This window comes from Pedobacter sp. ASV28 (assembly GCF_016428855.1).
Lineage (GTDB): Bacteria > Bacteroidota > Bacteroidia > Sphingobacteriales > Sphingobacteriaceae > Pedobacter.
The window spans coordinates 1-57,671 of sequence record NZ_JAELTN010000001.1 but is presented as its reverse complement, the minus strand read 5'-3'; the positions used below and the strand labels follow the sequence as shown (position 1 = coordinate 57,671).

At 39.4% G+C, this 57,671-nt stretch carries 49 protein-coding genes (1 of these 49 running past the window's edge); 29 read left to right on the top strand and 20 right to left on the bottom strand.

Going from position 1 to position 57,671, the window contains the following annotated elements:
- Positions 1-3,041, top strand: the 3' portion of a protein-coding gene (dnaE, locus tag JHD79_RS00250) for a DNA polymerase III subunit alpha (RefSeq protein WP_199117071.1). 1,390 nt of this gene lie to the left of the window's left edge; 3,041 of the gene's 4,431 nt are visible here — the last part of the coding sequence; its start codon lies beyond the left edge, outside the window; its stop codon occupies positions 3,039-3,041.
- 75 nt (positions 3,042-3,116) lie between these two features.
- Positions 3,117-3,434 (top strand): thioredoxin, encoded by a 318-nt coding sequence (trxA, locus tag JHD79_RS00245; RefSeq protein ID WP_199117070.1) that lies wholly within the window; start codon positions 3,117-3,119, stop codon positions 3,432-3,434.
- A 148-nt stretch (positions 3,435-3,582) separates the two neighbouring features.
- On the opposite strand, the gene JHD79_RS00240 is transcribed toward trxA, so the two are convergent.
- A complete protein-coding gene (locus JHD79_RS00240; protein ID WP_199117069.1) occupies positions 3,583-4,518 on the bottom strand; it encodes a DUF3078 domain-containing protein in 936 nt (311 codons plus the stop codon).
- Positions 4,519-4,574: 56 nt separating this feature from the next.
- Between JHD79_RS00240 and JHD79_RS00235 the strand changes: the two genes are divergently transcribed.
- A complete protein-coding gene (locus JHD79_RS00235) occupies positions 4,575-5,495 on the top strand; it encodes a DUF58 domain-containing protein (RefSeq protein ID WP_199117068.1) in 921 nt (306 codons plus the stop codon).
- A gap of 237 nt (positions 5,496-5,732) precedes the next feature.
- Here JHD79_RS00235 and JHD79_RS00230 read toward each other — a convergent pair whose 3' ends face one another.
- From JHD79_RS00230 to JHD79_RS00190, 9 genes are all read right to left on the bottom strand, one after another.
- Positions 5,733-6,017, bottom strand: a complete 285-nt coding sequence (locus JHD79_RS00230) for a GNAT family N-acetyltransferase (RefSeq protein WP_233164499.1) — start codon at positions 6,015-6,017, stop codon at positions 5,733-5,735.
- 21 nt (positions 6,018-6,038) lie between these two features.
- Positions 6,039-7,364, bottom strand: a complete 1,326-nt coding sequence (locus JHD79_RS00225; protein WP_199117067.1) for a HAMP domain-containing sensor histidine kinase — start codon at positions 7,362-7,364, stop codon at positions 6,039-6,041.
- Between the two features lie 54 nt (positions 7,365-7,418).
- Complete coding sequence (locus JHD79_RS00220; RefSeq protein ID WP_199117066.1) at positions 7,419-8,096, bottom strand: response regulator transcription factor; 678 nt, start codon at positions 8,094-8,096, stop codon at positions 7,419-7,421.
- A 13-nt stretch (positions 8,097-8,109) separates the two neighbouring features.
- On the bottom strand, positions 8,110-9,303 hold the full coding sequence (locus JHD79_RS00215) for an aspartate aminotransferase family protein (protein WP_199117065.1): 1,194 nt from the start codon (positions 9,301-9,303) through the stop codon (positions 8,110-8,112).
- 220 nt (positions 9,304-9,523) lie between these two features.
- Positions 9,524-9,973 (bottom strand): hypothetical protein, encoded by a 450-nt coding sequence (locus tag JHD79_RS00210; protein ID WP_199117064.1) that lies wholly within the window; start codon positions 9,971-9,973, stop codon positions 9,524-9,526.
- A 65-nt stretch (positions 9,974-10,038) separates the two neighbouring features.
- Positions 10,039-10,668: a hypothetical protein gene (locus JHD79_RS00205; protein ID WP_199117063.1), complete on the bottom strand. Its 630-nt coding sequence runs from the start codon at positions 10,666-10,668 to the stop codon at positions 10,039-10,041.
- 38 nt (positions 10,669-10,706) lie between these two features.
- A complete protein-coding gene (locus JHD79_RS00200) occupies positions 10,707-11,258 on the bottom strand; it encodes an RNA polymerase sigma factor (RefSeq protein ID WP_199117062.1) in 552 nt (183 codons plus the stop codon).
- Between the two features lie 4 nt (positions 11,259-11,262).
- Positions 11,263-12,222 (bottom strand): transketolase family protein, encoded by a 960-nt coding sequence (locus tag JHD79_RS00195; protein WP_199117061.1) that lies wholly within the window; start codon positions 12,220-12,222, stop codon positions 11,263-11,265.
- Positions 12,223-12,372: 150 nt separating this feature from the next.
- Positions 12,373-13,218: a transketolase gene (locus JHD79_RS00190; RefSeq protein ID WP_199117060.1), complete on the bottom strand. Its 846-nt coding sequence runs from the start codon at positions 13,216-13,218 to the stop codon at positions 12,373-12,375.
- Positions 13,219-13,436: 218 nt separating this feature from the next.
- Here JHD79_RS00190 and JHD79_RS23070 point away from each other — a divergent pair, with 218 nt between their 5' ends.
- Genes JHD79_RS23070 through JHD79_RS00170 form a run of 4 tightly spaced genes read left to right on the top strand, consistent with a single transcriptional unit; the run spans position 13,437 to position 20,232 of the window.
- Positions 13,437-16,061 carry a collagen-like protein gene (locus JHD79_RS23070; protein WP_199117059.1) on the top strand — a complete coding sequence of 875 codons (2,625 nt, stop codon included), beginning with the start codon at positions 13,437-13,439 and terminating at the stop codon, positions 16,059-16,061.
- 26 nt (positions 16,062-16,087) lie between these two features.
- Entirely contained in the window at positions 16,088-17,260 is a 1,173-nt protein-coding gene (locus JHD79_RS00180) for a gliding motility-associated C-terminal domain-containing protein (RefSeq protein WP_199117058.1), read from the top strand.
- 4 nt (positions 17,261-17,264) lie between these two features.
- Entirely contained in the window at positions 17,265-18,242 is a 978-nt protein-coding gene (locus tag JHD79_RS00175) for a type IX secretion system membrane protein PorP/SprF (protein ID WP_199117057.1), read from the top strand.
- A 10-nt stretch (positions 18,243-18,252) separates the two neighbouring features.
- Positions 18,253-20,232, top strand: a complete 1,980-nt coding sequence (locus JHD79_RS00170) for an OmpA family protein (protein WP_199117056.1) — start codon at positions 18,253-18,255, stop codon at positions 20,230-20,232.
- Between the two features lie 60 nt (positions 20,233-20,292).
- Here the strand turns inward: JHD79_RS00170 and bcp are convergent, their stop codons facing one another.
- From bcp to JHD79_RS00150, 4 genes are all read right to left on the bottom strand, one after another.
- Positions 20,293-20,754, bottom strand: a complete 462-nt coding sequence (gene bcp / locus JHD79_RS00165) for a thioredoxin-dependent thiol peroxidase (RefSeq protein WP_199117055.1) — start codon at positions 20,752-20,754, stop codon at positions 20,293-20,295.
- A gap of 68 nt (positions 20,755-20,822) precedes the next feature.
- Positions 20,823-22,568 carry a M23 family metallopeptidase gene (locus tag JHD79_RS00160; RefSeq protein ID WP_199117054.1) on the bottom strand — a complete coding sequence of 582 codons (1,746 nt, stop codon included), beginning with the start codon at positions 22,566-22,568 and terminating at the stop codon, positions 20,823-20,825.
- Positions 22,569-22,574: 6 nt separating this feature from the next.
- On the bottom strand, positions 22,575-23,186 hold the full coding sequence (locus tag JHD79_RS00155) for a fumarylacetoacetate hydrolase family protein (protein ID WP_199117053.1): 612 nt from the start codon (positions 23,184-23,186) through the stop codon (positions 22,575-22,577).
- Positions 23,187-23,216: 30 nt separating this feature from the next.
- Positions 23,217-23,726 (bottom strand): T9SS type A sorting domain-containing protein, encoded by a 510-nt coding sequence (locus JHD79_RS00150; protein ID WP_233164498.1) that lies wholly within the window; start codon positions 23,724-23,726, stop codon positions 23,217-23,219.
- 199 nt (positions 23,727-23,925) lie between these two features.
- Between JHD79_RS00150 and JHD79_RS00145 the strand changes: the two genes are divergently transcribed.
- Positions 23,926-25,890: a KUP/HAK/KT family potassium transporter gene (locus JHD79_RS00145; RefSeq protein ID WP_199117052.1), complete on the top strand. Its 1,965-nt coding sequence runs from the start codon at positions 23,926-23,928 to the stop codon at positions 25,888-25,890.
- A gap of 75 nt (positions 25,891-25,965) precedes the next feature.
- On the opposite strand, the gene JHD79_RS00140 is transcribed toward JHD79_RS00145, so the two are convergent.
- Together JHD79_RS00140 and yihA are read right to left on the bottom strand one after the other, a co-directional pair.
- Positions 25,966-26,823: a UbiA-like polyprenyltransferase gene (locus JHD79_RS00140; protein ID WP_199117051.1), complete on the bottom strand. Its 858-nt coding sequence runs from the start codon at positions 26,821-26,823 to the stop codon at positions 25,966-25,968.
- A 55-nt stretch (positions 26,824-26,878) separates the two neighbouring features.
- Positions 26,879-27,514 (bottom strand): ribosome biogenesis GTP-binding protein YihA/YsxC, encoded by a 636-nt coding sequence (yihA, locus tag JHD79_RS00135; protein WP_199117050.1) that lies wholly within the window; start codon positions 27,512-27,514, stop codon positions 26,879-26,881.
- Between the two features lie 138 nt (positions 27,515-27,652).
- Between yihA and ubiE the strand changes: the two genes are divergently transcribed.
- The 14 genes from ubiE to JHD79_RS00065 all read left to right on the top strand — a co-directional run bounded on the left by ubiE (position 27,653) and on the right by JHD79_RS00065 (position 41,260).
- Positions 27,653-28,381 carry a bifunctional demethylmenaquinone methyltransferase/2-methoxy-6-polyprenyl-1,4-benzoquinol methylase UbiE gene (gene ubiE / locus JHD79_RS00130; protein ID WP_199117049.1) on the top strand — a complete coding sequence of 243 codons (729 nt, stop codon included), beginning with the start codon at positions 27,653-27,655 and terminating at the stop codon, positions 28,379-28,381.
- Positions 28,378-29,124, top strand: coding sequence for an outer membrane beta-barrel protein (locus tag JHD79_RS00125; RefSeq protein WP_199117048.1), 747 nt, complete (start codon positions 28,378-28,380; stop codon positions 29,122-29,124). Before ubiE ends, JHD79_RS00125 begins: the two co-directional genes overlap by 4 nt.
- Before the next feature lie 47 nt (positions 29,125-29,171).
- Positions 29,172-29,930 (top strand): SDR family NAD(P)-dependent oxidoreductase, encoded by a 759-nt coding sequence (locus tag JHD79_RS00120; RefSeq protein WP_199117047.1) that lies wholly within the window; start codon positions 29,172-29,174, stop codon positions 29,928-29,930.
- Between the two features lie 104 nt (positions 29,931-30,034).
- Positions 30,035-30,481: a GatB/YqeY domain-containing protein gene (locus tag JHD79_RS00115; protein ID WP_199117046.1), complete on the top strand. Its 447-nt coding sequence runs from the start codon at positions 30,035-30,037 to the stop codon at positions 30,479-30,481.
- Between the two features lie 120 nt (positions 30,482-30,601).
- On the top strand, positions 30,602-31,366 hold the full coding sequence (locus tag JHD79_RS00110; RefSeq protein WP_199117045.1) for an alpha/beta fold hydrolase: 765 nt from the start codon (positions 30,602-30,604) through the stop codon (positions 31,364-31,366).
- Entirely contained in the window at positions 31,366-32,028 is a 663-nt protein-coding gene (locus tag JHD79_RS00105) for a CBS domain-containing protein (protein ID WP_199117044.1), read from the top strand. The genes JHD79_RS00110 and JHD79_RS00105 overlap by 1 nt, the downstream gene beginning before the upstream one ends.
- A gap of 8 nt (positions 32,029-32,036) precedes the next feature.
- Positions 32,037-32,918 (top strand): NAD kinase, encoded by an 882-nt coding sequence (locus JHD79_RS00100; protein ID WP_199117043.1) that lies wholly within the window; start codon positions 32,037-32,039, stop codon positions 32,916-32,918.
- Position 32,919: 1 nt separating this feature from the next.
- Positions 32,920-33,726 carry a DUF6089 family protein gene (locus JHD79_RS00095; protein ID WP_199117042.1) on the top strand — a complete coding sequence of 269 codons (807 nt, stop codon included), beginning with the start codon at positions 32,920-32,922 and terminating at the stop codon, positions 33,724-33,726.
- A 25-nt stretch (positions 33,727-33,751) separates the two neighbouring features.
- Entirely contained in the window at positions 33,752-34,492 is a 741-nt protein-coding gene (locus tag JHD79_RS00090; protein WP_199117041.1) for an isoprenyl transferase, read from the top strand.
- Between the two features lie 63 nt (positions 34,493-34,555).
- On the top strand, positions 34,556-37,099 hold the full coding sequence (gene bamA / locus JHD79_RS00085) for an outer membrane protein assembly factor BamA (RefSeq protein ID WP_199117040.1): 2,544 nt from the start codon (positions 34,556-34,558) through the stop codon (positions 37,097-37,099).
- Between the two features lie 88 nt (positions 37,100-37,187).
- Complete coding sequence (locus tag JHD79_RS00080) at positions 37,188-37,718, top strand: OmpH family outer membrane protein (RefSeq protein ID WP_199117039.1); 531 nt, start codon at positions 37,188-37,190, stop codon at positions 37,716-37,718.
- Between the two features lie 41 nt (positions 37,719-37,759).
- Complete coding sequence (locus tag JHD79_RS00075) at positions 37,760-38,359, top strand: OmpH family outer membrane protein (RefSeq protein ID WP_199117038.1); 600 nt, start codon at positions 37,760-37,762, stop codon at positions 38,357-38,359.
- A 61-nt stretch (positions 38,360-38,420) separates the two neighbouring features.
- The gene (gene murI, locus JHD79_RS00070) at positions 38,421-39,245 is read left to right on the top strand and encodes a glutamate racemase (protein WP_199117037.1); all 825 of its coding nucleotides are present in this window, start codon (positions 38,421-38,423) and stop codon (positions 39,243-39,245) included.
- Positions 39,246-39,358: 113 nt separating this feature from the next.
- Positions 39,359-41,260 carry a class II glutamine amidotransferase gene (locus tag JHD79_RS00065; RefSeq protein ID WP_199117036.1) on the top strand — a complete coding sequence of 634 codons (1,902 nt, stop codon included), beginning with the start codon at positions 39,359-39,361 and terminating at the stop codon, positions 41,258-41,260.
- A gap of 124 nt (positions 41,261-41,384) precedes the next feature.
- On the opposite strand, the gene JHD79_RS00060 is transcribed toward JHD79_RS00065, so the two are convergent.
- Positions 41,385-42,008: a LysE family translocator gene (locus JHD79_RS00060; RefSeq protein ID WP_199117035.1), complete on the bottom strand. Its 624-nt coding sequence runs from the start codon at positions 42,006-42,008 to the stop codon at positions 41,385-41,387.
- A gap of 474 nt (positions 42,009-42,482) precedes the next feature.
- On the opposite strand from JHD79_RS00060, the gene JHD79_RS00055 reads away from it, so the two are divergent.
- From JHD79_RS00055 to JHD79_RS00030, 6 genes are all read left to right on the top strand, one after another.
- Positions 42,483-43,784, top strand: coding sequence for a sugar MFS transporter (locus tag JHD79_RS00055; RefSeq protein WP_233164503.1), 1,302 nt, complete (start codon positions 42,483-42,485; stop codon positions 43,782-43,784).
- Between the two features lie 22 nt (positions 43,785-43,806).
- The gene (locus JHD79_RS00050; protein ID WP_370583291.1) at positions 43,807-44,235 is read left to right on the top strand and encodes a cytidine/deoxycytidylate deaminase family protein; all 429 of its coding nucleotides are present in this window, start codon (positions 43,807-43,809) and stop codon (positions 44,233-44,235) included.
- 26 nt (positions 44,236-44,261) lie between these two features.
- A complete protein-coding gene (locus JHD79_RS00045; RefSeq protein WP_199117033.1) occupies positions 44,262-46,319 on the top strand; it encodes an ATP-binding protein in 2,058 nt (685 codons plus the stop codon).
- 264 nt (positions 46,320-46,583) lie between these two features.
- The gene (guaA, locus tag JHD79_RS00040; protein ID WP_199117032.1) at positions 46,584-48,110 is read left to right on the top strand and encodes a glutamine-hydrolyzing GMP synthase; all 1,527 of its coding nucleotides are present in this window, start codon (positions 46,584-46,586) and stop codon (positions 48,108-48,110) included.
- Entirely contained in the window at positions 48,067-49,296 is a 1,230-nt protein-coding gene (locus tag JHD79_RS00035; protein ID WP_199117031.1) for an ABC transporter substrate-binding protein, read from the top strand. Before guaA ends, JHD79_RS00035 begins: the two co-directional genes overlap by 44 nt.
- Before the next feature lie 6 nt (positions 49,297-49,302).
- Entirely contained in the window at positions 49,303-50,466 is a 1,164-nt protein-coding gene (locus JHD79_RS00030; protein WP_199117030.1) for an RsmB/NOP family class I SAM-dependent RNA methyltransferase, read from the top strand.
- A 127-nt stretch (positions 50,467-50,593) separates the two neighbouring features.
- Here JHD79_RS00030 and JHD79_RS00025 read toward each other — a convergent pair whose 3' ends face one another.
- From JHD79_RS00025 to JHD79_RS00015, 3 genes are all read right to left on the bottom strand, one after another.
- Positions 50,594-51,169 carry a MarC family protein gene (locus JHD79_RS00025; protein ID WP_199117029.1) on the bottom strand — a complete coding sequence of 192 codons (576 nt, stop codon included), beginning with the start codon at positions 51,167-51,169 and terminating at the stop codon, positions 50,594-50,596.
- Positions 51,170-51,282: 113 nt separating this feature from the next.
- A complete protein-coding gene (locus tag JHD79_RS00020; protein ID WP_199117028.1) occupies positions 51,283-52,995 on the bottom strand; it encodes an amino acid permease in 1,713 nt (570 codons plus the stop codon).
- A gap of 122 nt (positions 52,996-53,117) precedes the next feature.
- Positions 53,118-55,367 (bottom strand): sodium-translocating pyrophosphatase, encoded by a 2,250-nt coding sequence (locus JHD79_RS00015; protein ID WP_199117027.1) that lies wholly within the window; start codon positions 55,365-55,367, stop codon positions 53,118-53,120.
- Between the two features lie 340 nt (positions 55,368-55,707).
- Between JHD79_RS00015 and JHD79_RS00010 the strand changes: the two genes are divergently transcribed.
- On the top strand, positions 55,708-57,147 hold the full coding sequence (locus JHD79_RS00010; protein ID WP_199117026.1) for an APC family permease: 1,440 nt from the start codon (positions 55,708-55,710) through the stop codon (positions 57,145-57,147).
- Positions 57,148-57,671: the final 524 nt, after the last annotated feature.

The window sequence follows — 57,671 nt, the reverse complement described above, 5'->3', positions numbered from 1 at the left end:
TAGAGATGGCCGCTAAGCATGAGGTGAAGCTGGTGGCCACCAATAACACTTATTACATCAACAAAAAGGATGCCCATGCACACGATATTCTGTTGTGTGTGAAAGATGGTGAAAAGCTGGCAACCCCTATTGGACGTGGGCGTGGTTTTAGGTATGGCATGCCTAACCAAGAGTATTATTTCAAATCATCTGATGAAATGAAATCCTTATTTGCCGATATTCCCGAAGCAATTATCAACGTACAGGAAATTATAGATAAGATTGAGATCTATAAGCTTGCCAGGGAAGTCCTTTTGCCAAAATTCGATATCCCTGCAGAATTTGTAGTGGCAGAAGATCAGGAAGACGGAGGAAAACGTGGAGAAAATAAATTTTTAAGGCACCTTACCTACGAAGGGGCAAAGATTAGGTATGGAGAGCTGACCGCCGAAGTAATTGAACGTCTGGATTTCGAGCTGGCGACCATCGAAAGAACGGGTTATCCGGGTTACTTTCTAATTGTACAGGATTTTATTGCCGAGGCTAGAAGACGGGATGTTTCTGTTGGCCCTGGAAGGGGTTCGGCTGCGGGGTCTGTGGTGGCCTATTGCTTATGGATTACCAATATTGATCCAATGAAGTATGATCTGCTTTTTGAGCGTTTCCTTAATCCAGATCGTGTATCCATGCCAGATATTGATATCGATTTTGACGATGAGGGCCGTGGTAGGGTAATGGACTATGTAATTGATAAATATGGTTCCAGCCAAGTAGCGCAGATCATTACCTATGGTACCATGGCAGCCAAATCGTCTATTAGAGATACGGCCCGTGTGTTGGACCTGCCGCTTTATGAAGCTGATAAGATAGCCAAACTGATTCCCAATATGAAGCTGGCCAAAATCTTTAATTTAGAAGAAAAGGCTTTAAAGTCGGCATTACGACCAGATGAATATGAAAGAGTCAATGAACTCAAATCTTTGGCAACCGCTAAAAATCTAGGTGCAGAAACCATTGAGCAGGCTATTGTACTGGAAGGATCGCTACGTAATACAGGTATCCATGCCTGTGGGGTAATTATTACGCCAGATGATATTACCAATTTTGTTCCCGTAGCTACGGCCAAAGATTCCAGCCTCTATGTCACCCAGTTCGATAACTCTGTGGTAGAGAGTGCCGGTCTGTTAAAGATGGACTTCTTGGGGTTAAAAACTTTAACCCTGATTAAAGATACCGTTAAGTTGGTAAAGAAAAGACATGGCATAGAGCTGGACCCCGATCATTTTCCGATAGATGATGTAAAAACCTATGAGCTCTTTCAACGTGGCGAAACCGTTGGTATTTTTCAGTACGAGAGTCCGGGTATGCAAAAATACATGAAGGAGCTGAAGCCTACTGTTTTTGGAGATTTAATTGCCATGAACGCCTTGTATCGTCCAGGTCCAATCGCTTATATTCCCAGTTTTGTTCGTCGTAAAAATGGAGATGAAGAGATTACCTACGATTTGGAAGCCTGTGAAGATTTGCTGAAAGAAACGTATGGCATTACGGTTTATCAGGAACAGGTAATGCTCTTATCGCAAAAATTGGCCGATTTTACCAAAGGTGAAGCCGATGTTTTGCGTAAGGCCATGGGTAAAAAGCAACGTGATGTATTGGATAAAATGAAGCCCAAGTTTATTAAACAAGCGGCAGAAAAAGGTCACGATGCTAAAATCCTGGAAAAAATATGGAAAGACTGGGAAGCATTTGCCGAATATGCCTTTAATAAATCGCACTCTACCTGCTACGCTTGGATAGCTTATCAAACGGCTTACCTGAAGGCTAATTATCCGGCCGAATACATGGCAGCGGTACTTTCCAACAATATGAGTGATATTAAACAGGTGGCCTTTTTTATGGAAGAGTGTAGACAGATGGGGGTAACCGTTCTTGGACCAGATGTAAACGAGTCTGACCTGAAGTTCTCGGTAAATGCCAGAGGGGAGGTTCGCTTTGGGCTTTCTGCGGTGAAAGGTGTTGGCGAAAAAGCGGTAGAGAGCATTATTGAAGAACGTATGGCCAATGGGCCCTATCCTACCGTTTTTGAGTTTGCCAAACGTTCCAATACCCGTATCGTAAATAAAAAAGCCTACGAAAGTTTTGTACATGGTGGAGCTTTTGATGCTTTTGGTTTCCATAGGGCCCAATATTTCTTTATTGGCGCCAATGATAAACTAAATGGCATAGAAAAACTGATTAAGTATGCGAATGATTTTCAGAACAATGAAAATTCTTCTCAGGCCTCTCTTTTTGGAGGTTCGAAAGCAGATCTGATCTTGGAGCCCAGTTTTGCCGTAGCACCTGAATGGGGTTTGATCGATAGGCTAAAATATGAAAAGGACGCCATTGGTATATTTTTGTCAGGACATCCGTTAGATGATTACCGTTTTGAACTGGAAAAATTCTGCCTACATTCTGTAAAACACCTAAGCATTGTAAACAAAGTACGTACTGGAGATACTAATGAAGAAGTATTGGCAGAATTTGAGGGGATTAAAAATAGAGATCTTGTAGTGGGAGGGCTGGTCGTAATGGCTACACAGCGCATCACTAAAACGGGTAAGCCATTTGGCATCTTTGTTTTTGAGGATTATGATGACAGTTGCGAGATCGCCTTGTTTGGAGATGACTTCTTAAAGTTTAAGCAGTTTCTAACCGAAGGCTACTTTCTGCAGATTAAGGGAAGGGTAGGTGAGCGTTTTAGAAAAGAGGGAGACTGGGAGTTTAAAATCACATCAATAGATCTATTATCAGAATTGAGGGATAAACTGGCCAAGAGCATTACCCTACAGTTTCCCATAGAAGTAATTGACGAAAAATTCATGCAACAGATACAGGCTATCTTACAGGAAAATACCGAAAATAGTGAGACTTTGAACTGCAAATTGAATTTTGAGGTGTATGATAGAGAGAAGGGACTAAAACTCGATCTGCCTTCTAAGAACTTGAGAATAAATCCTAATAATCAGTTTCTAAATGGAGTGAAGAAACTTAATTTTGTGGATTATAGGTTGAATTAATGTCAAATTGGCATCAGTCTATTGCTGGCACCACAATTGATAATATATTTGTATAAGTAAATTAAACTTTAAGATATGGCTTTAGAAATAACAGATGCTAACTTCGAGGAAGTAGTATTAAAATCAGATAAACCAGTTTTGGTAGATTTTTGGGCAGAATGGTGCGGACCATGCCGTATGGTAGGACCTGTTGTAGATGAAATTTCAAAAGAATATGAAGGTAAAGCCTTGATAGGTAAGGTGAATGTAGATAACAACCCTCAGATTTCTACCCAATTCGGTATCCGTAATATACCAGCACTATTGTTCTTTAAAAATGGTGAAGTGGTAGATAAACAAATTGGAGCTGTGCCAAAATCTGTATTAGCAGGTAAATTAGATAAACAATTATAAGAAAGATAAAATTTTGGGCATAAAAGCTTAAAGTTTTTAGATCAAAAAAACCGAACACCTACAAAGTGTTCGGTTTTTTTGTGCTATTTATTGGCCATATATTTTTAAACGATGGACCTGGGATGGTCAGGAAGAAGACCAGAAACTTTTAATATTTACCAAATTTATAGGTAAGGCCAACACCTAAAGTTTCCTTCAGCTGAAGTTTCCCAATTTGATTGTCATCATAGAACAGATCGGCCGTAATTTGGGTAGAGATAAACCTGTTCACCTTCAGGTCTAAAATGGCCGAGTAGGCTAAGACCATGTTCTGTGGTTTTTTAAGGTAGTTGGTGAAAATGCCAAAACGGTTATCCAGCAAGATGTTTTCCATTAGTTTGACTTTATAGCGTCCACCTACATAAGCACCCAACTGGTACACGAGGCTTTCTGTAGGTTTTGCTCCATAGGCCTCTGTCAGGATACCATCCTGATTGGGATCAAATACTGCTTTGTCGGCAATAATGGTAAATCTAGAGGTTAATGGATGTATGCTTAATTGAAAATTATCATTAGGTATATAATCTAGACCAAAGCCCAAAGTGACATAGCCAGGTGAGAGGAAGTTGGAAATATAGCTCTGGCTTGGATTACCGTAATCGTAGCCTTTTGCAAATTGGGTCTTCAGATTCAGCGCTGCGGCACTGTACCAGTTACTTTGCCCTAATTGGTAACCATATTTGGAAGTAAGGTCGATAACGTCTTCTACCTTGGTGCTAGGATTTCCTTCTTCCGAACGTAGCCCATATGCCATTAAAATACGGTTTTCCCATAGGTTTTTGCCTTTTTTTAGGTTAAATTCATAATCGGCTCTAGCGGTTAAGGCTACTGAATTAATACCACCTGCTATCCAGTTCGAAAATGCCGCTTGGTTAAGTAATAAGGTGTTTGTACCCCTTACAGTCCATCCTTCTTGCTTTTTGTTGGTGTCTAGCTTGTTGACCAATTTATTGCTCTCGGTATTTACTTTACCTCCCTGCACTTGCTGTCCCATACTATAGGAGCAGAGCAATGTGCTAGCAATCAGTAGTATACTTTTTTTCATACGAAGTTTTTTTTGAAGTCAAATCTAATAAAAAATCTTTTCATTAGATTTACGTTATGCATAGACCCTTAAAACCAGATGAAATAAGATTTGAAAGTAGTTTGGAATTACTTGCCCGGCAAGTGGTAGAAGGTTTTATTACGGGCTTGCATAAAAGTCCCTTTCATGGGTTTTCCGTAGAATTTGCCGAACACCGCCTATACAATAATGGAGATAGCGTTAAAAGCATAGATTGGAAACTTTTTGCCAAAACGGATAAGCTGTTCAGTAAGCGCTATGAAGAGGAAACGAATTTACGTTGTCAGTTTGTAATTGATGTTTCCTCGTCTATGTATTTTCCGAACAACGAGTACAATAAGCTAACTTTTTCCGTACAAAGTACGGCGGCACTAATTTATTTATTAAAGCGCCAACGAGATGCCTTTGGTTTGAGCTTATTCACAGATGTTCTTCATTTAAATACCCAGGCAAAATCCACAAATGTGCACCAAAAGTTTCTTTTTTCTCAGTTGGAGCAGATGTTGGCCTCGCCAAAGATGAACATAAAGACCAATTTGGCCTCGGCACTACATCAGATCGCTGACCTGATCCATAAACGTTCGTTGGTGGTCATTTTTAGCGATATGTTACAAACGGCACATCAGGAAGACAAATTGTCTGCTTTGTTTTCGGCATTACAGCACCTGAAATTTAATAAACATGAGGTGATCATCTTCAATGTAATCGATAAGAGCAAGGAGCTTGATTTTAACTTTGAGAATAGACCATATGAGTTTATAGATATGGAAACAGGTATGGTGCTAAAAGCACATGCTTCCAAAGTTAAGCAGGCGTATTTAGAACAAATGGATAGCTACCAAAAGCGTATTGCATTGAAATGTGCCCAATATAAGATCGATAGGGTTGATGCAGATATCCATTCAGGTTTTAATCAGGTCTTGGAAGCTTATTTGATAAAAAGACAAAAAATGAACTGATGCGTGCAGCTGCTCGATCAAGTGATCCCTGTTTTCTGCTTAAAATTCTTTCCCCATAAAAAACCTTCATGTATGAAATACATGAAGGTCAGATAAGGTAACCGGAAAACTAAAAACTATTTTTGATGAGTTTTTTAGATTAACAAAACGGAAATCGCTTCTGGTGTTTTGTTAAACCAAAAATGAAGCTTATTTATGAAGATTTAATGAAGAAGCTTAATAAAACATGCCCTCTGTCTAAAAAAGGACATCTTTTAAGTCTTCATTTTTGTCGAAAACCGATTTGGCAAATGGGCACAATGGCATAATTTTTAAATGATTTTCCCTGGCGAATGCTACGGCCTTTAATACCAGTTGCTTACCTACGTTTTTGCCTTTAAAATTCTCGTGCACTTCGGTATGGTCTATAATAAACTTGGTCGTGCCAGCCCATGTATAGGTCATTAGTCCAGCCTCTTTACCGTCTATTATCGCTTTGAAGAAGCCTTTTCGCTCACTGTTTTCCTGAACAATTTCCATCATGATTTATTTTAAATGGTTAAACTATAAATGTTGTACGGGAAAAACAAGATTAAATGTTGTTCCCTTGTCGGGTTCGCTGCTTACTTCGATTTTTATTTGATGAAAATTGGCAATACTGTTCACAATGGCCAGTCCAAGTCCAAAGCCGCTCTCGTCTTTTTCATCTCCACGTTCAAACCTGTTAAAAATGTTTATTAAGGCAGCTGTTGGCATACCTCTTCCCGTATCGGCAATGGTAAGGTGGTACTGCAAACCCTCTAATTTGTCGGTAATGTCAATGGCTCCCCTTTCTTTGTTATACTTGATGGCATTATTAATCATATTTACCAACAAGATATGTATCAATGCCTGATTGCCCATAAAATGGAAAGCCATGGTAGTGCGATTGCTGAAAGAAAGATTCTTGGCAATGATCCTGTCCTCTAAATCTTCATAAATATCCTGTAGTTCTAACGAAATAGAGACCATGTCCTTTTTGCTATACTGCTCATTTTCTATTTTAGAAATCAGCAACAAACTGTTGATGATGGTTTTTAGGCGGTTTAAGGTTTTTAACGAAGCAATGATTTTGTGCTCATGTTCTTGGGGCATATTTTCTGCGGCCAGTATATTTTCCAAACGACCGTTTAGTACAGAAATAGGGGTTAATAATTCATGTGATACATTGGCAATGAACTGTTTTTCAAGTTTGAACATGTCCGATATCTTTCGCATCAGGCCATTGATGCTATTGTCCAAGAATTGAAAATCGGTAGTGGTGGTGGGAATGTTGTTATAGGGATAAAGACTGGGATCGTTTACTTTGTTCAGTTTCTGGTCTACTATCTTATAAAAGGGTTTCAAAATAAAATTGGCAAAGGCATAATCGGTGATGAGCGTAATAAGCAGCACGAGAGCCAGTACAATAAGTGTGTAGAACCTAACGGTATTTTTTATGGCCTGCATGGCGGTCATGCTTTCCCCTATCTCCAGTTTATAGCGTTTGTTGTGGTATTCAAACTCATCGCTTAAGATCCTGTAGATTTCGATGTCGCCCTCTATCTCCCTCTTTTCTGTAATATAAGCAATATAATGACTAAGCTTGCTGGTTTTTGGGATGGCCGTTAGTATAATAAATTCTTCTTTTAATATATTGTAGTCGGTAAAGGAATATTGATTGTGCAACAGGCTGTCAATTTCTCTTTCACTTAAATTCTTAATGATCTTTTGTCTCTTTTTTGCCAAACGGTTGTCTAGGTGTTTGTAGGAGATCTTGTCAAGGGAAAGCAAAATAATTGAGCCGATCACCAAGATAATGGCGATTTTGGTGGCGGCATTGTAAAGGGCAAATTTTGCTTGTAAGTTCAAAATGGTTTAAGTTTTTAGTTGCCGATATTTTATTTGGTAGCTAGGGGCTCAAAATTAACAATTCACCCTGTAGCCTATGCTTCTTACCGTTTCAAACCAATTGGTCTTGTTGTGCTGGGTTAGTTTTTTTCTCAGGTTCTTAACATGTACATCCACAAAATTTGAATCGGAATTTACTTCTAATATATCACCCCATACATGTTCAGTTAAACTCATTCTGGATACGACCCTGTTTTTGTTGAGTACAAGATAGTTAAAGATCTCAAACTCTTTCTTGGTGAGGGATATCCTTTCTTGTTTAAAAGAAACGGTCCTGTTCTGTATGTCTAATATGAAACCATGGATGTCTACCTCATTTTTTTCCAGTTTGTGTTTTCTACGGGTAATGGCATGCATTCTGGCCAGTAGTTCATTTAGGGAAAAGGGTTTGGGCAGGTAATCGTCGGCACCACTGTCCAGACCTTTGATCCGGTCGTCAACAGCACTTCGTGCAGTTAAAATAATGACGGCATCTTCGCGGTCTTTCAGCTTTTTGAGCTGATGCAATACTTCAAAACCATCTCCGTCCGGCAATCCCAAATCCAATAGTATAAAATCGTAGTTGTTGACAAATATTTTTTCTTCTGCTGAGGATTTTTTCCAAGCATGTTCTACAATATAGCCTTCCTTGCTTAGAAATTCATCAATCTCTAGCGCCAGACTTTTTTCATCTTCGACAATCAATACGTTCATCGGCTATCTATGGTTAAGTGGTATAAACTTTTTCAATATTTTGAAGAATAATTTGGCAAGCGATCCTGATCTGTTCTTCGGTAATGATCAAAGGTGGGGCTATGCGCATGGAATTGCTGCAATGCAGAAACCAATCTGTAATCAATCCGTCTTCTATACAGCCATCAATAATCGCCTTGTTTTTCTCAAAGCTATCGAATTCTGCGGCAAGCATCAACCCTTTTCCCCTTATTTCTTTAATGGCAGCATGTTGTAAAAGTTGTTTGAATAATGCTCCTTTTTCTTCTACCTGGTCAATAATATGATCATTTAATAAAGTATTTAAGGTAGCCAATCCGGCAGCGCAACATACAGGGTGTCCGCCAAAGGTGGTCATATGTCCTAAAATTGGGCTATAAGATAGCACCGACATGATTTCTGTTGAACTGATGAAGGCTCCAATGGGCATACCACCACCAATTCCTTTGGCCAGGAGTAAAACATCAGGTACTACTTCGTAGTGTTCAAATGCAAACATTTTTCCGGTTCTTCCAAAGCCAGATTGGATCTCGTCGAAGATGAGCAAAGTGCCAGTCTCCAAGCATCGTTCCTTTAAGGCCTTCATATATATATTGTTGGCTGGCCTAATACCAGCTTCACCCTGTATAGGCTCAATGAAAACTGCGGCGGTATCGGTAGTGATTTTCTCTAGATCGGCAATGTTGTTATGGTTTATAAAGCTAACATGCGGTAAAAATGGACCATAGCCTGCCGAATAGAAATCGCTCTCCATTAAGCTTTCTGCCCCTTGGGTGCTTCCGTGGTAGGCATTTTTACAGGCTATAAAACCTTTCTTTCCGGTATATCTTTTGGCCAATTTCATGGCACCTTCAACGGCTTCTGCACCTGAGTTTACAAAATAGGTACAATGTAGGTTTTTGGGGAGTACGGTTGCCAAAAGACTGGCAAAATTTACCTGTGGAGTTTGAACAAACTCTCCATATACCATTAGGTGCATATAGGTTGCAGCCTGTTGTTGTACGGCATTTACCACATTAGGGTGGCAATGCCCTATATTGCTTACGCCAATACCAGCAATGAGATCGATGTATTTTCGATCTTTTTCATCATAAAGATAAATTCCTTCTGCCTTTACAAATTCCAATAATAAGGGACTGTCGGAAGTTTGGGCATTATGTTGAAGAAAAAGTTGTCGTTGTGTAAGCATAATGCAAAAGTAGCTTATTTAGCTGCATTATGCTGAAATTTGAGGTAAATAAAAAGAGAATGCCTAAGGCCCTGTTATCACTTTCATGAAAACGAAAACCCTAAGGCATTATCCAAGATCAGTATTTTATTACTACCCTTTAATCGTCCCGCCCTACCTAGGTAGGCGAGAGTTGGGGTGGATGAAGAAAGCTATTTATATACCCCTTTGTATGGGGTAACTAGTTATCCTTTGGAGGATCATTTCTATATTGATTGAGCAATTCTTTCTTAAAGGCTTCTTGTGCCCTATAAAATTTGCCCACCAGTTTGATAGGCAAGTTTGATTTAAGCTTGTAATAATATTTTTTTTCAATATCCAGATCGCGTTGTCTAAAGTTGAAGTCGTTCATGATCAGTGCCTGAATTTCATTGTCGTCCAAATCTTCGATCTCCTTGATCTTCTTAAAGCTGATCATCTTTTGAAAGCGCTCTTTTCTTAGGGTAGATTGCTCTCGTACATAATCATTATAAATTGGCCAAAAGATCTTAGCTTCATCTGTGGTAAGATCTAGCTTTGTTGTTATCCAAGCCACTTTTTTGGCTTCCATTTTTTCTCCGCCCATTCTAGGTCCTTGGGCTAGGGCCAAACCGGGCAGTAAGACAAATAGGGCAAAAAATATGTTTTTCATTTATGTTGTTATTTGTTGTGCGATCAATAATAAAGAAACGACTGTTAGCTATTGTTTCCTTGAGGTTATAAATTGTTAGACAGGTCGGCCGTTGAAAAGTTGTCCAATATATAATCTTCTATTTCATTATTTGAAATTTTAGCGGCCGTGGCTGTTTGGCTTTCATTAATATGTTCGATGATGAGGCTCTCATCTATATCATATAAGAGCTGCTCTTTAGTCAGTTCATTATGGGCAAACTGCTTTACTTGGTATTGTTGGTTGACGTATAAACCTAAGGCACACATCAGAACAATACAGGCAGCTGTAGCGTATTTAAAGAAATCCGTATTCCATAAACGAACCACTTTGGTTATAGGTTTCATTTCCACTGTTTTTGCGGCAATGGTCGACTGTAACTTTTTAAAGTAGTCTTCTGGAACAGAAAAACCTTGGTTGTTTTTCTCGTTTTCAAAATTTTCTATGTAAATTCTTGAAACAAGCTGTTCTTCCAGGTGCTTAAAGTAATCAGGAGGAGTGCTAAAGCCCGTATGTTTATGTTCACTTATAGTGTTTATAAATACCGTTTGATTAATGCGTTCTGTTAAACTATCGAAATAAGCATTCGGTACACTAAAAGGGTTTGACTTTGGCAGTTTAGCTAATTCTGGCGCCTCTTTTTCCCATTCTATATTTTCAGCCATTTTACTCATCATGTATTATGGATATGTTTTAACGCAAAAGGTTTAATTATTTAATCTTCATTTGATAAAATACGTTCAATTTTTTTTACTGCAATATGAAATGAGGCTTTAAGTGCGCCTACGCTTGTGCCCAAAACCTCAGATATTTCATCATATTTCATATCATCAAAATATTTCATGTTAAAGATGATGCGCTGTTTTTCCGGTAAGGTGAGAATGGCTTGCTGTAGTTTTCGCTCGATCTTATCTCCGTCAAAATAAGTTGATGCAGCCAAGGTTTCGGAAAGCTCGGTATTAATTTCTTCTAGAGAGACATTGTTTTTGTTCCTTTTCTTGTTGAGAAAGGTAATGCATTCATTGGTTGCGATTCTATATATCCAAGTATATAATTGCGAATCGTTACGAAAACTGCCCAGGTTTTTCCAGACTTTTACAAAGGTATCTTGTACAAGGTCATCGGCATCATCATGGTCAATGACCAGTCTGCGAACGTGCCAATATATTTTTTGTTGGTATTTGGTTAGAAGCAGGTTGAAGGCAGTATTGCGAGTTTTTTCATCGCTGAACTTTAAAAGTATTTCATCGTCTTCAACCTGCTTCATAGGGTTATTTTACTTTTCTGGCCATTACCTTTTGTGCAGCAGCTACGATATCTGAAGGATCTAATTTGTATTTAGTCATCAATTGGTCTGGTGTGGCACTTTCTCCGAAACTATCATTTACGGCAACAAATTCTTGTGGGGCCAAATAAGTAGTCGTTAAAAAGCGGGCAACGCTTTCTCCTAAGCCACCAAATTTATTGTGCTCTTCGCAGGTTACAATGCATCCGGTTTTCTTTACCGACTTTAAGATGGCTTCTTCGTCTAAAGGTTTAATGGTGTGGATATTTATTATTTCTGCACTTATGCCAAGTTCTTCTAGCATTTCTCCCGCTTGGATGGCTCTCCATACCATGTGCCCTGTAGCCACAATGGTTACATCTGTACCTTCGTTTACCATCCAGGCCTTGCCAATTTCAAATTTTTGATCTTCAGGGGTGAACACTGGAATTACAGGACGTCCGAAACGTAAGTATACGGGGCCTTCATAATCCATAATGGCTAGGGTGGCTGCCTTGGTTTGGTTATAGTCACATGGGTTGATCACCACCATGCCAGGTAGCATTTTCATTAAACCTATATCTTCCAATATTTGGTGGGTTGCACCATCTTCGCCCAGTGTTAGGCCGGCGTGCGAGGCGCAAATTTTTACGTTTTTACCCGAATAGGCTATAGACTGGCGAATTTGATCATACACACGGCCAGTTGAAAAATTGGCAAAAGTTCCGGTGAAAGGAATTTTTCCACCAATGGTAAGTCCTGCAGCAATACCCATCATGTTGGCCTCGGCAATTCCAACCTGAACAAATCTTTCAGGGAAATCTTTAATGAAGGCATCCATTTTTAGAGAGCCAACCAGGTCGGCACAAAGGGCAACAACATTTTCGTTGCGTTTGCCGGCTTCATGTAGGCCAGCTCCAAATCCAGAACGTGTATCTTTTTTTTCTGTATAAGTATATTTTTTCATTTTTTATGAGATAGTAGAAAGGAGTTGAAATAGTAGATAGGCCATTTTAAGGGTTTCAAATCTAAGCACTATTGCCCCAATCTATTTAATTATTAAATGTATGAGATGGAGTGCCGAAGCCTTTTCAGGGCATGGGTCTCTACATCTGGTTTAGTAATCTCCTATGGTTTCCTTTATTTGGCCCAAAGCACTTTCCAATTGCGCATCGTTAGGGGCAGAGCCATGCCATTTATGTGTACCGACCATAAAGTCAACGCCATAGCCCATTTGAGTACTCATTAGGTTTAAGATGGGCCTACCTTTTCCGGTCAGTGATTTTGCGTAATGTAATGCCTTGACAATTTCTTGCATATCGTTTCCGTCGGAGGTGATCACATGCCAGCCAAAGGCTTCAAACTTGGCCTGTAGGTTTTCTAAAGAAAGTACTTTTTCGGTTGGGCCATCAATTTGTTGGCCATTGTAATCTATACTGGCAATTAAGTGGTCCACTTTGTTGAAAGGAGCAAACATGAATGCTTCCCAGTTTTGGCCTTCCTGTAGTTCTCCATCTCCTAAAAGGGCATATACTAAAGATTTGTCGCCATTTATTTTTTTGGCCAGTGCTGCGCCAATGGCAACAGATAAGCCTTGTCCCAATGAGCCAGAGGCGATGCGTACACCTGGAAGGCCTTCATGTGTAGTAGGGTGGCCCTGTAATCTGGAATCCAGTTTTCTGAAGGTAGCCAATTCGCTGATGCTGAAATATCCTGATCTGGCCAAAACACTATACCATACCGGCGAAATATGTCCGTTCGAAAGAAAGAAAAGGTCTTCTCCATTTCCGTCCATATTGAATTCCGGGTTATGGTTAAGCACTTCGAAATATAAAGCTGTGAAAAAATCTGCACACCCCAAAGATGCGCCCGGATGCCCGGATTGTACTGCATGTACCATTCTTAAAACATCTCTTCTTACTTGTGAAGCGATATCTTCTAATTCGCTGATTGTATGTTTCATTAAAATATTGTTGTAATTGTAACAAAGTTAATTTAATTATCGATGCGTAGGGTATGTAAGTGGTTTTTTTTGCAAATGTTTGGCAGAAAGCATGTTGTGGTTATTAACATTTCATGGGATTTCGGTAAAATAATGTTGATAAGTTTGGTTATATCAGAAAAATGATTTTATTTTGAGTATATATTTACCCAAAAATCAACAAACGGCTCTTTTTATTTATGAGGATTTTTACTTTATTAACATTCCTATTGTTTTCTATTGCTCTTTATGGGCAGAATGGTAATGTGGGAATTGGTACCCAAACACCTAATGCTAAGTCTATTTTAGACATCAGCTCTACAGATAAGGGTTTATTGATCCCAAGGCTAACAGAAACGCAAAGAAACCAGTTGCAGTCTCCGAATGTAGCCAACCATAACATTAATGGTCTATTGGTGTATAACACAACTACCAGCAAATTTAATGTGTGGAATGTGAATAATTGGGAAGAACTCTCTACCGGATCTGGGGTGAAAGGCGATAAAGGAGACAAGGGCGATAAAGGAGACAAAGGTGATACAGGATTAGCGGGCCCACAGGGAGCAATTGGTTTAACGGGGGCTGCTGGAATTCAAGGGGCGAAAGGAGACAAGGGCGACAAAGGCGATACAGGTGCTGCTGGACCTCAAGGGGTGGCTGGCTCAGTGGGCGCTATGGGTGCACAAGGTGCAAAAGGCGATAAGGGCGATAAAGGTGCTGCTGGAGATAAAGGTGATAAGGGGGATAAAGGTGATGCAGGGGCAAATGGTGTACACGGAATAAATGGAGCTACAGGTCCACAAGGACCTAAAGGGGAGAGTGGGGTGAATGGCGCTAACGGAGCGAAAGGTGCTAACGGAGACAAGGGCGATAAAGGGGACAAAGGAGATCAAGGCGATAAGGGCGACAATGGTGCTATTTGGAATAATGGAGCACTGAATCCTCCAGTTGTAGCTTCGGAGCCAGCAAACTCGAGAAATGGTGATTATTATCTGAATAACAATAATGGAAAGGTATTCTTAAGGGAGAATGGTACCTGGAAAGAGGTGGCAAATTTAACGACAGGTATTGTGGGCCCTGTAGGCCCTGCTGGCGCACAATGGTATAATGGTAATTTGACTTCTTTAAACACGGCAAATGAGCCGGCAGGAGTTAAGGAAGGTGATCTTTATCTAAATAATTCGACTGGAAATGTTTTTAAAAGACAGGCAGATGGAACTTGGGTTGCCATAGCCAACCTAACTACGGGTGTTGTAGGTCCGCAAGGAGCTAAAGGAGATAAGGGAGATACTGGCACAACAGGTCCACAAGGTTTAAAAGGTGATCATGGAGATACTGGGGTGGCAGGCCCACAGGGTCCTACAGGTTTGCAGGGCCCCACTGGTCCTACAGGCCCTACAGGACTGACGGGAGCCACAGGTCCGCAAGGCCCTATTGGTCTTACTGGTCCCGTTGGCCCACAGGGGGCAAATGGTGATAAAGGGGATAAGGGCGATAAGGGAGATACCGGTGCAGTTGGCCCTACAGGTCCAATAGGTTTGACGGGAGCAAAAGGCGACAAAGGAGATACGGGTGCAATTGGTCCACAGGGTCCAATTGGGCTAACGGGAGCCACAGGTCCGCAGGGAGCAAAAGGCGATAAGGGCGACAAGGGGGATATCGGTGCAACTGGTCCTACAGGTCCAATAGGTTTGACAGGTGTAAAAGGCGATAAAGGGGATGCGGGTGCAGCTGGTCCACAGGGTCCAATTGGGTTAACGGGAGCGACAGGTGCACAAGGCACAAAAGGAGACAAAGGCGATAAAGGAGATGCAGGCGCTACAGGTCTGCAAGGAGCAATAGGCCTAACTGGTCCACAGGGGGCAAAGGGCGATAAAGGTGACAAAGGAGATACGGGAGTTGCGGGCCCACAAGGGGCAACAGGTCCTACGGGTCCAATAGGTTTGACAGGTGCAAAAGGTGATAAGGGAGATGCGGGAGCAGCTGGTCCGCAAGGGGCAACAGGCCCTACGGGTCCAATAGGTTTGACAGGTGCAAAAGGCGATAAAGGAGATGCGGGTACAGCTGGTCCTCAGGGCCCAATAGGCCTAACCGGTCCACAGGGAGCAAAGGGCGACAAAGGCGACAAAGGTGATAAAGGAGATCAGGGCATAGCTGGAGCTGTAGGTGCAACAGGCCCACAGGGTCCAATAGGTTTGGCTGGTCCAACGGGTTCCCAAGGTCCAATAGGCTTAACTGGGGCACAAGGGGCTAAAGGCGATAAGGGCGACAAAGGTGATAAGGGAGATGTGGGTTCGATAGGCCCTCAAGGCCTCAAGGGAGCACAGGGAGATCCCGGAGAGCAGGGACCTGCTGGTCCACAAGGACCATCGGGAAGTACTGCTGCTTGGTTGAGGACAGGAAATGGTGAGGGTAGTATTGGTGGAACGACCAATCCTGGCGTGAATGGAGATTTTGTAGGCACTACAGATGCCAAAGAACTTATTCTGGCCTCAAACCGTAAGGAAGGAGTAAGGGTTTTCACCGATGGAAAGGTAAGGATTGGTACGAATGGTTCGGGCATATCCTATTTGGCCAAGGCTGTTGTAGTAGCGGATCTGCCCGTAGTGAACGCTGGGGCATCTATCAAGCAGAATTTTACCATTAATGGAGTTGGCTTAACGGCAACTGTATCGGTATCGCCAGGTATCGAACTGCCCGATGGACTGATCATCGCTTATTCAAGGGTAGTTGCTCTTAATACCGTGGAGGTGAAATTTACTAATATAGGGGCGGTTGCCATCAACTTGCCGTCGGCTACATTTTATATTGGCGTTGTAGAATAATGAGGTTTAAACGAACATATATATTAGTGTGGGTGTTGCTACATCTTTTTTGTGCCAAGTTATGGGCGCAATTGGTTAACAATGGGGCGATTATTACTGTTGAGCAAAAAGGATTATTATATGTAGGTGACCATGCTATTTATAACAGTGGAACGGTGTTTAACCATGGAGAGATGGTTGTGCTGGGAAATTGGACCAATAATAATGCTAATGCAAAGGTATTTGATAATACCTCTACAGGAAAAGTAATTTTTAGGGCAAATACAGGCGAGCTTTCTGGAATAGGCACCACCACTTTTCCCCAACTGATATTTGACAACACAGGTTTGTATGTGATGCGGACCAACATTGAGGCCAGGTTGTTATTGGATATCTATGGTATAGAACTTCAAACACAATCTAATCGATTAACGCTCTTGAATGCAGATCCGGCCTCGTTAAAATTAAAAGGGGGGTTCATTAATACAGGTACTGATGGTGCTTTTGTGAGGCATACACAGGCTGCTGCAGATTACATTTTTCCCCTAGGTTTGGGAAAAGGGATGTTAAGGTTTGTAAATATTATTCCCAATGATGCAAAGTCAAATGCTTTTGCTGTTTCGCTGACAGGCAGAGATCCAAGTTTGGATGGCTACAGCAGATTGAGCAAAACAGCTAGTGTGTCAAATATTCATGATGGCTATTATTTTAACCTGAAGCGTTTATCGGGAAGCAGTGATGTGCAGGCCATATTTTCGACGGTTACCAGTGATGTTTTTACGGGACTTGCCAGTTGGATGGATCATAAAAATTGGGATAAGCTAAGCTCGGTTAAGGTAACGGATAATGTCATGGTCAATGGATGGCTAAGTAAATCTTTTAACTATGGTAATGCAAACCTGCCCTTGGCACAAGCTGTACCCATTGCCTTTGCGCAAATTACCGATGCCATACCTTTAGAAATATATAATGCCTTTTCGCCAGATGGCGATGGTAAAAACGATAAGTGGGAAGTGAAGAATATTGATTCCTATCCCAATAATGACGTTAAGATTTTTGATAGGTCGGGGAACCTGATTTTTAAGATGAACAATTATAATTCCTCCAATTTTTGGGATGGGCAGAATGCAACTTCGGGAACCTATATCTATATACTAAGGGTTAATATAAATGGAGTGGATAAATATTATAAAGGCGCAGTGACCATGGTTAAAAACTAAAGATATGAGAAAGCTTTTACTTCAGTTTCTGTTTACGTTTTTTCCATTGTTGGTTTTTGCCCAGCACGAAGTAACTTATAGCCAATATATGTTTAATAATCTTCTCGTTAATCCTGCTTATGCTGGTTATAAAGAAGATATCAATGTCAGTTTGCTGAGCAGAAATCAATGGGTTGGAATTAAGGGAGCGCCCAATACACAATCGCTTATTGCTGATGGGGCATTTTTCCATAATAAAAATGTGGGCCTAGGCTTGTCTGTCCTTAACGATCGGGTAGGTATACAAGGACAAACGGCTATAATGGGTAACTACGCCTATCGTTTGCCTATTGGAGAGAAAGCTAGGTTGAGTTTTGGCGTGGGAGTTGGGGCGGTACAATTTTCCTTAAACAGTGATAAAGCAATCATAAACGATCCTACGGATCCCAATTTTTCAGGAATGTTGACCCATGTTTCTCCTGATGCGAGGTTGGGTATTTATTTTAGCAATGAAAGATTCTATGCAGGACTGTCTGCCAATAATTTGTTGACCACGGCTTTGAATAAAAATAATGCGAAAGCCAGGTATGTAATTTTACCGGCTACTCACATCTTCTTAACAACTGGGGCCATATTTGATGTGAATGAAGATGTGAAGGTAAAACCCTCTCTAATGCTGCGTGACGACCCTAATAGTATGGGAAATTTCGATATAAATGCCTCTTTTTTATTTAAGGATGTATTGTGGATCGGGGCTTCGTATAGAATGGGTGTTGATATGTGGAAAAAAAACACCAACATAAGTGCAACTTTTCAACAAAATTCGCTTGTTGGATTAGTTGAAGTTTTTGTTGCGAAGCAGTTTAGGATAGGATATGCCTATGACTATAGCTTATCGGATCTAAATTCGTATTCTGGTGGTGGCCATGAAATATCACTTGGCTTTATCATAGGAAATAAAGATTACAGAAACAATGCTTTAACTACTCCGCGGTACTTCTAACGCAGGGTTTATGTCTTTTAAAAAAGTTTCCAGGTTCATCGTTGCTTTCCTTTTTATCTATCTGGTGCCATCTGTACTTTTTTCGGATGATATCAAAGATGCCGACAAGCTGTATAAGTCGCTCGATTATAAATACGCATTGGAAATTTATGAAAAAATTATGCAGTCCAATCCAAGTATGGAGGTGGCCGAGCGCATAGCCAATTGTTATAGGTTCATCAACAACACAGAGGCGGCCGAGCTTTGGTATAAGAAGACGCTGACTTATCCCAATGCATCGTCAGAGAACTACAGGTATTTGGCAGAGGCCCTTAAGCAAAATGGAAAATTTGAGGAGGCTGCTACTAACTTTCTGATCTGGGGAGAGAAGAACCAGGGTAAAATTCAAGAAGGCGAGAAACTGGCGAATATGTGCAAAGTGGCTAAAGTATGGGCAGAAAACCCAGATGTAGGTGCTTTGGTAGAAAATGAAATAGGCCTGAATTCAGAAAATTCGGATTTTAGTCCATCTTATTATGGAGAGTCTATTCTTTTTATATCAGATAGATGGCAGAAGAACAAAAAGGGAGAGGATGTTTACGGTTGGACAGGTAATCCATATTTGAAAATATACAGTGCTTCAAAATCATCGAGAGCAATATCCTTGCTGAACAGCAGTATTAATTCGGGATATCATAGTGGTCCTGCAGCAGTAAATGCCACACTCGATACCATGATTTTTACCAGAGCGGTGATGTCGCCAAACAAGAAATCGCATGCTAATGAAGCTGGCAAGCAATACCTGTTGTTGGCCATTAAAAAGAATGGAGAATGGGCTGTAAAAGATAAATTGCCCTTTAATACAGAAGGTAAATTTTCTGTGCTGCACCCTGCCTTATCTCCTGGAGGTAATATTCTATATTTTGCCTCCGATATGCCTGGTGGTTATGGGGGCATGGATCTTTATTACAGCGAGAAATTAAGTAATGGCAGTTGGTCCCAGCCACAAAATTGTGGTAGTCAGATTAATACCCCACAAGATGAGGTTTTCCCTTCGGTTAGAAAAGATGGAAAATTCTATTTTGCCTCCAAAGGGCATATTGGTATGGGAGGATTGGATATTTTTTCTGCAACAGGAGAGAAGGGTAGCTTTAAGGATATAGAGAATTTGCGTTCGCCAATTAATTCTCCAAAAGATGACTTTGGCATTTTGTTTAATGCAGACTGTAAAACAGGCTACCTGTCTAGCAATAGGGTTGGAGGTGTTGGTTTGGATGATATTTACAGGTTTACTATTGGAATTAAGGCGGCTCCCAAAGAAAGGGTTTATGCGGTTAGTGGTTTGGTAGTAGAAAAAGGGACCAATGTTCCAATGTCGGGGATAGAAGTTGTTCTGTTCAATAAAGATAAGGGAAGTGAAACAAAAGCGATCTCCGATTCTGAAGGAAAGTTTGCCTTCAACCTGGAAAAAGAAACCGACTATGTGGTAAGGGGTGATGCAGCACAATATTTTACCAGTCAATCTGGCCAGATTTCAACTAAGGGTGTGAATGCTTCTACTATTTATGATATCAGGTTTGAGCTGGAACGCTCTAAAGAAGCTTATACCATTAGGTTGAACAATATTTATTATGATTTTAATAAATGGAATATTAGACAGGATGCAGTAGGTGATTTGAATAAGGTAGACCAGTTTATGGTGAGCATGCCTAATGTGAAATTAGAATTGGTTGCCCATACCGACTCAAGGGGTACGGCCGCCTATAACATGGAATTGTCCAATAAAAGAGCAAATAGTGCCATGCAATACTTATTGGATAAAGGCATAAATGCCGATAGGCTCAGTGCAATTGGCAAGGGTGAGACCGCATTGCTAAATGCTTGCGCTGATGGTGTTAAATGTACAGAGGCACAACATCAATTAAACCGTAGAACCGAATTTAAAATAGTTAAGGTAACGCCTGTACTGGCCGCTTTTACCAGCCAACAAATCATGGTGGCCGCTAAGTAGTTCTCTCCTAAAAGCCCTTTCTGTGCGAAGCCTTCGGCTTAACACAGAAAGGGCTACGAATTATTTCAATAGGGACAAAACTTGTTCGGTAGCATTCTTGGTATCTACTTTTTTGATGATATGGGCGATGTTCCCTTGCTCGTCAATAATGAAAGTAGTACGTTGGGTTCCCATATATTTTTTGCCGTACATGTTCTTTTCTCCCCAAACCCCATAGGCTTCTACAATTTTTTGGTCTGTGTCTGCAAGTAAGGTAAAAGGTAGGCTATGCTTATTGATGAATTTTTGGTGAGATTTTTCATCGTCAACACTTACGCCTAATACTTCTATACCTTTGGCCAATAATCCCTGGTAATTGTCTCTAAAATCACATGCTTCGGCCGTACATCCAGGAGTGTCATCTTTTGGATAGAAATACAAGACTACCTTTTTCCCTTTAAATTGTTCAAGGGTAACGTTATTGCCATTTTGGTCTTTGGCAGAAAATGATGGAGCTTTGTCGCCTTCTTTTAATTCGCTCATTGCTTTTGTTATTTAAATAAATAATAATATGATGAAAAGATATGGCTGAATAAACCTATAGATAATAACTACCTATAAAATTCAATCGCATATCGTTTAACGTTATCTTTCATGTCAACAACAACTAACTCAAAAGTATGTTTTCCGGTAGTTGTCCTTTCATCAAAAGTATGCCATAAGGCCGCAGTTTTGGTGTCAAATTCCATTAAAATCCATTTTCCGTCTATATAACCGTTAAAACTTTTGATGCCCGATAGGCCGTCACTTATTTTAAAGTTCATTTTACTGATTCCCGCCATGTTTTTGCCATTAGCAATATTTAAAGGCGTGATACTGGGGGCAATGGTATCAATGGCGATAAAGAAGCTGCCAAAGTTTCTTGGCTTTGCCTTTACCCATCCATTTTCAAAATATCCACCTTGTGAAGAACGATTGATATTTACAATGAGTGCCTTGTCTTGAAATTTGGTTAAGGTACTATCGGGCTTGATCCATATTTCAAATCCTGTGTGTAAGGGGCTAAGGTTATTCTGTATGTGGTGAACATTTGAAAAGGCATTCTGTTGCAGTTTCCCAGATTTTTTATAGACAAAATTTAGATCGTTATATAATGTGCCTTTAGGTAAAATTACTTTGACATCTTCTGTGGTAAATTCATTCTGTTTGTTATAGGGAAAAATAGTGCCTACAGGTAATTCGGGGGTGTTGATAATGGCCTTTGCATCTCCTAATACATTAAAAGATAAGGTGCTTTTATTTCCTTTTGCATCGGTAACGGTATATTTTATGGGGTGCAATTTGTCGTCATTGAAAATGATGTGGCCATTGTTGACTAAGTTAAAATAGATCTGCAAGGGATTACCTGGGTCCACAAAACTCTTTTGGATACTTTGTTTTGTACGTTGTAATGTAGGATAATCAACATGTGAATTGACCGCTTTACTGTTATCAAACGTAAAACGCTCTAACGCGGAAGTGTAGACAGTATTGCCATCTACCTGGAGTTCGATGGAATAGACCCCATTATTTCCCGAAGCGCCATTATGCCTGTCATTGGTTACGATGCCAAAACCAACTTCGCCATTTAAGTGTATGGTATTAACCTGGTTGAGTTTATAAGTGCCATTACCACCGGTAACCTGAAAATATTGTTTGGGTGTATATTCATTAAAAGGCTTGCCATTAAGGCGATATACGTACATGGCATGGATAACAGGAGGAATATTGTCAGGAATAGAAATACCCAGTAATTGAGGATTGATGGTGGCCTCGGTCTTGCTGTCACGGATTTCAAAATGTAGATGGGGCCCGCCAGAACTTCCGGTATTGCCTGTATAGGCTATCACTTCTCCTTTTCTAACCGGTATGAGGTCTGAGGAGGGAAATTCATCAATTTCATAAGATTTGTTTTTGTACTGTATGTTTTTGGCTATCTGTGCAATTTTAGGGTTGAATCTGGAAAGGTGGCCATAAACGGTGGTGTAACCATTTGGATGATTGATATATAAGGCTAGGCCAAAACCACTATTTTGGACCCTTAGCCTTGAAATAAATCCATCAGCTGGTGCATACACGGGATAGCCAGTTCTTTGATTGGTCCTGAAGTCAATACCAGAGTGAAAATGGTTGGCCCTCAACTCTCCGAAAGAACCAGCTAATGCTGGAGGTTCTATGTCCAGCGGGGACCTGAAGTCGGTTAAGGGATAAGCGTAATTGCTGAAGATCTGTTGTGCATTGGCCTTACAGAAAAACAAAAGGGTAAAGGATAATAGGCCAAGCTTGTAAAAGCTTAAACGTGATAGATTATTATACATCAAATATTATTTTATATCGAAGTTTAGTAATTGTCTTCCTTCTAACCAAGCTTCCAATCGATCGCCGTGTTCTACTTTTCCAACCCCTTCTGGGGTTCCCGTAAAAATAAGGTCACCTTTTTTTAGGGTAATATATTTCGATACAAAGGCAATTATCTTTTCAAACGAAAATAACAGGTTTGCAGTATGACCGTTTTGCTTACGCTCACCGTTTTTCTGGAGCTCGAATCTTAAATCATACAGGTCTTTAAATTCACTTTTGGGTATAAAGTTGCTGATCACGGCAGAATGGTCGAAGGCTTTTGCCAGCTCCCAGGGTAAACCTTTCTCCTTGTGTTCTGCCTGTATGTCCCTTGCGGTGAAATCAACACCAAGACCAATTTCTTCATAATAATTGGCGGCAAACTTTTCGGCAATATGTTTGCCCTCTTTGCAGATTTTTAAGACAACCTCTAATTCATAATGGATGTCAGACGAAAAATCGGGCAAGTAAAAAGGTTTATTGTCCTTTAAAATCGCGGTATCCGGTTTTAGGAAAATAACGGGTTTGGTTGGAATGGCATTATTCAGTTCAATGGCATGTGCGGCATAGTTTCTGCCGATTGCAATAATTTTCATGTCACAAAATTAGCAAAAGAAATAGCCAAATTACAGCACCGATATTTTTTTAATCACTTGTTCGCCGTTGGCAACGATTTTCAGGAAATAAATGCCCGCATTTAATTTAGAAGGAATGTTATAGGTTTTGGTTTGCTCGCCGTGGCCAACCCTTTCGTTGGACAAGGTTACGATCTCATTGCCTAGAAGGTCACTGATTTTAATGGAAAGGTTGCTTTCTTTTTCTAAGCGTAAATTGATATTGAGCTGTTCAACAACCGGATTGGGGTAAACCTTTAAGACTATTAATCCTTTTCCACTCTTGTGGCTGCTAGGGTTGCTGCCCGAACTTTCAGAGACGACATAGCCATAAGTATTGACTTTGTAGGGTTGGATATTTGCTTTGATTTGCGGTATTCTGCTGCTAACTTTGGTCTTAGGCTTTAATGTTATTTTTCCAGTATCAATTTTTTGGGCAAAAACACCAATGCAGCTTAGAAGAAGCACACCTGTAAGGTAGAGGACATGCTGTTTGAGCGCTATTTTTGCTTTTATTCCCATTGATTATATAGTGACAAAAATATAAATAATTTAACAAACAAATCAAACAATAAAGGGGTATTATAGATTATTTAACAATATTTAACAGCATCAAATAAATGATGATATGATAAAGCGAAGTGCCCATAGAATTTACATTTAATGATAAATCATCTAAATCATAATTATTTAATTAATTTTGTCGTCAAATTTTAAGTCTGTGTCTAGTCATAAAAACGTTAATGCGCTCACTGCGGGCGGTGTTCTTGTCAGTTTAGGAATTGTATTTGGAGATATAGGTACATCTCCACTTTATACCCTTAAAGCTATTTTTAAAGCGGTTATAGAGTCTGGGCAAACCATCAATTCCGATTTGGTATTGGGCGCATTATCGTGTGTGATATGGACGCTTACCCTGCAGACTACAATAAAGTATGTCATTATCACCCTAAGGGCAGATAATAAAGGGGAAGGCGGGATTTTCTCTCTCTATTCTTTGGTGCGTAAGAAGGCCAAGTGGTTGGTGATACCTGCCATTGTGGGGGGCGCGGCACTATTGGCGGATGGCATGATTACCCCAAGTATTACGGTAACCTCGGCCATAGAGGGGCTGAAACTTAAGTTTCCTACCGTTTCGGTAATGCCGATTGTTATTTCCATTATTGCATTGCTCTTTATCATACAGCAATTTGGTACCAATTTAGTAGGTAAGTTATTTGGTCCGATTATGTTTTTATGGTTTGCGGCACTGGGGGTAACGGGACTATTCCAAATTGTTCATGATCCATCCATATTTAAAGCATTAAATCCATACTATGCCATTCATTTATTGAGTACAAACCCTAGTGCCCTATTAATTTTGGGCGGGGTGTTCCTTTGTACCACGGGTGCTGAAGCCTTATATAGCGATCTGGGACATTGTGGAAAGAACAACATTAGGATCAGCTGGATTTTTGTAAAGCTCATGTTGATCTTTAACTATCTGGGACAAGGTGTTTGGGTATTGAAAAATGCGGCAAATTATGATCCGCATAATGCAATGACCAATCCCTTCTTTAAGTTGGTGCCTGAGAATTTAGTGTTATATATGGTAGTTTTGGCCACCACGGCAGCTGTTATTGCCTCGCAGGCCATGATATCCGGATCTTATACGCTGATATCGGAAGCGGTACGCTTAAACCTTTGGCCAAAAGTGAGAATCAATTATCCCAGTGTTCAAAAAGGACAATTGTACGTGCCTTCCATCAACTGGTTGCTTTGCGTGGGATGTATCATCATCGTATTGATCTTTAAGCGGTCTGATGATATGGAGGGGGCCTATGGCCTGGCCATTAACCTTACCTTTTTAATGACCACCATATTGATTGCCGTATATATGCTGAGGAAGAAATTCCCAAAATACCTGATCGTTATTTTTGTAGTGATATACGCCGCTATAGAGCTTTCATTCTTGGTGGGGAATATGGCCAAGTTTGTACATGGCGGATGGGTGACTTTATTGATCAGTTGTGGTTTGTTAAGTGTAATGTGGACCTGGTACAATTCAAGAAAGATTAAAAACAGGTTTGTTAAGTATGTTGAAATAGAAGATTATTATACGATTTTAAAGGAGCTAAGCAATGACGAAACCGTACCCAAATTTTGTTCGCAATTGGTATATCTGACCAGTGCAAATTTCAAAACAGAAATCGAATCCAAGATCATCTATTCCATTATACAGAAAGAGCCCAAGCGTGCAGACGTCTATTGGCTGGTGCATGTTGATGTTATGGATGAACCTTATACCATGGATTATAAGGTAGAATTTTTAATACCTGGTAAATTGATAAGGATAGATTTTAAACTAGGGTTCAGAATTGAGCAAAGGGTGAACCTGCTTTATCGTAAAGTAGTAGAAGAATTGGTGAAGAATGGAGAAGTGGACATCACGAGCCAATATGCGTCTCTAAATAAACACAAAATTGCTGGGGATTTTAGGTTTGTGCTGTTAGAAAAACACCTGAGCAAGTTTACCAACCTGAGCTTTTATGAACAAACCATTATGGACTATTATTTCATTCTTAAACGATTGAGTTTGTCTGAAGTGAAAAGTTTTGGACTTGATTCCAGCTATGTGGATGTAGAAAAAGTGCCTTTGATTTTTGTTAGCCCTGATGCTATTGAGTTAAATAGGTTGCCGGTTTAGTAGTTGGAAAAATATGGCCGCTAAAGTAGTTCGCAATAATAAAATAACTCCCCAATAAAGAGTAGATGGGCTTATTTAGCTTGTCCTCAAATAAGCGTCAACCAAAAAGCAAATTGCAAAAACGACAGAGGCATATCCATTGGTAGTGGCGAAAGCTTTATTTACCTTACTGATGTCTGTAGGTTTGACCAAGAGGTGCTGATAGGTAAGCATGCAACAGAAAAATATAATGCCAACATAGTACGGCCAGCCAAAGTTTATGAAATAAATGGGCAGGATTACGCACGCAGCCGAAAGCACATGCAGGAATGAAGAAAGTCTTAGCGCATTTTTTCTGCCTATTGCCGAGGGAATGGAGTGTAGTTTTTCTGAACGGTCAAATTCCTCATCCTGTAGGGCATAAATGATATCGAAACCGCTGACCCAGAACAGCACCGAAAAGGCATACAATACAGGAACGATATGGAATGTTCCCGTTACGGCAATATATGCTCCAATTGGAGCTAATCCTAAGCCTAAACCCAAGACCACATGGCAAAGTGCCGTAAAGCGTTTGGTATAGCTATAGAACAATACTACAAAAATGGCAATTGGCGACAGATAAAAACATAGATTGTTGATGAAAAAAGTGGTGGAGATGAATAAGATGCAGTTGATAATAACGAAAGTCAAAGCCTCTTTTGAAGAGATCTTACCAGCGGGAATATCTCTGGTAACCGTTCTCGGATTTTTGGCGTCAATATCCCTGTCTAAGTACCTGTTAAATGCCATAGCGGCATTGCGGGCAAAAACCATGCACAATACCACTGCTACCAATAAAAACCAGTTAAAGGGATGGTTGGTCGTGGTAATCCCTAGGAAAAAGCCAATAAAGGCAAAAGGCATGGCAAAAATTGAATGTGCAAATAAAACCAGTGAAAAATACTTTTTCATTCGTAGGATCATATTGTTTTTAATGCTTGGAAGACTTTCGTTTTATGATGGTTAATTAATTGTCGCTAGCAGCTTCGGGGGCAATTATCGGTGCGATAAAATCTTCATTGACCTGTTGTATAAAATCTAGTAGTTTGTCTCTACCTAGGCCACTTGTAGAAGAGGTAATAAAATACGGAGGGACTTCTTCAAACCAATTTTGTAGCGATTTGCTAAACTTAGCCACATTTTGATTTGTTTTAACAGTAGATTGTTTGTCGGCCTTTGTGTAAAGAATGGCAAATGGGATTTGGCATTCGCCTAACCAACAGCAGAACTCAAGATCTATTTTCTGTGGTTCCAAACGACTGTCTACTAAAACAAATACACATTGCAGATTTTCTCTTTTTGTCAAGTAATTCCTAATGAATTTTTCCCATTTTTCTCTACTTGTTTTTGAAACCTTGGCATAGCCATAACCGGGTAAATCGACAATAAACCATTTTTCGTTGATCAAAAAATGATTGATCAATTGCGTTTTTCCTGGTCTTTGAGAGGTTTTTGCCAAGCCATGCTGGTTGACCAACTTATTGATCAACGAAGATTTGCCTACATTAGAGCGTCCAATAAAGGCATACTCTGGCATAGTTGGCAGGGGCAGGGCCGAAACCTTGGTGTTGCTTACAACAAATGTTGCAGATTTTATAATCATAGGACAAAGGTAAGGATTTTGTTGTGATGGTTAATTGTCCAAATCCTTATAACTGTTCAACTGTTGTTGGCAAATGACAATTTACCGATTAACCCATTCCAACAATTCGGCAATTAACGTTATCTTTGTTGCATCATTATGAATTCAGAAATTACCCCCTATTCAGGTACCGAGACCAAAAAAGAGCAAGTGGCCAATATGTTCAACAATATATCGGGCACCTACGATTTCTTAAACCACTTTTTATCTTTAGGTATCGATATTATTTGGCGCAAAAAGGCCATCAAAGAACTCTTGTCCCTAAAGCCGCAGAAGATGTTGGATGTAGCTACAGGTACTGGAGATTTTGCCTTTGAATCCATTAAGATTTTAAAACCCCAACAAATTATAGGGGTTGACATCTCTGAAGGAATGCTGGAAGTAGCCAAAAAGAAAATTGCAGAACGAAATTTAGGGGTGGTATTTTCGGTACAAAAGGGAGATTCTGAAGGGCTTCATTTTGACGATGATACATTTGATGCCATTACGGTAGCCTTTGGGGTACGTAATTACGAGAATTTGGAAAAAGGTTTAGCGGATATGTTAAGGGTGCTCAAACCTGGTGGGAAAATTGTGATCTTAGAATTTTCCAAACCCCGTGTATTTCCGATTAAGCAATTGTATAATTTCTATTTCAAACACATTACACCATTTTTTGGAGGGCTGTTTTCTAAAGATAAAAAAGCTTATGCTTATCTTGAGGAATCTGTGCAGGCATTTCCAGATGGTAAGGATTTTACCAACTTGATGGAAAAAGTTGGCTATAAATATAACAAACATCGTTCTTTAACGTTTGGAATTAGCGCCATATACACAGGGATTAAATGAAGAAAACCATACTGATCTTATTAACTTTCCTTGGAACAACTATTGCAAAGGCCCAGAATTGGGGCGGAGGCATAGACGAACAGGATTTTAATTGGGGCTTCAGTTTTCAATACATCTCTTCAGAGTATAAAATTGTTAAAAAACCTGATTGGAGAACCCCTTTCAGTGATTATGAACAAAATGGCCGGATCATTACAGATCGGTTAATGTCTATTTCTTCTCCTTCCTCTGTTGGGTTTGGAATTGGTTTTGTACTGAACTATCGTTTGAATAATAACCTTGACCTGAGAAGTACACCGACCTTGGTGTTTAGTGATAGGCTGGTGGACTATAAATACGAGACCCCAGCGATATATAATACTGCATTTTCAGAAAAACAGCAGAAGGTGCAGGCCACATTGGTCGATTTTCCATTAGGAATAAAAGTAAAATCGGATAGAAGGAAAGATTTTAGGGCCTATTTTTTATTAGGGGCAAAATATTCTATCGACTTGGCTTCGGGTAAAAAATCTAAAGATGCTGAATTTGCATTGATAGATAAGTTGTTGAAAAACAAAAAAGGCTTTGCCTCTTATGAGGCAGGTATAGGATTTGACCTTTATTTCGAGTATTTTAAGATGTCGCCTGAAATAAAAGTAAGCCAGTCATTTAGAGATGTTCTAAAGCATGAAAACCATCCTTATGCCACACCTATCGAAAAGGCTATTTTGAGAAATTTTACTTTCAGCTTGTTTTTTGAGTAATCTGCTTCTGATAAAAAAGTTACCTTTGTGCTAAAATCATAGGACTAATGGCCAAAATAGCATTAATCACTGGTGCAACCTCTGGTATTGGAGCAGCTTGCGCAAACACTTTTGCAGTACAAGGTTATCATTTAATTTTAATAGGAAGAAGAGAAACACTTTTAGCGCAACAGGCACTTCATATTGAAGAGCAATATGGAGTAAAGGTTAGAAAGATACAAGCTGATGTTAGAGACAAGGAAAACATCAACTATGTGTTGGAAACATTACCTTTAGAATGGAAAAACGTTGACGTATTGGTTAACAATGCGGGTTTAAGCCAAGGCCTAGATCCCATAGACAAGGGAAATGTAGAGGATTGGGACACGATGATAGATACCAATGTAAAGGGACTGTTATATGTAACCAAAGTGGTATCGAGTTGGATGGTCAGTAGAAAAAGTGGCCATATTATAAATATTGGTTCCATTGCTGGAAAGGAAGTTTATCCCAATGGAAATGTCTATTGCGCTACCAAACATGCAGTTGATGCCTTAAATAAAGGCATGAGAATAGATTTATTGCCACATGGAATAAAGGTAACGGCCATTAACCCAGGTATGGTTGAAACCGAGTTCTCCATTGTTCGTTTTAAAGGAGATGAAGGCAGGGCCAAAAAGGTATATGATGGATTGGAACCTCTAATTGCCCAGGATATAGCCGATGCCATTTGGTACGTGGTAAGCAGGCCAGCTCACGTAAACATTAATGACATGCTTATTATGCCTACGGCCCAAGCTACCGCAACCATTATAAAGAGAGACTAAGGTTGTTAAATCGTTGATTTGGTTGATCTATGAAAAGGCGATGCCGGAAAAACATTAACCAATTAACCAGAATTAACCAAATTAAAACCATTAAAAATTTAAAGATGATTTCAACAAACATAGATCAAGAGATCAAACAAGCCATGTTGGCAAAAGATCAAGTAAAATTAAGAGGACTTAGGGCCATAAAGGCGGCAATATTATTGGCTAAAACAGAAAAAGGACATGCTGAAGAGTTAAATGAGGATGCTGAAATAAAAATTTTACAGAAACTAGTAAAACAGCGAAAAGAATCTGCTGATATTTACCAGAGTCAGGGAAGGGCAGACCTTTACCAGGTAGAGCAAGAAGAAATAGAGGTAATTTCCCAGTTTCTGCCAAAGCAGTTAGAAAGGGAAGAGATAGAAAAAATCATTGCCAAGATCATTGCTGAAACCGGAGCTTCCTCCATAAAGGAAATGGGTAAGGTAATGGGTTTGGCCAACAAAGAACTGGCAGGAAAAGCCGAGGGAAAATTGATTGGTGAGATTGTGAAGAATCAATTGGCATAAGAAAACAATAGGAATGGTATTGCTGTTTAGTTGAAAAAAAATGTACTATTACATAGTGTTATTTATTTTTACTCTATTAACTTAGTAGCACATACCATAAAAACATACATATAATAATTTATGAATTACGAAGTAATTGATCAGGATGGATTTAAGTATATAGAGGCTGGCGAAGGTGAACCTTTGGTATTACTTCATGGTTTAATGGGCGAATTGAGCAATTGGGAGCACACCCTTAACAAGTTTAGGGCAAATTATAAAGTGATTGTGCCCATACTGCCTATTTATGAGCTGCCTATCCTTACATTGGGGGTGAAAAGCTTATCGAAATATTTGCTTCGTTTTTTAAAATTTAAGAAACTGGATCAGACGGTATTAGTGGGCAATTCTTTGGGAGGGCATGTAGGCTTGGTATTTACGGTTGCCCATCAGGAATATGTAAAGGCATTGGTGTTAACTGGAAGCTCTGGATTATATGAAAATGCTTTTGGAGGATCTTTCCCCAAGCGTGAGAGCTATGATTTTGTTAAAGAGAAAGTAGAGTTTACATTTTACAGCCCTGCAACAGCAACCAAGGAATTGGTTGACGAAGTGTTTAAGACTGTAAATGATCGTTCTAGGGTAATTCGTATTTTAGCCTTGGCCAAGTCGGCCATTAGGCATAATATGTCTAAAGATCTAAAAAAGATTACCATTCCCGTATCGTTGATATGGGGGAGACAGGATAAAATTACGCCACCCGATGTGGCGGAGGAGTTTCATGAGCTCTTGCCTAATTCTGAACTCAACTGGGTAGAAGAGTGTGGGCATGCGCCAATGATGGAACAACCAGAAATATTTAATGACTATTTAGACAAATTTTTAAACAGAATTTTACTGAAGTAATGTTTGCAGCAGAGCTCATATCGAATACTATACCACCACTAAAGACTTCCGATACCGTTCGGAAAGCTTTGGAACGAATGAGTGAATTCAAACTTTACCATTTGCCGATAGTAAATGAAAAGCAATACCTTGGGCTTGTGTCTGAAGAAGAATTAATGGAAATAAGGGAACAGGAAACGGCTATCGGATCTTTATCTCTAAAAATCCTCAATTCTTTTGTGTTTGAAAACTCACATGTATACGACGTCATTAGGTTGTTTAACCAGCTGCAATTATCAATAGTACCAGTGCTCGATCAGCAAAAAAATTACCTGGGCTTGGTATCTATAAATAGCTTGTTGAGTTATACCGCTAATTTATTTGCGGTAAATGAGCCCGGAGGCATTATTGTGCTTTCCATTGGCAACAGAAATAATTCTTTGGCGCATATGTCTCAGATTGTAGAGGCAGACAATGCCCAGATTCTATCATCCTATGTAAGTGCTTTCCCAGAATCAACACGTTTGGAAGTTACCCTTAAAATTAATAAAACAGAACTTTCTAGTATTGTAGCTTCTTTTGAGCGTTATGATTATGAGGTCAAAGCAGTTTTCAATAATACCAATCACGACGATGACTCATTGGATAGATATAATTCTTTCATGAACTATTTAAACGTATAATATCCTTCATGAAAATAGCTATATACGGTAGAGACTTTAATGACAGTGTTTTACCTTTCATTCAAGAGGTATTTGACGCTTTAGCCGCTAATCATGTTGAGATAGAAGTATATCATAAGTTTTTCAATTTTGTAAAGAACAAGGTCACACTTCCCCGTAATGTTGGTACTTTTTCAGATCATAAAGAGTTGGTTAGTAAAGCAGACGTGCTACTGAGTTTAGGTGGGGATGGGACTCTATTAGACACATTAAGCTTTGTCCGTGATTCGCAAATTCCTGTAATCGGCATCAATTTCGGGCGTTTGGGTTTTTTGGCCAGTATCAATAAGGCAGAGATCAATAATGCGATAATGGCATTGGTTCAAGGAGCATATAGTATAGATAAAAGGAGTGTGCTAAGTATTGAATCGCAACATGCGCTGTTTGGCGATGAGAACTTTGCGCTAAACGATATTACTATTCATAGGCGCGATAATTCGGCGATGATGATTATCCACGCTTATATGAATGGGGAGTTTGTCAATTCCTATTGGGCCGATGGATTGATCATTGCTACACCAACTGGTTCTACCGCCTACTCGCTGAGTTGTGGAGGGCCTATCATTTTGCCAAATTCGCAAAACTTTGTAATTACCCCGGTAGCACCTCATAATTTGAATGTAAGGCCTGTTATTGTTCCGGATGATGTAGAACTTACTTTTCAGGTAGAGGCCCGAAGCACGAAATTTCTGGTAACCTGCGATTCAAGGACGGAAACGGTTGATCGATCTGTGAAGATCAGCATCAATAAAGCACGATTTCATATAAATCTTGTTCGTCTTAACAATGAAACCTTTTTAACGACGTTAAGGAATAAATTACTTTGGGGTATAGATACCCGTAATTATTAGAATGGCCCGAAAAAAAACTATTTTATTTTTTATCGTAAGTTTTCTTTTTATTGCTGATGGCCGTGCTCAGGTTTGGGAAGTGGGGGCACAGGTTGGAGGGGCTGGATATATAGGCGATTTGAACCCAGACCATCCATTGAAAATTAGTGGTTTGGCCGCCAGCTTATTTGTCAAGGCCAATCTAGATCCAAATTGGGCAATAGGTTTTCATTATAATTTTGGCAAAATCAAAGCAGATGATGCCAAATCAACATACCCCCAGTTTAGGGATAGGAACCTCAATTTTTATAGTAATTTGAACGAATTTACCTTTATGGTGGATTTTAATTTTTTAGATTACTTTGCAGGGGGAGGCTTTAAACGATTTTCCCCATATTTATATACAGGAATAGGGACAGTGATATTTAACCCGAAGACCAAATATATGGGAAAGGAATATGAGTTGGCATTATATACCACCGAAGGGCAGGAAAAAAGCTATAAAACCTATGCACTGGTCATTCCTTATGGGGCAGGGGTAAAATATAATTTTAGTGAAAAGTGGAGCCTGCTTGGTAATATCGGTTATCGAAATGCCTATACCGATTATTTGGATGATGTAAGTGGAAGCTACCCAGATCCGGCAGATTTTGCCAATAATGGCAGTGTTGGGCAAATACAAAAGGCTTTGTCAGATCGGTCTGGCGAAAAAACAGGCGTTTACATAGGGGCCAAAGATACACAAAGAGGAGATTTTAGAAAAAGAGATACATATATGTTTGTAGGTATTGGCATAACTTATACCTTTGTGAGCCAAAAGTGCTTTTAACTTTTAACGGTCTTCTACACAATAAATGGATTTTAAAGAGCAAATAGATATTAATCGCTTACCTGAACATATTGCCATCATTATGGATGGTAATGGAAGATGGGCAAAAAATCAAGGGAAATTTAGGGTTTTTGGTCATGAAAGTGGCGTATTATCAGTAAAAGATATTGTGGAAGGTTGCGTAGAGATAGGCATAAAATACCTTACTGTATATGCGTTTTCAACAGAGAACTGGAACCGTCCGGTAGAAGAGGTGAATGCACTGATGGAATTGCTGATTTCTACCATTAATCAAGAAGCCGAGACACTCAATAAAAATAACATCAGGCTGAATGCCATAGGTGATTTGGGTTCTTTGCCAAAAAAATGTATTGAAGACTTGGACAATGCTATGCAAAAGACCAAGGAAAATACCAAATGTACATTAACGCTTGCATTGAGCTATAGTGCCAAATGGGAGATTGTGGAAGCAGCCAAAAAAATAGCCAAACAAGTGGAGCAGAAGGAAATCAATATCGATCAGATTGATGAGCACCTGTTCGCTTCGAAATTGACCACTTCAAATATTCCTGACCCAGAATTGATGATACGTACCAGTGGAGAGCATAGGGTTAGTAATTTCCTTTTGTGGCAAATGGCTTATACCGAATTATATTTTACAGAAACACTATGGCCTGACTTTAGGAGGGATCACCTTTTTGAGGCTATTGTCGATTACCAAAAACGCGAACGTCGCTTTGGCAAAATTAGTGAACAATTGAACTAATTTTTCTTTTAACACTTTTTAACATGAGTTTAAATTAACTTAGCAACGTTTTTTAGATTGTAAATGAGAAGAATATACCAACTTATATTTTTGCTAATGATTGCTTTGCCATCGTTAGCTCAAATTCGTAACCCACAAACACAAGCAGCACCTTCTTTAAAAGTAAATGGCTTAAGTTTAGATTATTTTAGCCCTAAGGAGTATATCATTGGAGGGACCACTTTAACCGGATCCCAATATCTTGATAAGGATGTGATCATTACCCTTTCGAAATTAACGAAAGGAGAAACCGTTATGCTTCCAGGAGAGGCTACGGCAAATGCCATTAAAAATCTTTGGGTACAAGGTTTATTTGATGATGTAAAATTGAACGTTTCGAAAATAAATGGCGATACGGTTTATTTTGATATAGAAGTAGTAGAGCGTCCACGTTTAAGTAGCTTTGAGTTTATCGGTATCAGCAAATCTCAAAAAACTGATATTACCGAGAAACTTGGTGATAAGGCTGGTAAATCTATCATCAATGACAATTTATACAATACCACTCGATCTATCATTACAAAATATATGTATGAGAAAGGATTTTTCTATACAACGGTAGATTATAAGACAAAACCAGACCCAAACCAGGAAAACAGTGTCATTCTACAAGTAGTGATTGATAAGGGAAGAAGGGTTAAGGTTCAGGAAATCAACTTTACAGGGAATAAAGCTTTTAAGTCGGCTAAACTTAGAAAATACCTAAAGAAAACTAAGCAACGTGCCTTCTATAAGGTGTTTGGTAGCGGTAAGTTCAATAAAGAAAAATACGAAGAAGATAAACTTAAGCTAGTTGCCAAATTACATGAAAAAGGGTATCGCGATGCCGTTATTGTAAGCGATAGTGTGTATAAGTACAACGATAAAACAGTAGGTATCAAGATAGATGTTTATGAAGGTCCTAAATACTATTTTGGCAATATTTCATGGGTAGGTAACGCTAAGTATCAGACTAATTTCTTGGAAAAGATTTTAGGTATAGAAAAGGGAGAAGTATTCAGTGAAGAAAAATTGGAGAAAAAGCTTAGGGGCAGTGCAAACGGAGATGATGTTTCCAGTATTTATCTTAACGATGGCTATTTGACATTTAATGTTGATCCTGTACAGACTAAAATCCATAATGATACTGTAGATATTGAGATGCGAATTTATGAAGGCCCTCAATACACCAACAATAAAATCAGCGTGGTAGGAAATACCATTACCAACGATAGGGTGGTGATCAGGGAAATCCGTACCAAACCGGGTGAGAAATTCTCTAAAGAGGCATTGATCAGAAGTGTTCGTGAAATTGGCCAATTAGGTAATTTTGATGAGTCTAAAACCAATCCGGTTCCAAAGCCAAACCCGGCAGATGGAACAGTAGATATTGTTTACCATGTAGAGGAAAAACCTTCTGACCAGATCGAGCTTTCGGGTGGTTTTGGTGGAGGTAGGGTAATTGGTACCTTGGGTTTAACCTTTAATAACTTTTCGTTAAAGAATCTGTTTAAGGGAGAAGCCTATAGACCTCTTCCAAAAGGCGATGGACAAAGACTAAGCTTACGTGGTCAAACCAACGGTAAATATTACCAGTCTTATAGCTTTTCTTTCTCTGAACCTTGGTTTGGTGGTAAGAAACCGGTGAGCTTTGGTTTGAGTGCTTTTACCTCTTTACAATCAAATGGTCTGGCCAAAAGCAATTCATCTTACTATGGCATCCGTTTAAATGGGGTTTCTGTGAGTTTGGGTAGGAAACTGAAATGGCCAGATAACTGGTTCTCTTTGGTTCACTCTATTAACTTAAATCAATACGTATTAAATAATTACCCTGGTTATTTATTTAGTACAGGTACTTCCTATAACTTAAACTTGACCCAAGAGATTGCACGTGACTCGAGGAACCATAATATTTTTCCAACAGGAGGTGCATATTTGAGGTTTACCATACAAGCTACGCCGCCTTATTCTTTATTTAACAAGGTAAATTATGCAACAGCATCTGACAAGGACCGTTACAAATTTACAGAATACCACAAATGGAAATTTGAGGCACAATGGTTCGAGACCGTGATAGGCAAGTTGGTATTTAAAGGCCAGGCGCAGTTTGGTTTCTTAGGTTCATACAACAGTGCTGTTGGACAATCGGCATTCGAGCGTTTTAAATTAGGTGGAGACGGTATGCAAGGCTTTGACTTTTTGCAAGGCTCTGAGATCATCGCTATGCGTGGTTATTCCAACAACTCGGTTATACCAGTAGGGGCTAATCCAACTATTGCACAAAGCTCGGGTAGTCCAATATTCACGAAATATGTAATGGAATTAAGATATCCGGTGATCAATTCTCAACAAGCTACCGCATTTATGACCGTTTTTGGTGAGGCCGGTAACACTTGGGATAAGTTTAGGGACTTTAATCCGTTTAATGTAAGGAGATCAGTTGGTGTGGGTGCTAAAATATTTTTACCGATATTTGGACTATTGGGTATTGACTACGGTTATGGATTTGATAAGATACCAGGTATAACCGATGCCAATAAAGGCCAATTCCACTTCAGTATAGCACAACAACTGGGAGGATTTAATTAGTAATTAATAGGAATCGATCATGAACTTGTTAAACATATAGAGATAAAAATCATGATCGTTTCAGTACCGATTGAAAAAATATAAATAGATGAAAAAAGTAATTTTAGCAAGCTTTTTATTCCTAGCCACTTTGGGCGCTTCGGCACAAAAAATGGCCTATGTAGACACGGAATACATTTTAAAACATTTGCCAGATTATAAATCATCCCTTACACAGTTAGAGGGATTATCCAAGCAATATCAAAAAGAGGTTGATGAGGTTTTTGTAGAAGTAGATAAAATGTACAAATCTTATCAGGCAGACCAGGTATTGTTAACAGATGATATGCGTAGGCGCAGGGAAAATGATATTATAGAGAAAGAGAAGAAAGCCAAGGAGTTACAGCGTCAAAAATTTGGTCCTGAAGGAGATTTGTTTCAAACCCGTACCAAATTATTAAAGCCAATTCAAGAAAAAGTCGCCTCAACCATTGCAGAAATCGCAAAAAACAAATACATTGACTTCGTTTTTGATAAGAGTAGCGAGTCGACCATGATGATTTATGCGAGCAGTACTTATGACATCAGTAATGACGTGATCATTAAACTAGGTTATAAACCGGGCACATTAGTGAAATAATAAACACACAATAGAAAATAAATATTAAGTAAAATAGAAAAATGAGAAAGTTAATTAACGTATTATTTGTAGCAGTAGGATTGTTCTTTACTTCTAATGTTGCAAATGCACAACAAAAATTTGGACACCTGAATTCTGATGAGGTTTTTGCTGTTTTACCAGAAGCCAAAAGCATTTCGACCACTATTGAAAACTTGGCCAAAAATAAACAAGCAGAAATAGATAAAATGATCACTGAATATCAAACTAGGTTCAAAGCTGCTCAGGAAAAAGAAAGAACGATAAGCGAGGCCAATAAAGATGTAGTCGTAAAAGAATTGCAAGTTGCACAAAATGAACTACAGGATTTGCAAAAGAGAATAGAAGATGCCCGTACCAAAGCGACAACAGATATTCAGAACAAGCAAAATGAGTTATTTCCTCCGTTACAACAAAAAGTAGCTGCAGCGATCAATTCAATTGCTAAAGAAAAAGGTCTTGCTTATGTTTTTGACACTGCTGTATCTCAAGGTTTCAATAACTTGGTTTACTTTGATGGGGGAGAAGATATTACTCCTGCAATCAAAACCAAGTTGGGTATTTCGGCAACTGCTGCGCCTGCTGCAACAAAACCAGCTACTGGCCCTGCTAAAAAACCATAATCTTCAACAACAAGAATTTAACAGCGGAATTAAGGAATCTTAATTCCGCTTTTTTATGCTTATGAACCCTCAAAATGCTATAGGTATATTCGATTCTGGATTTGGCGGACTTACGGTATTTAAGTCTATTGCCCAAAAACTGCCAGACTATAATTACATTTATCTGGGCGATAATGCCCGATCGCCATATGGCGACCATTCTTTCGAAACGGTCTATCAATATACATTAGAATGCGTAGAATGGCTGTTTCAACAAGGCTGTCCACTGGTAATCTTAGCTTGTAATACGGCTTCGGCAAAGGCCCTAAGAAATATACAGCAGTTGGATCTCCCCAAAAAATACCCCAACCATAGGGTATTGGGGGTAATTAGACCTACTGCCGAAGTAATAGGTAATTTTAGCCAAAGCAAACACATTGGGGTAATGGGTACCAGAGGTACGGTAAATTCCAACTCTTACCCCATAGAGATCCATCACTTTTTTCCAAGTGTGGAAGTTCACCAGCAAAGCTGCCCTATGTGGGTTCCCTTAATAGAAAATGGGGAGCATCTCCATGCTGGTGCGGATTACTTTGTAGAGCAATATATTCACCAGCTCATGCATCAATCGGCCGATATTGATACGATTTTATTGGCTTGTACACATTATCCATTACTGGTGCCAAAAATTGAAACCTATCTGCCAGAAAAAGTACGTTTGATTGCTCAGGGCGATATTGTAGCCAATAGCCTGACTGATTATCTTCAGCGTCATCCAGAAATTGAAGGTAAGCTGGCTAAGACCCGGCAGCGAATTTTTTATACTTCTGGAGAGGTATCGGTCTTTGACCAACACGCCTCTGTCTTTCTGGAAGAAGAGATATCTTCCCTTAAAATAAAAATATAACAAATTCTGTCTCAAAAAAATAACAAAAAAATGATTTGTTTATCTTAAATGAGACAATTTGTTGCTAGGTTTTGAAATTATAAAAGGGTAAATTTGCGGCTCAATCACAATCAATGAGCGATCAGATCAAACACGAATGCGGTATAGCCTTTATCCGCTTGTTAAAACCTCTCTCATATTACCAGGAAAAATACGGTACAGCACTTTACGGCCTCAATAAATTATACTTGTTGATGGAGAAGCAGCACAACCGTGGGCAGGATGGAGCAGGTATAGCTACCATTAAGCTGGATATGAAACCAGGTAGCCGTTACATTAGCCGTTATCGTTCAATGGCGCAAAATGCTGTTGCCGATATTTTTGGCTATGTACAAAATAAATTCGTGTCCATACAGGAAGAAACCCCTGAGCTTATGAAAGACACCGAATTCCTGAAACAGAATGTGAGTTTTATTGGAGAGGTATTGTTGGGGCATTTGCGCTATGGCACACATGGTAAGAATAGCATCGAGAACTGCCATCCCTTCTTACGTCAGAATAACTGGATGACCAGAAACCTGGTTATTGCAGGAAACTTCAATATGACCAATGTGGATGAGCTACTGGAGCAATTATATGAACTCGGGCAGCACCCCAAGGAAAAAGCGGATACGGTTACCGTGCTCGAAAAAATAGGACATTTCTTAGATGACGAGAACCAAACCTTATTCGACGAATATAAAAAAGAGGGTTTAAGTAATGTAGAGATTACCCAAAAGATCTCTAAAAACCTAAATCTGGCCAATATTCTGCGCAGATCGGCCAAAAGTTGGGATGGTGGTTATACCATTTCCGGTATTGTTGGCAATGGAGATGCTTTTGTACTGCGTGACCCTTCAGGCATTCGTCCGGCATTTTATTATGCCGATGATGAAGTAGTCGTTGCAGCTTCGGAACGACCAGCCATACAGACTGCTTTTAAGGTGCAGATCAAGAATGTAAAAGAGATTGAGCCAGGGCATGCGCTGATCATCAAAAAAGATGGGACCGTTACCCAAGAAATGTATCGTGAACCCACAGAAAAAAGAGCTTGTTCCTTTGAAAGGATCTATTTCTCCAGAGGTAGCGATGCCGATATCTATAAAGAACGTAAAAAGTTGGGACAGTTGCTTTGCCCACAGGTATTAAAAGCTGTAAATTACGATATTAAGAATACGGTTTTTTCATTTATTCCAAATACGGCAGAAGTTTCTTTTTATGGTATGGTAGATGGACTGCATGAATACATTAGGGATGTGCAAAAAGATACCTTGGTGAACCGCAAGGAAAAATTGAGCGATGGCGAATTGGATGAGTTGCTGTCGATGCGACCTAGGGTAGAAAAATTGGCCATTAAAGATGTAAAACTAAGGACTTTTATTACACAGGATGCTGATAGGGGAGAAATGGTGGCGCATGTATATGATACGACCTATGGGGTAATCAAAAACCACACAGATACTTTGGTGGCCGTAGATGATTCGATTGTTCGTGGAACAACCTTGAAACAAAGTATCATCAAGATCATCGATAGGCTGCATCCTAAAAAGATTATTATTGTTTCTTCTGCGCCCCAAATTCGTTATCCAGATTGCTATGGCATTGATATGTCGAAAATGGGACAGTTTGTAGCTTTTGATGCGGCCATCCAATTATTGATAGAGAGAGGTATGGAGCATATTATTGAAGAAGTTTACCAAAAGTGTAAAGCGTCATTATTACTGCCTAAAGAAGAAATTATTAATCATGTTAAAGAGATTTATCGTCCATTCCAACAACAGGAAATATCTGATAAAATAGCACAAATTATTACGCCTAAAGACACCGTAGCGGAAGTGGAAGTCATTTATCAGACATTAGATAATCTTCATGTAGCCTGTCCGGACCATAGTGGTGATTGGTACTTTTCGGGGAATTATCCAACTCCTGGAGGAAACAAAGTGGTAAATAAAGCTTTTGTAAACTGGAAAGAAGGTAATAACCAAAGGGCATATTAGATCATTGTTTTATAAAGCTATTGCTTCGAGAAAAAGGCTGTCTAATTATGGACAGCCTTTTTTTATAAAATGATCAGCTGTTGAAGCGTAGATACAAGTAGGAAGGAAATGATCGTATTTATGCTTAATAAAATTGAATGTAGGTTTTGGTAATGAGCCAAACCGCAAAAGCAATAATAACAATACCTGCTATTTTATTGAGTTTTCTTAGGGTGTCTTCCTTAATACGATACCTTAATTTGCTGGCATAATACGTTTTAAGGGCATCAATACAGAGCTGAGTGGCAATAGCCATGAAGAAGCACAATAGCTTTTCATCAAATCTGTTGTTAAGCTTTACAGAGATGATTCCGCTCACTACGATCCAAAACATGAGGGTGGAAGGGGTCAATAGGCACATTAGGAAGCCTTTTAGTATATAACCACGCTTACTTATCTTGATGTTATCGTTTTCCGTATAACTGATCCTCATCTTAGATAAAAGATAGTAGACGCCTATTATCATGATAAATACCCCCCCAACTATACCTACATACTTGTCAAAACTCTCTTTATATTCGAAAAACTGACTGCCGAAAAGAACAATGCCGATCAGGATCAGATCACTTACGATCACACCTGTAGCTAATGAAAATCCTGCCTTGAAGCCTTTTTCAATACTTGTTTTGATCATGGCGAAAAAAACAGGACCAGTTAAAAATGAGGATATTAGCCCTGCTCCTAGGCCCAAGATGATAGCTTCAAACATGTTTTGTTCCCCATAATTTATGCTAATATGCAATTTTAAGACTAAAATGTTGAATTTTTATTTAGTTTTTACAAAGATGAGGAAGGGATAAAATAATATAATAGACCAATATGAAAAAATGAAGAAGAATAGAATAAACAGTGCATAGTTGGATATTTTATTTCTCGCTTTTTATGGGGTTATATATTTATGTTAACGTACACAATTTGTTTTATTAGGGTTTTTTGAAAAAAAACTAGAGATAAGTTTACTTTTGTTTATGTTAGAGGAAAATTTTACCATCAACTGAACAAACTATGAAAAATTCCTATTCAAATGACGCACAGCAAATGTTTGCGATTTATCTTTTATTGCGATCTAAATTTATCACTTAGCTAAGTTGCATATCAGACCTTAAGGTGAACCTGTAAGGTACAGGTAAGCTGTAATTAAAAATAACCTAAACTATATAACTTAAATGAACTTAAAGAAATGATGAATTCATCTGGTACTCAAAAAAAAACGGCCTTACTTCCAATGGTGATCTGTTGTGCGCTGTTTTTTGTTTTTGGATTTGTAACGTGGGCCAATGGCACGTTGATTCCATTTTTAAAATTAGCGCTCAACTTAGAAACCGATTTACAAGCCTTTTTCGTAACCTTCGCCTCATATATAGCTTATTTTTTCTTGGCTTTACCAAGCTCATGGATTTTAAACAAAATAGGATTTAAAAATGGTTTGGTGGTAGGTATGGTGATTTTGGGTATTGGCTCACTGGTCTTTATTCCTGCTGCTGATAACAGAAGTTTCGGATTATTTTTAACTGGTATTTTTATTCAAGGATCAGCGATGTCCTTATTGCAGACTGCGGTTAACCCGTATCTAAGTATTATTGGACCCATTGATAGCGCTGCTGCCCGTATTTCTATAGCAGGATTATGCAATAAGTTTGCCGGCGTGTTGGTACCGGTTATTTTTGGGGTGCTATTCTTAAAAAATTCACAGCAGGTAACAGCTAAACTGGAAGCAACTACAGATATTGTAGCTAAAAATGCCATTTTAGATGAGCTGCTTCAGCGCGTTCATACCCCATATATCGCATTGGCCGTGGTTTTTGTGTTATTCGCCATTTTAATCAAGTTCGCCAATCTCCCTGAAATAGATATGAACAAAGAGGATGAAGTAACGACTGATGAAGATACTGGCCTTAAATCAATTGCCAAAACGAGTGTTTTTCAATATCCTCACTTATTTTTAGGTGCACTTTGTATTTTCTTTTGTGTTGCGGTAGAGGTAATGGCTGGAGATATCATTAATACTTATGGCCGAGAGCTGAACATTAATCCAAATATTGTTCGCTTTTCAACCTCATTTACTTTGATCTGTATGTTGGTAGGTTATGTTATTGGCATTATTGCCATCCCTAAAATAGTAAGTCAGCAAATGGCCTTGCGTATCTGCGCATTGTTAGGGGTGACCTTAACTTTAGTGTCGGTCTTTTCTACGGGAAATGTGTCATTTTATTCTGTTGCGCTGTTAGGTCTGGCCAATTCGTTAATGTGGCCTGCCATATTTCCACTTGGTATTAAAGGCTTAGGTAGGTTTACCAAAACAGGATCTGCCATTATGATTATGGGGATAGCTGGAGGGGCAATTTGGCCTTTGGTATATGGGTATTTGAAAGATCGCTTACACATTGACTTTCAACATGCATTTTTATACGCCATGTTACCTGCCTATCTGTACATTATTTATTTTGCCATTAAAGGCCATAAAGTTGGTTTGAAAAATGCCTAAGCCAAGTTTCAATCAAATATACATGAATTTAGCATCAGACCTTGCTGGGCGCTCACATTGTGTGAGGGCCCACGTAGGGGCTGTACTCACTAAAGATACGCGTATTATATCCATTGGCTACAACGGCCCGCCTCCCGGCACCCATAATTGCGATGAAGAGTGGCCAGATACGGGCTGTGCCAGAGATAGCAAGGGAAGCTGTTCATTGGCACTACATGCCGAAGAGAATGCCATCCTATATGCTGTTAAAAATGGCTCCAAAATAGAAGGCGCAACCTTATATACCACGCTTTCTCCCTGTATTGCTTGTGCCAGGCTTATTCTTTCTTCGGGAATTAAAGAGGTCTTCTATCGTGATTCTTATGCAGCCTATAAAGGTTTGGCCAGCGATGAAGGCGTAGATTTTTTAAACCGCTTTGGGGTTAGCACCACACTTTTGAATAGTAATTAATTTTACTATTTTAGTTGGTGTAAATAATGCCTTTTAAGAAATTATCCAATTATATATTAAGCTTGGTTTCCGTGTTTTTTGTTGTTTTTGCATCATGCAATGATAAACAACAGCATAACACCAACCTGCTATTGGATTCCCTGATCAATAATAGCTCTTGGGTCTATAATGATGATTTTGATAAAGAAGAGGCGCTAAATAAATTGCAGCATGCCTTAAACAGCAATAGAAAGCTGCCGCCTAAATCAGTTTACAATATCTATAACAGTTTTTATTTTCACCATTTCTTTAAGGGTAGGTTTGAAAAGGCCCTGCCTTATGCCGATAGCATGCTGTATACCATCAAGGCTACCGGCAATACCAAAAAATATATTAAAGAACTGGCTGGAGCCTATTATGCCAAGGGCGATGCCTTGTTTAAACTGAAGGCATATGAGGAGGCCTACAAGAATTATTTCTTTGCCAAGAAACTACTTCCTGTAATTAGCGACAAATGTGCCAATAGCAACTATAGCTATCGAATAGCCATGATCTTGTATCGGCAATCTAAATACAGGGAAGCAGGTGCTTATTTTAGGCAGTCCCTGGCCGAGGTGAAAACCTGCAAGCAGAATTTTCAGGAAATCTATAAACAGCAGGAACTATTTAACAATATTGCCCTATGCTATTCACACGTAGGTAAGATAGATAGTGCGCTGTTGTTTTATCAGGAAGCCTTAAGTTTTGTCAATAGAACTGATACCTTGCCAGATAAGAAATGGTATTTTAAGGTGGCCAGGGGGGTGCTTTATGGTAATATGGGGGGTGAGCTGCTAAGGCAAAAGAAATATAGGAAGGCCGAACAGCTGCTTAAAGAAAGTATAGCCATTAATGACCAACCCGGTTTTGATAGTGTTGATGTAGTTACCGCTAAAATAAAACTGATAAAAGTTTATTTGAAAACCCGTAAGATGGGTGAAGCATTGAATTATCTTAAAATACTCGATAAGGATAACAAAAAAATAAAAAGGCTCGATTTTATACAGGCCTATCATCTCTTGTATGCCGAGTATTTAAGTGAAGTAGGAGAGAGTAAGAAAGCCTTTGCCCACCTACAACGATATATAGGCCTTACAGATTCCCTACAAAAGGAAGTAGATAAAATAAGGTCTACCAATATTGATGAGCGCTTCAGGAATCTGAGCAACGAAAATCAAATCAGCCTCTTAAAAAGGGAAGCTGAAATTCAGCAGCGCTATCTTTATATCACGTTCGTATTCATTGCTATGGTTATTTCCATAGTGATACTGATCTATAGCTATTGGCGAAAATCAAAGAAAAACATTAAGATACTTACCGAGTTGAATAATAAAATTTCCTTACAGAAAGATAAATTAGAAGAAGCCCTTACAAAACTTGGGGTCAGTGATAAGGAAAAGGATACCATTTTAAGGGCGGTAGCCCATGACCTTAGAAACCCTGTGGTGGGGATTTCTAGTTTGACCAAACTGATGTTGTTGGAAGATGAGCAAGGTTTAAATACGGATAAGCTCATTTTGATTGATGGTGCCTGTAATAATGCACTTACCTTGATTGACGATATTATTGAAGCTGCAGAAAATAAGGAAGAGCTTGATTTCGAGGGTAAGAAAATCCAAGCTGAACTGATAGAGATTATAAAAAATGCCATTGCACTATTAAATTATAGGGCTGATGAAAAGCAGCAGCATATTAGTTTTAAGGCCAGTGTGGATGTTTTGGAACTCCATGTCTACGTACAAAAAGTGGCTAGGGTAATCAGTAACCTCATTGGCAATGCCATAAAGTTTAGTGAGGTGGGCAAAGAGATTAAGGTAGAAGTAGAAAAAAGAAAGACGGATGTCTTGATTAAGGTATTGGATAACGGTATTGGCATCCCCGCTAAATATGGAGATGATATTTTCCTGTTATTTACTTCTTCTAAACGTTTCGGTACCAAAGGAGAGAAGTCTTATGGTTTGGGTTTATCCATTTGTAAACAAATTGTAGTGGCGCATGGCGGTAAAATATGGTACGAGGAAAATCCAGCGGGTGGAACAATTTTTTGTTTTACATTGCCCTTGTAGGTTGTTTTAACCATTTAAGAAAGCTAAAGATCTTTAAGAAGGTATTGCTAAGGGCTGAGGTTTTCTTAGGTGTCTTGGGTGTGGGCAAAATGAAAAGCAGTGTTTTGGGTTAAATAGACCTGATATAAGCGAGCACGAAGTAAAGCGTTTAGCAGGGCTTTTGGAAGTAGTAAGCACTGAAATTGCGCTTCTAAAGGAATCAATTTACCAAATAAACAGTGAAACGATTAACCTAAATATCATCTCAAATTCCTACCTTTGCGCATGCTAGAAAAAATCATTATCCTCGATTTTGGTTCGCAATTTACACAGCTTATTGCCCGTCGTGTTCGCGAACTAAATGTATACTGCGAAATTCATCCATTTAACCACATTCCAGAGCTGGACTCTACCGTAAAAGGAATTATCCTTTCGGGTAGTCCGTTTTCCGTTCGTCAAGAAGATGCTCCTTTTGTGGATTTGAATCAATTTAAAGCGTATCCATTATTAGCGGTTTGTTACGGCGCACAGTTTATTGCCCAGCAAAGCGGAGGAAATGTAGAAGCATCGGCAACTAGAGAATATGGTAGGGCTAATTTGAGCTTCGTAGATCATGAAAATCCTTTGTTTAAAGGCATTTTAGTTGATTCACAAGTTTGGATGAGCCACGGTGATTCGATTACACAAGTGCCAGACCACTTTGATATTATTGCGAGCACACCAGAGGTAAAGGTTGCAGGTTACCAGGTAAAAGGCGAACAGACTTATGCCATACAGTTTCATCCAGAAGTTACCCACAGTATCGATGGTAAGCTATTATTGAGCAACTTTTTGGTAGGGATCTGTCATTGCAGCCAGGATTGGACTTCAGATGCTTTTGCAGAAACCAGCATTGCCTCACTTAAAGCACAATTGGGAGATGATAAAGTGGTGTTGGCCCTTTCTGGAGGAGTAGATTCGAGTGTAGCCGCAGTGCTATTGCACAAAGCTATTGGCAAGAATTTACACTGTATATTTGTAGACAATGGCCTATTGCGCAAAAATGAATATGAAAGTGTTTTAGAGCAGTATAAAGATTTTGGTTTAAATATTAAAGGAGTAGATGCCAAGGATAGATTTATAAGTGAATTGGCAGGTGTAGAAGATCCGGAGAAGAAACGTAAGATTATTGGACGTGTATTTATTGAAGTGTTTGATGATGAAGCACACCAAATTCAGGAGGTGAAATGGTTGGCACAAGGCACCATTTATCCCGATGTTATTGAGTCTGTGTCGGTAAAAGGACCTTCGGCAACTATTAAGTCGCACCATAACGTAGGTGGTTTGCCAGATTTCATGAAACTTAAAGTGGTAGAGCCCCTAAGGACGTTGTTTAAAGACGAAGTGCGTCGGGTAGGAAACACTTTGGGCTTAGAATCGTTTATTTTAGGTAGACATCCTTTTCCAGGTCCGGGTTTAGGCATCCGTATTATTGGAGAGGTAACTGCAGAGAAAATTGCGATATTACAAGAGGCAGATCATATCTACATCCAAAATTTAAAAGATGCTGGATTATATGATCAGATTTGGCAGGCAGGTGCTATCTTTTTACCAGTACGTTCGGTTGGTGTAATGGGAGATGAGCGCACCTATGAGAATGTAATTGCCCTAAGGGCAGTAGAATCGCTGGATGGAATGACTGCAGATTGGTGCCATTTGCCTTATAACGTACTCGCTAAAATTTCTAATGAAATTATTAATAAAGTAAAAGGAATTAACCGAGTTGTGTATGATATTAGTTCGAAACCTCCGGCAACTATTGAGTGGGAATAAGCTTGTTGGCTTATTGGCTCTTGTTGGATTAATAGCTGCCTGCTCTCCTAAAATTACTACAAATCCCGTAAAAAAGGAGATTGAGGGGAAGATAGCTGAAAAGCCGGCAACAAAATTTACGGAAGGCCATATTAGTGTATTTATACCTTTTAAGCTCAATCAATTTAACTCCAAAACAGTTACCAAATCGCAGATCGGTAAAGCCGATATGGCCTTGGACTTTTATCAGGGATTGATGTTGGGGATTGATTCTGCTGCAAATTTAGGGTTAAATTTTAAGGTAAATGTATTTGACAGCAGGGACGATAATAGCCAATTGGCTATTTTGACGAAGAAAGAGACGGTTAAAACTAGTCACCTGATTATTGGTCCTGTATTTCCCGATGGATTAAAATACATGACTAATTTTTCCATTGCCAACGATTTGCCGATTGTATCGCCTTTGGCGGCTTCAAAACGATCGGAATTCGATAATCCCAACCTGATTTCTGTGGTTAATGACATTGACCAGCATGGGGTTAAGATAGCCGATTATATGGCTAAGCATAATAAGGCAGAGAACTGTATAGTTGTACTGATCAATACGAAAAAAGCGGTTGATGAGCAATTTGCCTTGCCTATCAGAAGACAGTTTGCCCAAAAATACCCCAACTATATTGTTCAGGAATATACGTCTACCTATGCGTTTGAAACCAAGATGATGAAAGGGAAGAAATACCTGGTTGTTTTATGTTCTTCCGATGTTCCGTTTGTCACACCCAGCCTGAGCAAGCTATATAAGCTTAAAACTTTAAATACTACGGGCTACGACATTCAATTGTTCGGGCATCCCAATTGGGCCAAACAGGCCTATAATGTTGATCAGCTGCAGGGCTTAAATACCATTATCAGTACTTCTTATCGGGTAGACTACAAAAGAAAGGACGTGATTGAGTTTGTAAGGTCATATCGTGCCAAATATGAGTTTGAACCGAGTGAATATGCCTTTAAGGGTTTTGATATAGGCCTATATTTTGGACAGCTTCTGGCCAAACATGGTGCGCGTTATCTTGATTTCTTGACGAAGGATGGATATAAGGGGCTGCATAATTCATTTGACTTTGAATTTGATCCCCAATATGGTTATTTCAATAAGCACCTGATGTTGCTGCAATACAGAAACCTTTCCCTTGATTTAATTGAATAAGCTACCATGAAAGTACACCACCATATTAGGGCCTTTGAACAAGTGCTAGAAAGCTACGATGGAAAATTGCCCCTACATAGGCATTTGGTTGTTTATTTTAAGCAAAACAAACAAATGGGCTCGTCAGATAGGAGATGGGCCAGCAGGTATATTTATAGTTATTTTAGGTTGGGCAAGGCGTTAATAGCATTAAATAAGCTGGTACGTTTGGCCATTGCAGATTTTCTTTGTAATGATCATCCAAGCCTAATCGTAACCGAATTTCTTCCTGAGTTGGGAGAGAACATGGCTTTGCCCTTAAAGGAAAAAATTGAGCTGATCATTCATAAATACCCCACATTTAAGCTTGATGAAGTATTTCCTTTCAAGGCTTCCCTATCGGAAGGAGTGGATCGACAAGCCCATTTAGAATCTTTATTTGTACAACCCGATTTGTTTATTAGGGTTAGGGAAACCCACCTGCCAAGCCTAAAGAAAATGTTTCTGGCAAATTCTATAGCTGTGGAGGAGCTGGGCGAAACCACCTTGGCTTTGCCCAATGGAACCAAATTGGAGCAAATCATTACCGACGCCCGTTTATATCAGGTGCAGGATTATTCTTCTCAGAGAACGGGCGTTTATTTCAAACCTAATCGATATGATTATTGGTGGGATTGCTGTGCGGCCTCTGGTGGGAAATCGTTATTGCTACACGATATAGAGCCCCATATTGAATTGTTGGTGAGCGATGTGAGGGAAACAAGTTTGGGCAACCTACAAGAGCGCTTTCAGTTAGCGGGAATTAAGAAATATCATAAAAAGGTGCTCGATCTTTTACAAGATAATGATCAGGTATTACATCACTATGAATTTGATGGAATCTTACTTGATGCACCTTGCTCAGGTTCTGGTACATGGGGTCGTACGCCGGAAATGTTATATTTTTTTGAAGAATATAAGATTGCCAATTATGTAAAACTACAAAGGGCCATTGCGGGCAATGTATTGAAATATCTAAAGCCGGGTAAGCCATTGGTGTATATGACTTGTTCTGTATTTAAGGAGGAAAATGAGGAAGTGGTAAATTATCTAGTCGAAAATTTTGGCTTAAAGCTAGAAGCTATGGAACTGATTATAGGTTATGCAAATAAAGCCGATAATATGTTTGTGGCGAGGCTCATTAAGCAGTAGTTATCGTTTTTTTAATTTATCACGAAAATATTGAATGGCCTCTAAAAGAATGGCCAAAGCTCCAATGTATAAAGTAAATTGCTCAAATAGGTTCATCTATTAATAAGACCCCATTCTTATCAAAATGTTACAGTCCGGTATTGGTCCTGAACAGTTTGATGGCAATGGCCAATAAAATAATCCCAAAAGCTTTTCTTAGGATATTTAATCCTGTTTTACCAAATAGTCGTTCTAACTTATTGGTGTTTTTTAGGACAAAGTATACAAAGAGCATATTTAATAGAATACCGACTAGGATATTCTGTGTATCATACTCTGTTTTTAAAGACAGAAGCGTGGTCATTGTACCAGCACCTGCAATTAAGGGAAATGCCAATGGCACAATAGAAACTGTTTCTGGAGCTTCTTCCTTAAAGATGGTCAGCCCGAGTACCATTTCCATGGCCAGTGCGAAAATAACAAATGAGCCCGCAATAGCAAAAGACTGCACATCAACACCGATAATGCTCAATAGGCTTTTGCCTGCAAATAAGAACACGATCATTAATGTTGTGGCTACTAGTGCTGCCTTTTCAGATTGGATATGGCCGGCCTTTTTACGCAGTTCAATAATGATAGGTATGGAACCTAAAATATCGATAATGGCAAATAGTACCATTGTAGTAGATAAGATCTGATTAAAGTCGAATTTCAAGTGTTCCATAATACCTTGTTTTTACAAAAGTAAACGTTTAATTACAATAAAACAGATGAAATTTTGGTTAACAAAAAAAACCACCCTTTTGGGGTGGCTTTTTTTGTGATTTATCATGTCATTTATTTTGGCTCAATGTTATTTACGGTAGCGATACGGTATCCATAGATAATAATATGCAATACAGCAAAAGCAAGAGAGAAATAATATAGACCAAAGTCTGCATTTACGTTAGAATCTAAGGCCACGGCTTCTAGGGATAAATGATGGTGTAAAATGGCAACTATAACCAACAAGGCTGACAAAGCTAACCCAACATAAGAAACAGTTTTACTGCTTTTTATCATTGTAGTCTTAAGATTGTCAGATAGTGCACTGTTCTTAATTCCATAAAATAGGTAAACATTTACACCGATAATCATCCAAACCAATAAACGCACCCAAGTGTCAAGAGGTAAAAATACCATCATGCCCAAACATACCAATACACCAAGTATAGGGATAAGTGGAACTAGAGGTACTTTGAAGGCCCGTGGCAAGTCGGGCATACGTTTTCTTAAAATCATAATGCCGATACATACCAAGATAAAAGCAAATAAGGTTCCGATACTTGTCATTTCACCTACTACGCGTGCAGGTACAAATGCTGCAAATAAGCTTACGAATACCATGAACAATAAATTACTTTTTGCTGGTGTGCTATATTTAGAGTGTACACTTGAGAATACTTTAGGTAGCAAACCATCTTTACTCATGGAGAAGAATACCCTCGACTGTCCCAAAAGCATCACCAGGATTACAGAAGCATAACCACCTAAAATAGCTAAGATAATTGCTTTGTTTAACCAAGGATAGGCCGGTGTAACGATACCAGCTGCATTTTTAGCTCCCATATTGTCAATGGCTACGGCAACTGGTGCAATACCATCCTGACCTTTGAATAATTCATAGTTGGCAACACCGGTCATGACGTGGGCAAATAAGATATATAGAATGGTACAGATGAACAAGGATACCAATATCCCTATTGGCATATCTTTCTTAGGGTTCTTTGCTTCCTGTGCGGCAGTAGAAACTGCATCAAATCCGATATAGGCGAAGAATACGATACCTGCTGCTCTAATGATACCGGAAATGCCATATTCTCCAAATTTACCTGTATTGTTAGGGATATAGGGTTGGAAATTGTCGGCATTGATATATTTCCATCCCAAGAAAATGAAGATTAATACGATAACTACCTTAATGGCTACAATTATACCATTGATAAAGGCTGATTCTTTTGTACCCTTGATCAATACTAGGGACATTAATACCACGATAAATACGGCAGGTAGATTGAACATTCCCGAAACCACACTACCATCGGCAAGGGTTGCCGTATCAAATGGGGACATAACGACCTGGGCTGGCAGGTGAATGTCGAAATATTGTAGAAACTTGACCAGATACCTACTCCAGCTAATGGATACTGTTGCTGCGCCAACGGCATATTCGAGCACTAAATCCCATCCAATGATCCAGGCAACGAACTCGCCCATGGTGGCATAAGAATAGGTATAAGCACTACCAGCAACAGGTATCATAGATGCAAATTCTGCATAACATAATCCGGCAAAAGCACATCCAATAGCTGCAATAATGAATGAAATGGTTATGGCGGGGCCTGCATTGTTTGCTGCGGCAGAACCTGTAATTGAGAATAAACCTGCACCAATAATGGCACCGATACCTAACGCTACAAGGTTTACAGGTCCAAGAGTTCTTTTCAGCGTGCCCTCGCCACTCTCTTGTGCCTCCTTTGTAAGTAAGTCAATAGACTTTCTGAAATTCATAGTTTTAGTTTAGTTTGTTTCAATAGTGAATATTTTTTAAAAATAATGGCGTAAACCTAAATAAAAATATTTAAAATGAAAAAGGGATTTTTACTCAAAATCCCTTTTTTAGCGTAACAATATCAGTGTCTAATTAGTGTGTCAGTTTTGTTTATCAAGGTATCGGTAAGCTCTTTTCCTGCAGAATCCACTGTTTTGATGATTTTCAACTCTGTCTTTATTTCCTGGCTAAGATTTTGATCTTGGGCACTTATGGCAATGTATGGGGCGATTACCAGGGAAACGATAGACATTAATTTGATCAAGATGTTCATAGATGGACCAGAGGTATCTTTGAAAGGATCTCCAACGGTGTCTCCGGTTACAGATGCCTTGTGCGGTTCTGATTTTTTGTAGTACATCTCTCCATTTATTTCCACACCCTTTTCAAAAGATTTTTTGGCATTGTCCCAAGCGCCACCGGCATTGGACTGGAATATGCCCATTAAAACACCAGAAACGGTTACTCCGGCCAGTAATCCTCCCAATACTTCTGGGCCAAATAAGAAGCCTACTATAATAGGGGTAATTAAAGCGATGGCTCCGGGCATTAACATTTCCCTAATAGAAGCTTGGGTGGATATGGCTACACATTTTTCGTACTCGGGTTTAGCCTTATATTCCATAATTCCAGGAATTTCGCGGAATTGGCGACGGACTTCCTGTACCATGTCCATAGCTGCCTTGCCTACTGCCTGAATACACAGTGCAGAAAATACAAATGGAATCATACCGCCTACAAATAAACCGGCCAGTACAGGGGCTTTATAGATATCGATGGCAGAAATACCGGCAATGCCCACAAATGCGGCAAATAATGCCAATGAGGTTAAAGCAGCCGAGGCAATGGCAAAGCCTTTACCAGTTGCAGCGGTGGTATTGCCCACGGCATCCAAATTATCGGTACGCTCACGTACTTCTGGTGGCAGTTGGCTCATTTCCGCAATACCACCTGCATTGTCGGCAATAGGTCCAAACGCGTCAATGGCCAATTGCATTGCTGTGGTGGCCATCATTCCTGCAGCGGCAATGGCTACGCCATACAATCCGGCGAAATGGTATGAAGCCATAATTCCACCAGCCAATACCAGAATTGGGATTACGGTAGACTTCATTCCCACAGAAAGACCTGCAATAATATTGGTGGCATGCCCAGTAGACGATTGTTGGATAATCGAGTTTACTGGACCCTTGCCCATGGCGGTATAATATTCGGTGACGATACTCATAATGGTTCCCACAACCAAGCCTACCAAAATGGCATAAAATACATTGGTGTTAGAGAATTCGTAGCCACGTAGGTTCAATGTTTCTGGCAGCATCCATTTCACTAAAAAGAAAGATGCCACACCTGTAATTATAATGGATGACCAGTTGCCCAAATTTAAAGCATGCTGAACATTCGATTTTTCATCTTTTATGGTGACAAACCAAGTGCCTATAATGGAGAATATAATGCCTAGTCCGCAAATGACCATAGGTAATAAGATAGGCGACATGCCGCCGAAATTATCCACTACCGAGATTTCCTGACCCAATACCATGGTGGCTAAGATGGTGGCCACATAAGAGCCAAATAAGTCTGCGCCCATTCCGGCAACGTCGCCCACATTGTCGCCCACATTGTCGGCAATTGTTGCAGGATTACGTACATCGTCTTCAGGTATGCCGGCCTCTACTTTACCTACCAGGTCGGCCCCCACATCAGCAGCTTTGGTATAGATGCCGCCGCCAACACGTGCAAAGAGCGCAATAGATTCTGCACCCAAAGAGAAGCCAGTAAGCACTTCGATAGCTGTTCTCATCTCATTGCTATTGGCACTGATTACATTAAAATGCTTTAAAAAAATAATAAACAAGCCTCCCAATCCCAACACGGCAAGTCCTGCTACGCCCAGTCCCATTACAGTACCACCGGTAAAACTCACTTTAAGTGCCTGTTTTAAGCTGGTTCTGGCGGCCTGTGTGGTTCTTACATTCGCCTTTGTTGCTGCTTTCATGCCTATATATCCTGCGGTGGCAGAAAATACGGCGCCAATAATGAAGGCAATAGAAATGATCCAGCTAGAGTGGATCGCTTTGCCATTAATTTCGGTTATTGTACCGGAGTAGGCCAATAAGGCGGCCGCCAAAATGGCGAAAATACCAAGGATTTTCCATTCGGCCCTTAAAAAAGCCATCGCACCATCGGCAATGTAGCCGGCCAATTCTTTCATGTTCGCATCGCCGGCATCTTGCTTGTTAACCCAGGCGCTTTTTATCGCCATAACCAAAATGCCCACTAAGCCAAGTAGAGGGATCGCATAAATTAAGTTGTTTTGTAAAAACTCCATAGTTCAAATTTATATTTAGTTGTTTAGTTATTAATCGAAATACAAGGTAAATAAAAAAACTATTGAGTGTCAATATATTTTACGGTTTGGACACAAATTTTTAACAATAGTATAAGTGATTCCAATTTTAAAATCTCACTACACATGTACAGCTAAATTTTAAGATACCATCTTGTTTTGTGTTCGCAACAAATAGGCAGGGTTTAAATCATCTTACTCCTGATAAAGATTGAAAATTGTGTATCTATGACGTTAATAAATAAACTGGTTGGCAAAGTAATTATTAACCTGCTTTTTTTAACTTAGCTTTTAAAATAACCAAAAAAACTAAACTAAACAAATGAAAAATCAACAAGAAGAAGGTTCTTCTAAGCGAAAATTAAGCCTTTTTGATGGGGTAATGCTAGTGATGGGTTCAATGATCGGAAGCGGTATTTTTATCGTGAGTGCCGATATTATGAGAAATCTGGGTTCGGGCTACTGGTTGATTGTGGTTTGGGTGATTACTGGGGTAATGACGGTTGCTGCCGCAATTTCTTATGGAGAACTTTCTTCCATGTTTCCTAAAGCTGGTGGACAATACACTTATTTAAAGGAGGTTTTTGGTAAAATGATGGGGTTTCTCTATGGTTGGGGGCTGTTTGCCGTTATTCAAACGGGTACTATTGCCGCTGTTGCCGTTGCCTTTGGTAAATTTACCGCCTATTTAATACCTGCTTTAAATGACGCCGCTCCAATTTTTCAAAATGGGGGATATAAAATTACCTGGATACAGATTTTAGCTATTGGTGTTATTCTTATGCTAACTTATATCAATACAAAAGGTGTTGAAGGTGGTAAACTATTGCAGAATATCTTTACAGGATCTAAAATCGTTGCTATAATTGGCTTAATTATTTTAGGTTTTCTCTTGGTGAAAAGCAATTTTTGGGCTGAAAATATGAGTTTTGGATGGGCAGCTTTCAAAAATCTCAACACAGATCCAAGCGGTAATTTATTAAAATCTGGTTGGGAATCCATTTCTGGTATGGCTATAATGGGAGGGATTGCAGCTGCAATGGTAGGTTCGGTATTTTCTAGCGTAGCTTGGGAGAACGTTACTTTTGTTTCTGGAGAAATCGAAAATCCTAAAAAAAATGTGGTGCGTTCTATGGTATTAGGTACTACGGCCGTAATGATCCTTTACCTGTTGGTCAATTTTGTATATCTCAATACCTTAAATAGAGAAGGCATTGCCTTTGCCCCTAATGATAGGGTTGCGGTTGTAGCATCTGAACAGATTTTTGGTACTGGCATTGGTACCATTATAATGGCCGTGTTAGTGATGGTTTCTACCTTTGGTTGTGTGAATGGGATTGTATTGGCAGGTGCTAGGGTTTTCCAAACCATGGCAAAAGACGGTATGTTTTTTAAAGCCGCGTTGCAAAACAATAAAAATGGAGTGCCGGAAAAATCACTTTGGATGCAGGGGATTTGGGCGTCTGTTTTATGTTTAAGTGGCCAGTATGGCAACCTTTTAGATATGATCTCTTTTGTTATTGTACTATTTTATATGATTACTGTTTTTGGCGTGATCTATTTAAGGATTAAAAAACCTGGTTTAGAAAGGCCTTACAAAACATGGTTGTACCCAGTTACGCCTATTGTTTACTTACTGATTGGGGCAGCTTTTTGTATATTGTTGCTCATTTATAAACAGCAATATACTTGGCCTGGGCTTTTGATTGTTCTACTTGGAGTTCCTATTTACTTTTTAATTAATAGAAAAAAAACAGCATAAGGTAGGTATAGTATCCTCAATGTTTAAAGACGATTGGCTTGGCGCTCAGTCGTCTTTTTTGTAAAGCTACGCAGTGTTGCTAGGCTGCGGTAACCCATTTTTCTTTACCCGGATGATACCTCTGCAATGTTAAAGCATGCCAAAAAGCCATAAAAACAGGTGGTTGAACCGCTATCCCCTGCCATTTGGCTTGGTTAACCTAGACTTGTGCAATGAACTTGCCAACTAAACCCGATATAAGCGAACATGTAGCGTTGCGATTGCAAAAGCGCAGTAAAGCGTTTAGCGGGCTACCTTTAATATAAGTATTGCCACTGCTTTTCAAATAAATTAAAAGTGTAAAACAGTATCCGGAAAGTTTTGAGACTAAAATCTTAAATCTATTTTCTGTATTTTTGCAACCTATGGGAACTGCATTAGATTGGGGCGTAAAAGGCTATAATAATTACGGTACGCATTTGCGTGAAAAATATAATGGGCAGCAAATGTTCAAGGTAATTGTTGTTCGTGGTTTTACCTGACCA

Excerpts from the sequence above, each read along its gene's own strand:
- trxA (WP_199117070.1), top strand. The coding sequence starts at position 3,117 with ATGGCTTTAGAAATAACAGATGCTAACTTCGAGGAAGTAGTATTAAAA.
- JHD79_RS00240 (WP_199117069.1), bottom strand. The coding sequence starts at position 4,518 with ATGAAAAAAAGTATACTACTGATTGCTAGCACATTGCTCTGCTCCTAT.
- JHD79_RS00235 (WP_199117068.1), top strand. The coding sequence starts at position 4,575 with ATGCATAGACCCTTAAAACCAGATGAAATAAGATTTGAAAGTAGTTTG.
- JHD79_RS00230 (WP_233164499.1), bottom strand. The coding sequence starts at position 6,017 with ATGATGGAAATTGTTCAGGAAAACAGTGAGCGAAAAGGCTTCTTCAAA.
- JHD79_RS00220 (WP_199117066.1), bottom strand. The coding sequence starts at position 8,096 with ATGAACGTATTGATTGTCGAAGATGAAAAAAGTCTGGCGCTAGAGATT.
- JHD79_RS00215 (WP_199117065.1), bottom strand. The coding sequence starts at position 9,303 with ATGCTTACACAACGACAACTTTTTCTTCAACATAATGCCCAAACTTCC.
- JHD79_RS00210 (WP_199117064.1), bottom strand. The coding sequence starts at position 9,973 with ATGAAAAACATATTTTTTGCCCTATTTGTCTTACTGCCCGGTTTGGCC.
- JHD79_RS00205 (WP_199117063.1), bottom strand. The coding sequence starts at position 10,668 with ATGATGAGTAAAATGGCTGAAAATATAGAATGGGAAAAAGAGGCGCCA.
- JHD79_RS00200 (WP_199117062.1), bottom strand. The coding sequence starts at position 11,258 with ATGAAGCAGGTTGAAGACGATGAAATACTTTTAAAGTTCAGCGATGAA.
- JHD79_RS00195 (WP_199117061.1), bottom strand. The coding sequence starts at position 12,222 with ATGAAAAAATATACTTATACAGAAAAAAAAGATACACGTTCTGGATTT.
- JHD79_RS00190 (WP_199117060.1), bottom strand. The coding sequence starts at position 13,218 with ATGAAACATACAATCAGCGAATTAGAAGATATCGCTTCACAAGTAAGA.
- JHD79_RS23070 (WP_199117059.1), top strand. The coding sequence starts at position 13,437 with ATGAGGATTTTTACTTTATTAACATTCCTATTGTTTTCTATTGCTCTT.
- JHD79_RS00175 (WP_199117057.1), top strand. The coding sequence starts at position 17,265 with ATGAGAAAGCTTTTACTTCAGTTTCTGTTTACGTTTTTTCCATTGTTG.
- JHD79_RS00170 (WP_199117056.1), top strand. The coding sequence starts at position 18,253 with ATGTCTTTTAAAAAAGTTTCCAGGTTCATCGTTGCTTTCCTTTTTATC.
- bcp (WP_199117055.1), bottom strand. The coding sequence starts at position 20,754 with ATGAGCGAATTAAAAGAAGGCGACAAAGCTCCATCATTTTCTGCCAAA.
- JHD79_RS00160 (WP_199117054.1), bottom strand. The coding sequence starts at position 22,568 with ATGTATAATAATCTATCACGTTTAAGCTTTTACAAGCTTGGCCTATTA.
- JHD79_RS00155 (WP_199117053.1), bottom strand. The coding sequence starts at position 23,186 with ATGAAAATTATTGCAATCGGCAGAAACTATGCCGCACATGCCATTGAA.
- JHD79_RS00150 (WP_233164498.1), bottom strand. The coding sequence starts at position 23,726 with ATGGGAATAAAAGCAAAAATAGCGCTCAAACAGCATGTCCTCTACCTT.
- JHD79_RS00140 (WP_199117051.1), bottom strand. The coding sequence starts at position 26,823 with ATGAAAAAGTATTTTTCACTGGTTTTATTTGCACATTCAATTTTTGCC.
- yihA (WP_199117050.1), bottom strand. The coding sequence starts at position 27,514 with ATGATTATAAAATCTGCAACATTTGTTGTAAGCAACACCAAGGTTTCG.
- ubiE (WP_199117049.1), top strand. The coding sequence starts at position 27,653 with ATGAATTCAGAAATTACCCCCTATTCAGGTACCGAGACCAAAAAAGAG.
- JHD79_RS00125 (WP_199117048.1), top strand. The coding sequence starts at position 28,378 with ATGAAGAAAACCATACTGATCTTATTAACTTTCCTTGGAACAACTATT.
- JHD79_RS00120 (WP_199117047.1), top strand. The coding sequence starts at position 29,172 with ATGGCCAAAATAGCATTAATCACTGGTGCAACCTCTGGTATTGGAGCA.
- JHD79_RS00115 (WP_199117046.1), top strand. The coding sequence starts at position 30,035 with ATGATTTCAACAAACATAGATCAAGAGATCAAACAAGCCATGTTGGCA.
- JHD79_RS00110 (WP_199117045.1), top strand. The coding sequence starts at position 30,602 with ATGAATTACGAAGTAATTGATCAGGATGGATTTAAGTATATAGAGGCT.
- JHD79_RS00105 (WP_199117044.1), top strand. The coding sequence starts at position 31,366 with ATGTTTGCAGCAGAGCTCATATCGAATACTATACCACCACTAAAGACT.
- JHD79_RS00100 (WP_199117043.1), top strand. The coding sequence starts at position 32,037 with ATGAAAATAGCTATATACGGTAGAGACTTTAATGACAGTGTTTTACCT.
- JHD79_RS00095 (WP_199117042.1), top strand. The coding sequence starts at position 32,920 with ATGGCCCGAAAAAAAACTATTTTATTTTTTATCGTAAGTTTTCTTTTT.
- JHD79_RS00090 (WP_199117041.1), top strand. The coding sequence starts at position 33,752 with ATGGATTTTAAAGAGCAAATAGATATTAATCGCTTACCTGAACATATT.
- bamA (WP_199117040.1), top strand. The coding sequence starts at position 34,556 with ATGAGAAGAATATACCAACTTATATTTTTGCTAATGATTGCTTTGCCA.
- JHD79_RS00080 (WP_199117039.1), top strand. The coding sequence starts at position 37,188 with ATGAAAAAAGTAATTTTAGCAAGCTTTTTATTCCTAGCCACTTTGGGC.
- JHD79_RS00075 (WP_199117038.1), top strand. The coding sequence starts at position 37,760 with ATGAGAAAGTTAATTAACGTATTATTTGTAGCAGTAGGATTGTTCTTT.
- murI (WP_199117037.1), top strand. The coding sequence starts at position 38,421 with ATGAACCCTCAAAATGCTATAGGTATATTCGATTCTGGATTTGGCGGA.
- JHD79_RS00065 (WP_199117036.1), top strand. The coding sequence starts at position 39,359 with ATGAGCGATCAGATCAAACACGAATGCGGTATAGCCTTTATCCGCTTG.
- JHD79_RS00060 (WP_199117035.1), bottom strand. The coding sequence starts at position 42,008 with ATGTTTGAAGCTATCATCTTGGGCCTAGGAGCAGGGCTAATATCCTCA.
- JHD79_RS00055 (WP_233164503.1), top strand. The coding sequence starts at position 42,483 with ATGAATTCATCTGGTACTCAAAAAAAAACGGCCTTACTTCCAATGGTG.
- JHD79_RS00050 (WP_370583291.1), top strand. The coding sequence starts at position 43,807 with ATGAATTTAGCATCAGACCTTGCTGGGCGCTCACATTGTGTGAGGGCC.
- JHD79_RS00045 (WP_199117033.1), top strand. The coding sequence starts at position 44,262 with ATGCCTTTTAAGAAATTATCCAATTATATATTAAGCTTGGTTTCCGTG.
- guaA (WP_199117032.1), top strand. The coding sequence starts at position 46,584 with ATGCTAGAAAAAATCATTATCCTCGATTTTGGTTCGCAATTTACACAG.
- JHD79_RS00035 (WP_199117031.1), top strand. The coding sequence starts at position 48,067 with ATGATATTAGTTCGAAACCTCCGGCAACTATTGAGTGGGAATAAGCTT.
- JHD79_RS00030 (WP_199117030.1), top strand. The coding sequence starts at position 49,303 with ATGAAAGTACACCACCATATTAGGGCCTTTGAACAAGTGCTAGAAAGC.
- JHD79_RS00025 (WP_199117029.1), bottom strand. The coding sequence starts at position 51,169 with ATGGAACACTTGAAATTCGACTTTAATCAGATCTTATCTACTACAATG.
- JHD79_RS00020 (WP_199117028.1), bottom strand. The coding sequence starts at position 52,995 with ATGAATTTCAGAAAGTCTATTGACTTACTTACAAAGGAGGCACAAGAG.
- JHD79_RS00015 (WP_199117027.1), bottom strand. The coding sequence starts at position 55,367 with ATGGAGTTTTTACAAAACAACTTAATTTATGCGATCCCTCTACTTGGC.
- JHD79_RS00010 (WP_199117026.1), top strand. The coding sequence starts at position 55,708 with ATGAAAAATCAACAAGAAGAAGGTTCTTCTAAGCGAAAATTAAGCCTT.